Raw genomic sequence first — 55,398 nt, 5'->3', positions numbered from 1 at the left:
CGTGAACCGCCGTCGGCCACGATGACTTCGCCGCCGATACCCTCGAGCGCCGCCAGCACGCTCTCGATCGCCGGGCCGATCCGCGCCTCTTCGTTGAGTGCCTTGAGGATGACCGATACCGACATCTCAGCAGCGGCCTCAGTGGAAATCGGACATCAGCCGGCTCCAGTCTTCGCTGGCGAGGCCACCAACGAAGATGTCGCCGCGCGCGACGGCATCGTTTGCGTCGGGCAGCCGTGTAAGCACCACCGCGAAGGCCTTGTGCCGGAAGACGAGCCAGCGTTGCAGCGACAGTCCAGCCATCAACGCGGGGTGCGCGCGACCGCGGGCTTCGACGTGGCCGGAGCTTTCGAGATAATGGAACATCGCGTTCAGCACGACGATCTCCTGGCCGCGGTGCGACAGCACATTGAGAACATGCGCTGTCCGACCTGGTGCCGCGTAGTAGACGAAACAACCGATCAAGGTGCCCGCGCGGTCTTCGACCGCGCGAATCGTGAACGCGCCGTGCGTTGTGTTCTGCGCCGCGAGCGATACCAGCCAGCCGAGTTCCTCTTCCGACCACAGGGGTCGAACTGCATAGTGGGCGATGAACCCCGGCGCCTGCTCAAGAAAAGCCTTGACGGACATGTCCGTGACCTTGGCACCGCCGTGCTCCACTGCGTTCTTTTCGCTGAAGCGGCGCAATAGCAACGCGTCGATGGGGCGCGCGAACGTCGCAAGACCAAGGCTCCTGCCGCGAAAGAACCGGTCTCCAAGACGGCCGGCCAGCGCACCTAAGGGACGAAAGCTACGCGTCCATTCCAGATTGTGTGCGGGGATCGGCTTTGCACCGATTGCCTGCCAGTGATTAAAGGTGGTGGGCGAAGCCGTGTCGCTGAATTGAATGTCGGGACGCCTCGGCCGCAAGGTCAGAACGAGCTGCGCCGCACCGCCGGCCTCCTTGTCCGTCATCAGTGTACAGACCAACCGGCCAGGCACGACGGTGCCGCAAGCGATGAAGCGCATCGGCACCGCGAGCATCGCACTTGGGATGCGCCCGTCCTGCTGCTCGTAGATATACGCGCCCGTGGCTTCGCTATAGGACGGGGCCTCCAGGGTGATCGCCTTCAGATAATTCTGAAGGTCCAAATCCGCCGGCCGGTCTGAGCCCCTGTAAATCTTCATAAAAAGTCGGGCGACCGCAGGTACATCCGCAGCGGTCATCGGCCGGACCGCCCCCTTGCGCGCTGGCCGCGCATCAACCGCCGCTTGCTGCTCGGGTGCCTGCATCTAGCCCACCGAGATTGGCGGACGCGCTCGTGCGTCACGCGGGTGGCTGGCCTGGAAAGCAATATGCGCCGTCGAGTTCAGCATGCTTCGCCACTTGGTCTGTGTCCAATCGCAGCGGCGTCGCCGGACGCCAGTATCAATGATCTTCAAAGAGCCGAAGCAAATCGAGAGTGTTAACCCCGATTGCGCCAACCGAGGCGCTCGTCCTGCGGCGACCCTCCAACTTCACGCGGGAGCCGTCAAGAAATTCAACTAGTGGAGGTTAATGGGCGCGCCGGGCAGCGTTCCATGACGTCGGCATGACCGCGCGATCCGGTTGCGCAATTCGTTCCAGCACCGCTCAAGCATGCGAGGGAGCGGGAAGCCGCGCCCGCTGCGATCCGGGTCACATGCTACTTTGGAGCGATCGTTCCAGTTACCTTCAGTCTCGCCGACCTCACCCAACCCGAGGCGTCGTTGCCGGTCCCTGGATTGAGATACATCACCGACGACCAGCCATCATCGGTTTGCGCATAGGCGACGAGCTCGTCATTCGGAATGACGAACACACCGCTGATCGGGCAGCGAAGATTCGGCGCCGAGTAGAATTGCAGCCGTCCCTTGCCCGTCACCACATTGGCGAGCGGCGGCGACAGCATCGGGACGCGGCTGGTGCCCGCCCGCGGCTCTTTGCAGCTCGACGGCGTCTGCGCGTGCGCGGCCGCCCCCAGGGCCGCCGCGATCACGGCACTGCAGGCGATGCAGGCAAGCACGGTCCTGTCCGACATCACCCGATCTCCTGACTGCTGGATGCGATCATCGGTCATTCCAGAGTGTTTGTCGCCGGACAGGGCGGTCAGGTTCTGCGAGCCAGAACGTTTTCGAGCGAAGCAGATACCGGTTCGCGTCGGCTCTAGGACGAAAGTCTGCGCGTCCGCAGCACGAGCACGGCCGCAGGCACGGTGGCCAACCCCACGACAATATCGCTCAAATGGTGACCGCCGGCGCTCAGCGCCGATATGATGACGAGAACGTTGAGCGGGAGAAAGACGGCGAACAGGAAAGTGCCCCGGCTCGTCAGGATGAGGATCAGCGCAAGCGCTGCATGGAACGAGGGAAATTGAATGATGCCGTTGATCCTGGCCAGATCGATGACCTTCATGGATCCATCGCGGATCGCATAGAAGTCAGACAAATAATAGGCGCTTGTCAAATGCGCCACACCGTAATGTGCCCAGGCCCCCTCCGCAGGCAACACCATCGACAACGGAAGAATCATCAGCAGCGTGATCACAAAGAGCCAGGCGAGCTCTCTTGCCCCCTCGAGCTTTCCGACGGTGTTCAGCACGACCAGCAGGATGCCGAACTGAATGAAGAGGGTATCGTAGATGATATCGAGCGACCAGCCGACGTCGGGATGCTCCAGTTTCACCCAGTTGAAGAAGGCGAGCCAATCGAAGCCGATCGCGGCATCGGTCGCCGCGAGCGCGTTGTCGACCAGAGGAAATGCGGCGGACGCAGCAAGATAGCTGAGAACGGTCCCGACATTGGTGAACGCAACCAGCTGCGCGCAGGTGAGGGCAAATGACGCGATGCGTCTGTTAGGCCTGATCCTGGTGTAGACCACATTGAGGCCGACCAACGCCAGAAAGCCGACGGCGATCACAGGGTTGAATGAGACCCGAAGTCCGGACAGAACGAGCCCGGCAGCGGCAACTCCGGCGAGCGCGGCGATGATGATCCAGAGGCTCCTGGCCTCTGCGGCGTCAGAATATTGGTGAGGGAACACGCGCGCGGCCAGTGCTGAAATCGGGCCGGGCGCACAAGGTTGCACTCCGTCAATATCACCCATGGAACAGCTCTTATCGTTCTAGAATACCCGAACCAATGTCCCGCGCCGCACGCGGTTCTGTTTCATCGCGCTTGCAGCAGCATGCGCCGGACGACACCATCGCTTCGCCGGCTCCGGCAACGAGACGAAGCGGCCGGCTCAGTTCGTACCCGCGATGATGACGAGATTATTCAGGACGGGCGTACAGCAGAAGGCGACGACGAGGGCGATATTGTAAACGTTGTTGCTGCGCCAAAGTAACCACGTCAGGACAAACGTGAGACCGAGCTTGGGGACCAGCCACCATACGCCGAACCATGTCTGAGCCAGATGCATGAACGGATTCAGTTCGCCCAACCCGAGAGTGAGGATCACATTCGTCGAAACGAGGTCGGCGTACCCCAGCAGCAACGCGACGAACAGCAACAGGCCCTTAACCCGGTCCATTCCTTGACCCCCCATGCCGAAGATGCCGGATCGGCCAGATCACGCTGTTGATGATGTCCACCCGTTCCGCGGGCACCAGTCCTGTCGCAGGATACTCGTCCGGCTTCGGCACCCACGCCGTGCCGAACAGAATGTCCAGGAGCGGAAAGAAGGCGGCAAAATTTTTGTCCCGATGTTCGGGATGGATCGAGTGGTGGATCCGGTGCCATTGCGGGTTGTTGACCCATGTCACGAATCGGCCGAGCGGGATGCGGACGTTGAGATGCGCGCACGCATCCGGGACGAAGAAGATGAACCCCGCGGCAATCGCCATATCCGGCGGGATCCGAAACAGGATCGCAAGAATGGGAAGGAAGGCGTCGGACAGCACCCTCTCGAGCCAGAAATGCCTGGCGCCGGTAATGAACGTAATGCCGTTCGCGCTGTGGTGGAACGAGTGCATCGCCCAGAGAAAGGGGATCGCATGCTGGAGGCGATGGAATGTGTACTTGTAGAGATCGAGCGCCACCACGAGGATCGCGAGGGAGACGTACCACCAATAGCCTTCGGTCGGCAGCTTGATCCAGCCAACCCCGGCATAGCTCGCGATCGCGCCCGCGCTGATCGCCGCGATCGGCGCAAGCATGTGCTCCAGCCCGACGCTCACGATAACCGCCAGCCAATCATCGCGAAACTCGGCGCGGGAAACGTCGGCAATGGGCCACCTCTTCTCGAGGATGCGACTGCCGTAGACGACACCCAGAAATATCGCCGCTAGCAAAATGGCGTTTGAGATCTCACTCGACATGAGAAATGACCCGCCGGTTCAAATGGACAGACAAAATAAATAAAACGTTCTGCCGCTTATAGGCTGAAAGACCTTATTTTTTCTCAACGGTCGGACGAGCGCAAGCAGGGTTTTTACGGGGCGGCGCCTCGCCATCAGCCGCGTCGGCAGCGTTTGCAAGCCGGCAATGTCGAGGCCTTGCAGTTGTTCAAGCGTCCGACCGAGTTCGACGCGAATCTGACGACCGCTAGCGCGACGCCGACGAGCGCGCCGGAGGCAGCCGTTGCAGACCTCGCACGTGAGAAAGCCCGTGACGTTGTCGCGGGCTTTGTGGAAGGAGACCAGCAGCTATGCCGGTCAGTGCAACGCGCGGTCCGTCCGGACAGAAGCGCGCGCGGTCGTGATCTTGCTTCGCGGTGTCCGAACACTGAGCTGATGCGGCGTGGCCGACGTCGCAGCTACCGGTGCCTGCTCGTGGACATTGGCGCCGCCAAGCACACCAGCCTGCACCGGCGAGATCGGCAAGCCTGCGGCTTCGAACGTCGGACGCTCGGCAGCGGATGCGACCGTCGCGCTCGCGATCGCGAGGGTGGCGGCTACGATGGACAGGGAAATCTTGGTCACGTGAAGGGCTCCTCGGTGAGAATCGAGCAGCAGATGTAGATGACCTATGTTGCGACGCAACAAATCTCGCCGCGCTGCACAAGTATTTGATCGTCGCGAGCGGTAACGCCACTGCTTGGCTTGGCAGGCGCGCGCGAAGATCCAATGAAAAAAAGCCGAAATGGCGCGCCCGGAACGATTCGAACGTCCGACCCTCAGATTCGTAGTCTGATGCTCTATCCAGCTGAGCTACGGGCGCATTTTCGCAGGTGGGCTTGAAGCCCGCATGGTTCCGGGAGCCCCGGAACGTCGCGAAAGAGCGCTCTAGCTACAGGCTCCCGGTCCAGTTGGCAAGCTCTGGAAGCGCCAATTTCGGCGCAGTTTGGCCACCCCGAAATACCGGGCCCTTACGCCCGCGCCCGCTCGCTGCGGATCGACAGCAATTCCACCGGGCGATCCGGGATCGAGATCCGGAAGGTGGCGCCGATGGTGCCTTCGACCAGATGGATATGACCGCCATGGGCGCGGATCAGCTCGGCGGCGATCGCAAGGCCCAGCCCGCTGCCGCCGGGGCGGCCGGAGGTCTGGAACGCCTCGAACAGGTGCTCGCGCGCCTTGGCCGGAACGCCGGGGCCGGTGTCGGAGACCTCGATGATCGCGACCGTCCCCTCGCGGCGGCCGGTGATACGGATCTGCTGGGCACCGCCATCGCCGTCCTGCCGGCTTTCCAGCGCCTGCGCCGCGTTGCGCACCAGATTGAGCAGCACGCGGAACAGCTGGTCCGGATCGGCGTCGATGGTCAGGCCGCGCTCGATCGCGCTGATCCAGGTGATCGAGACATCGGTCGCCAGCCCGGCCGATTCCCGCACCTCGGCCACCGCAGGCTCCACCATGATGATGCGGCGGTCCGGCGCCGCCTCCTGCGCGCGGCCATAGGACAAGGTCGACTGGCAGAACGCGATGGCCCGCTCCAGCGAGCGCAGCAGTTTCGGCGCGAAGCGCTGCACCCGCGGGTCCGGCACGCTGGCGAGCTGGTCGGACAGCAATTGCGAGGACGCCAGCAGATTGCGCAAATCGTGATTGATCTTGGAGACGGCGAGCCCGAGCGCGGCAAGCCTGCTCTTCTGGTGCAGCATCGAGACCAGGTCGCGCTGCATGTCCGACAGCTCGCGCTCGGCCACGCCGATCTCGTCGCCGCGCTGGCTGGGCACGATGATTCGCGCCGAACTCTCCGGATTCTCGTGGAAGCCGACCAAGCTCGCGGTCAGCCGCCGCATCGGCCGGACGAACAGATAATGCAGCGCCAGATAGACCAGGCCGGCGGTCAGACCGGCAATCAAAAGCGCGACGACCAGCACGTTGCGCGAGAAGCGGTACATCGCCTGCCTGAGCGGCTTCTCGTCGATCACGACCTCGATGAATTGCGCCTGGCCCGGCGCAGGTCCGACCACGCGGATGGTCTGATCACCGTGTTCGAGCATGATCTCGAACGCATCGACGATCGCCGACCACACCGTCATGGCCCGCATGTCGACGTCATGGTCGATCGAAGCCGGCAGGTCGGCGCTGGCGAGCAAGCGGCGCTGCTGGCCGAGCTTGATGGCGACGGCGCGGGCGCCGATGCTGGTCAGGATCTGCCGCGCCAGCGAATCCGGCACCAGGCCGGAGGGGGCGGCATCGAGCACCAGCGCCGCGGTGTTGGCGGCTGCCAGGCGGTCGTTGAGCCGGTTCATCCGGAAGTTGGCGATCGCCGGCACGTAGATCAGGAGCCCCGCGATCATCACCAGGGGAATCGTCAGCAGCAACAGCTTGCCCGACAACCCGAGCCGAACGGGCGGCTTGGGCCGCGGCTTCTGCGCGGTCGCCTGATCGTCAGTTAGAGCCACAAGATAAGGCCTTGTTTGGCTTAGGGGTTCGGAAGATGCGGCCCGGCCCCCAAGCCGGTCAAATTACGGATCGCTAATGTCGGCGGTTCCCCGAACGCCCCAAGGCGCTCCTCACCGTCAAAAACCCCGCGAAAACAGTTATATTCGCCCCAATTGCGACGTTTCAAAGAAGCCTCTTTGCGACGCCCTGTGACATTGACGAAAACAGGGCGCTCCCTTATAAGCCGCGCCAACTGTCCGCGATGGCCCGGTTCTTGACCGGGGGCGGCTCATTTGGGGCCGTAAACGGCTCGCTTGGGCCCGCCAGCATCATCGGACTCCATCTCAATATAACGGCAAATTGCCCGGTCAGCGGAGAATTACCCGTGAAGCGGACTTATCAACCCAGCAAACTGGTGCGCAAGCGCCGTCACGGCTTCCGCGCCCGTCTCGCCACGGCCGGCGGCCGCAAGGTCCTCGCTGCGCGTCGCGCGCGTGGCCGCAAGCGCCTGAGCGCCTGAGCCCGGACGTCTCCTCTCCGGAGATACCCATTATGGATCGGCTGAGGCAGCGGGCGGATTTCCTCGCCGTTGCCAATGGCGCGCGGGCGAATACCGCCGCTTTTCTGCTGCAAGGCCGCCGTCGCGACGATCACGGTCCGATCCGCGTCGGCTATACCGTCACCAAGAAGAACGGCACCGCGACCGAGCGCAACCGCATCCGCCGGCGGCTTCGCGAAGTGATAAGACGGGTCGATGCCGTATTCATGCGGCCGCACCATGATTATGTGCTAGTCGGCCGGCGTGACGCGCTGACCCGCGACTTTGCGACCATGATTGACGATCTGCGGTCGGCGCTGCGCCGCCTCGACCGACCTGCCCCAAAAGCGGCGGGTAACAAAAGCGCGCCCAATCCGAATGGAATGACGAGACCCTAAGAGATGTCCGACAATCGCAACACGATCCTTGCCGTCATTCTGTCGGGCCTCGTCCTGATCGCCTGGCAATACTTCTACAACGTGCCGCAGATGGAGAAGCAGCGCGAGGCGCAGCGCCAGGCCGAGCTGCTGAAGCCTGCGCCGCAGGCGACCCCGGGTGCCGCTGCCGGCGCCGCTCCGGGAAGCGCAACGACGCCCTCCCTGGCACCGGGCGCGCCGGCTGGCGATACTCCGGTGGCGAGCCGCGAGACGGTGCTCGCGGCCGGCCCGCGCATCAAGATCGAGACCCCGCGCGTCATCGGCAGCATCGCGCTGAAGGGCGCCCGGATCGACGACATATCGCTGGTTCAGTTCCGCGAGACGGTCGACCCCAAATCGCCGGCCGTCGTGCTGCTGTCTCCGTCGGGCACCGCCGAACCTTATTATGCCGAGTTCCTGTGGCTGACCGCCAACGGCTCGTCGGTGAAGACGCCGAATGCCGAAACCGTCTGGGAGCAGGAGGGATCGAACAGCCTCTCGCCGAGCACCCCGGTGACGCTGAAATATGAGAACGGCCAGGGCCTGACCTTCCGCCGCACCATCTCGATCGACGATCGCTACCTCTTCAGCATCAAGGACGAGGTCATCAATCAAGGCAGCGCGCCGGTGACGCTATATCCGTTCGGCCTGATCTCGCGCGGCGGCAAGCCGCCGGTCTCCGGCTACGCGATCCTGCACGAAGGTCCGATCGGCTATCTCGGCGAACAGGGCCTGCAGGAATTCACCTACAAGAACCTCGACGAGGCCAAGACCCCGACCGGCGGAAACTCGCGCGGCGTCGTGTTCTCGAAGATCACCGACGGCTGGCTCGGCATCACCGACAAATACTGGGCCGCGGCGCTGCTGCCCGAGACCAACGCAACGCTCGAGACCGCCAGGTTCACGGCCGGCGACAAGCGCTACCAGGCCGACTACATGCTCGCCGCGCAGACCATTCCGATCGGCGGCACCGGCGTTGCCACTGGACGGCTGTTCGCCGGCGCAAAGGAAGCCGCCACCGTCGGCCTCAACTTCCCGCTGGTCGGTTTCGGCGGCTACAACAAGCAGCTCGGCCTCAACCATTTCGATCTCCTGATCGACTGGGGCCATTTCTACTTCATCACCAAGCCGATGTTCCTGGCGCTCGACTGGTTCTATCGCCTGGTCGGCAATTTCGGCATCGCGATCCTCTTGGTGACCGTGATCGTGAAGCTGCTGTTCTTCCCGCTCGCCAACAAGTCCTACGCCTCGATGGCGAAGATGAAGTCGGTGCAGCCGCAGCTTCAGGCGCTGAAGGAACGCTATCCTGACGACCGCGTGAAGCAGCAGCAGGAGATGATGGAGATCTACAAGAAGGAGAAGATCAACCCGATCGCCGGCTGTCTTCCCGTCGCCTTGCAGATCCCGGTGTTCTTCTCGCTCTACAAGGTGCTGTTCATCACCATCGAAATGCGGCACGCGCCGTTCTTCGGCTGGATCAAGGATCTCTCCGCGCCCGATCCGACCAATCTGTTCACGCTGTTCGGGCTGATCCCGTTCGATCCGATCGCGCTGCTCGGACCGCATTTCGGCTCGTACCTGGTAATGGGCATCTGGCCGATCATCATGGGCATCACGATGTGGGTGCAGATGAAGCTCAATCCGGCGCCGCCGGATCCGACCCAGAAGATCATCTTCGACTGGATGCCGCTGATCTTCACCTTCATGCTGGCCGGCTTCCCGGCGGGTCTCGTGATCTACTGGGCCTGGAACAACACGCTCTCGGTGCTGCAGCAGAGCTTCATCATGCGCAAGAACGGCGTGAAGGTGGAGTTGTTCGACAATCTGAAGTCGACGTTCGCCAAGAAGCCAACATAGCTTCCCGCGCCCGATCTATCACTGCGTCATGCCCGGCCTCGTGCCGGGCATTGACGTATTGGAGGGCAGCAAGGCGTTGACGTGCATGGCCGGTTGACGCGGATGGCCGGGTCGTCTTACGCCAAGGCTGCGCTTCGGGCTTTCGCCTGGCCACGATGAAACGGGATACTTCGCATGACCGCCGAACCTGATGCGGAGCTGATCGAGCAGGGGCGAAAGCTGTTCGCCGGCGACTGGCGCTTCATCTGGGCTTCGCCCTCGATCGAGACGCTGCCGCCGATGGCCGGCCTCGAGGTCGCCTTTGCCGGCCGCTCCAATGTCGGCAAGTCGAGCCTGATCAACGCACTGACCGGCCGTAGCAACCTGGCTCGCACCTCGCATACGCCCGGCCGCACCCAGGAATTGATCTTCTTCGAGGGGCCGGAGAAGGCGGGCTTCCGCCTGGTCGACATGCCGGGCTACGGCTACGCCTCGGCGCCCAAGACCAAGGTCGCGTCATGGACCGCGCTGATCCACAAATTCCTGCTCGGGCGCGCGACGCTGGCGCGAGTCTATGTGCTGATCGACGCCCGCCACGGCATCAAGGACGTCGATCTCGACGTGCTGAAGACGCTGGACAAGTCCGCAGTCAGCTACCAGGTCGTGCTGACCAAGGCCGACCAGGTCAAGGTCGGCGAACTCAAGACCGTCATCGCCGACACCATTGCGACGCTCGCAAAGCATCCCGCTGCGTTCCCCGAGGTGCTGGTGACCTCGTCGCGCACCGGCGACGGGATGCCGGAGCTGCGCGCCGCCATGGTACGCCTGATCGAGGAGCGGCGCCGATGAACCGCGTATCCCGCCTCCTGATTGGCCTTGCCGCCATCATGGGCGCCTGCGGCGTGATCCTGGCGGCGGCCGCAGCCCATCTGCCGGATGCCACGCGGCTGGCGGCCGCGTCGTCGATGCTGCTGTTCCATGCACCTGCCGCCATCGCGACCATTGCGGTCGCTGAGCGCGCGATCATCCATACAAAGCTCGGCGTCGTGTCCGCGGCTGGCTTCGTCATCGCAGCGTCATTGTTCGCCGGCGACCTCGTGCTGCGCCAGTATGCAGGCCACGGCTTGTTTCCGATGGCCGCTCCATCAGGCGGAACGCTGCTGATCCTGAGCTGGCTGGTGCTGGCGGTTTCGGCCATGTGGCCGCAGCCGTGACCCGCAGCCCGGAATTCCCCTCCCGCTTTGCGCCCTGCCCGGCAATCAGATAGAACCGCGCCCGTCCCTCCGCTGACGATGAGACCAGCCCCATGACCGACCAGCAGATCAGCCCGCTCGATCAGGCCCGCATCCTGTCCGAGGCGTTGCCGCACATGCAGGAATATGACGAGGAAACCATCGTCATCAAGTACGGCGGCCATGCTATGGGGGCCGAGGACACCGCCAAGGCGTTCGCGCGCGACATCGTGCTGCTCGAGCAGACCGCGATCAATCCGGTGGTCGTCCATGGCGGCGGACCGCAGATCGCGACCATGCTGAAGCGCCTCGGCATCCAGTCGGAATTCGCCGCGGGCCTGCGCATCACCGACGCCGCGACCATCGAGATCGTCGAGATGGTGCTGGCCGGCTCGGTCAACAAGCAGATCGTCGGCTACATCAACGAGGCCGGCGGCAAGGCCGTGGGCCTCTCCGGCAAGGACGGTAACATGGTGAAGGCATCGAAGACGACGCGCACCATGGTCGATCCGGATTCCCACATCGAGAAAGCGGTCGACCTCGGCTTCGTCGGCGATCCCGAAAAGGTCGACCTCACGCTGCTCAACCAGCTGATCGGCTATGAGCTGATCCCGGTGCTGGCGCCGCTCGCAACCTCGAAGGATGGGCAGACCCTCAACATCAACGCCGACACCTTTGCCGGCGCGATCGCGGGCGCGCTGAAGGCCAAGCGCCTGCTGCTGCTGACCGACGTGCCCGGCGTGCTCGACAAGTCCAAGAAGCTGATTCCGGACCTGTCGATCAAGGAAGCCCGCAAGCTGATCGCCGACGGCACGATTTCCGGCGGCATGATCCCGAAGGTCGAGACCTGCATCTACGCGCTCGAACAGGGCGTGCAGGGCGTCGTCATCATCGACGGCAAGACCCAGCACGCGGTGCTGCTCGAACTCTTCACCAACCAGGGCACCGGCACGCTGATCCACAAGTAATGGCAGACGCGGGACACACGGCGAGGATCCCTCGCCGGTCGCCGGGGGCGCGGCTCGCGATGTCGCTGCCGGCCGCGCTGATGTCGTTCCTGTTCTCGTCGGCGCCGGCGCATGCCGACCTCAAGCTCTGCAACCGCATGAGCTATGTGATCGAGGCCGCGATCGGCATCGACGACAAGGCCGCAACCGCAACGCGCGGCTGGTTCCGCATCGATCCCGCGACCTGCCGGGTCGTGGTGCAGGGGGCGCTGACCGCCGACCGCGTACTGCTCAATGCCCGCGCGCTCGGCGTCTACGGCGCCTCGCCGATCCCGCAGAACGGCACCGACACGCTCTGCGTTGCGCAGGACAACTTCGTGATCGCGGCTGCACGCCAATGCCGCTCCGGCCAGACACCGGCGCAGTTCACCCAGATCACGCCGACCCAGACCGATGACGGCAATCTCGTCGCCTACCTCGCCGAAGACAGCGAGTATGACGACGAGCAGGCGCGGCTCGCCGGCATTCAGCGTCTGCTGGTGATCGCAGGCTATGACGCGGCGCCGATCGACGGCGTCGACGGGCCGAAGACCCAGAGCGCGCTCTCGGCATTCCTCAAGAGCCGCGGCCTCGGCAGCGACATCGTGCAGTCGCCGAACTTCTTCACCACCATGGTCGATGCCGTGCAGAAGCCGTCGCCGACCGGGCTGACCTGGTGCAACGACACGCCGCACAAGGTGATGGCCGCGGTTGCGACCGATGACGGCAAGGTGGTGACAAGCCGTGGCTGGTATCGCATCGACCCCGGCAAATGCCTGCATCCCGACGTATCGGGCACGCCGAAGCAGATCTATTCCTTCGCCGAAGCCGTCGACGCCGACAACCGTGCCATCCGCATCAAGGACAAGCCGCTGAACTGGGGCGGCGCGGTGCAGCTCTGCACCCGCGACAGCAAGTTCGAGGTCAACGAGCAGGGCGACTGCACGACGCGCGGCCTCACCCCGCTCGGCTTCACCACCGTCGACATGACCAGCGGCGGCAAGACGCTGCGCTTTGCGATGCCGTGATCGTTTCTTTCGTCGTCCCTGCGAAAGCAGGGACCCATAACCACAGGCCGGTGTTTTGTAGTTGTCTGCGTCCCCAAGCGAAGGTTACTTCCGTCTTGCTCAACAATATCAGGCACGGCGTATGGGTCCCTGCTTCGCAGGGACGACACGCGGAGAAAGCCATGACTAAAACTCCCCGCAGCTTCGGCCATGTCGAGACCTGGGTATTCGACCTCGACAACACGCTGTATCCGCATCACGTCAATCTGTGGCAGCAGGTCGATGCGCGGATCGGCGAGTTCGTCGGCAACTGGCTGAAGATCTCGCCCGAGGAGGCACGGCGGCTGCAGAAGGACTATTACCTGCGCTACGGCACCACGATGCGCGGCATGATGACCGAGCACGGCGTGCAGGCCGACGACTATCTCGCTTATGTGCACAAGATCGACCATTCGCCGCTGCAGCCGAATCCGGCGATGGGCGCTGCGATCGCAAAACTGCCGGGGCGCAAGCTGATCCTGACCAACGGCTCGGTCGACCACGTCGACGCTGTGCTGGGCCGGCTCGGCATCTCCAATCATTTCGATGGCGTGTTCGACATCATCGCCGCCGATCTCGAGCCGAAGCCGGCGCCGCAGACCTACCAGAAGTTCCTGAAGCTGCACGACGTCGATCCGTCAAAGGCTGCGATGTTCGAGGACCTTGCGCGCAATCTGGTGGTGCCGCATGAGCTCGGCATGACCACCGTGCTCGTCGTGCCCGACGGCAGCCAGGAGGTGGTCCGCGAGACCTGGGAGCTGGAGGGGCGCGACGCGGCGCATGTCGACCACGTCACGGACGATCTCACCGGCTTCTTGCAGCGGCTTAGGCCCTGACCTCTCCCCACGCCGTCCCGGCGAAGGCGCAGAGAGGCTGCTCCGCCGGCAGCCGAGTATGCCTTGACTCGGCGGCCCCAAATTCCGAAAAAGCCCTGCAAAATTCCCGTCATATCCCCGATACGCCCAAGGATTGTCCCGATGTCGCTGTCCGCCCTCGAAACCACCGTCAACACCGCGTTCGACGCCCGCGAAGGCATCTCGACCTCGACCAAGGGCGAGGTACGCGAAGCCGTCGACCACGCGCTGGAGTTGCTCGACAAGGGCGAGGCCCGCGTCGCCGAGCGCGAGGCCAGCGGCAAGTGGAAGGTCAATCAGTGGCTGAAGAAGGCGGTGCTGCTCTCGTTCCGCCTCAACGACATGGGCCAGATCGCCGGCGGCCCGGGCAAGGCTTCGTGGTGGGACAAGGTGCCCTCGAAGTTCGAGGGCTGGGGCGAGAACCGCTTCCGCGATGCCGGCTTCCGCGCCGTGCCCGGCGCGATCGTGCGCCGCTCGGCCTTCATCGCCCGCAACGTCGTGCTGATGCCCTCCTTCGTCAATCTCGGCGCCTATGTCGATGAAGCCACCATGATCGACACCTGGTCGACGGTCGGCTCCTGCGCCCAGATCGGCAAGCGCGTGCACATCTCCGGCGGCGTCGGAATCGGCGGCGTGCTCGAGCCGCTGCAGGCCGAGCCCGTGATCGTCGAGGACGACTGCTTCATCGGCGCGCGCAGCGAGGTCGCCGAAGGCGTCATCGTGCGCAAGGGCGCGGTGCTGTCGATGGGCGTGTTCCTGGGTGCCTCGACCAAGATCGTCGATCGCGAGACCGGCGAGATCTTCGTCGGCGAGGTCCCGGAATATGCCGTCGTCGTTCCCGGCACGCTGCCCGCCAAGCCGCTGAAGAACGGCCAGCCCGGACCCGCCACCGCCTGCGCCGTGATCGTCAAGCGCGTCGACGAGCGCACCCGCGCCAAGACCAGCATCAACGAGCTGCTGCGGGACTAAGAACGCCACGGCGAGTCGTTATCCCGTCACCCAGAGGTGGCCGCTTTCTCAGCGGCCTCAGCTTGGAAAGACCCATGTGCGCGAGGCGGCCACCGCGACAGCGGGTCGCACTCCACGCAGGGCTGGGATCAGCAGGGCGAGCTCGAATGATGCCGCACAACGCTGGTCCAGCCGCGGTGTGACGTGTTATGCGAGGCGCATGAGTGATGCTGTCTCGATTACCCGCGATCTGGTTCGCTGCCGCTCCGTCACCCCGGCCGACGCCGGCGCGCTTGGCGTGCTCGAAAATTTGCTGAAAAGCGCTGGCTTCGACGTCCACCGCGTGACGTTCTCCGAGCCCGGCACCGCCGACATCGACAATCTCTATGCCCGCATCGGCTCATCAGTGCCGCATATCACCTTCGCCGGCCACACCGACGTGGTGCCGCCCGGCAATGAGGCGGCGTGGACCCTCGGCGCGTTCTCCGGCGAGGTCAAGGACGGCTATCTCTACGGCCGCGGCGCCGTCGACATGAAGGGCGGCATCGCCTGCAGTGTCGCCGCGGTGCTGCAATATCTCAAGGACCACGATGGCAAGCCAAACGGCTCGATCTCCTTCCTGATCACCGGCGACGAGGAAGACGTCTCGATCAACGGCACCGTCAAGCTGCTGAAATGGTGCGCCGAGCGCAGCGAGAAGTTCGACCATTGCGTGCTCGGCGAGCCCTCCAATGTCGAGGTGCTCGGCGACATGATCAAGATCGGCCGGCGCGGCTCGCAATCCGGCACACTGGTCGTCGACGGTGTGCAGGGCCATGTCGCCTATCCGCACCGCGCCTCGAACCCGGTGCCGGATATCTCGCGGCTGATCGTGGCGCTGAGCGACGAGCCGCTCGATCACGGCAGCGCGCAATTCCAGGCCAGCAACCTCGAATTCACCACGGTCGATGTCGGCAACACCGCGAGCAATGTGATCCCGGGCCAGGCACGGGCCAGGTTCAACATCCGCTACAACGACAACCACACCCAGGAGAGCCTGCGGCAGCTGGTCGATGCGCGGCTGGCAAAAGCCTGCGGCAACCGCATCCGCGCCCACATCGACTGGCAACCGTCGAACTCGAACGTGTTCGTGACCCAGCCCGGCCCGTTCACCGATCTCGCGGTCGCCGCGATCGAGGAGGTCACCGGCCGCAAGCCGGAGCTCTCCACCTCGGGCGGCACCTCGGACGCACGCTTCATCTCGAGCTACTGCCCGGTGATCGAGTTCGGCCTGGTCGGCCAGACCATGCACCAGATCGACGAGCGCACGCCGGTGGCCGACCTCGAGAAGCTGACCAAGATCTATCGCGGCGTGCTGGACCGGTATTTTGCATAGGGCCAGCCGCCCGGCTGGACCAAAACATCGAAAACAACCCCATGCACCGTAGGGATTGGGGCCACTAACAGGCCATCCGCACCAGATACAGCGTGTAAGGCGACCGCCTAATAATCCACCCGCATCAGATAGAGCCCGTCCGGCGGCGCGACGGGGCCGCAGGCGGCGCGGTTGCGGGCGGCGAGCGCACCGAAGAGATCGTCCGCGCTCCAGCGACCCTCGCCGACCCAGACCAGCGATCCGACCATCGAGCGCACCTGGCTGTGCAGGAACGAGCGCGCCGACGTCACGATGTTGATGGCGTCGCCCTCACGCGTGACGTCGAGCTGGTCGAGCGTCTTCTCCGGCGATCTGGCCTGGCATTCGGTGTCGCGGAAGGTGGTGAAATCGTGCTTGCCGAGCAGCCGCTGCGCGGCCTCGTGCATCGCGCCAGCATCGAGCGCGCGCGGCACGCGCCAGACCCGGCCGATGTCGAGCGCGAGGTTCGCCCGCGTGTTGGCGATGCGATAGAGATAGTGCCGCTTGATCGCCGAGAACCGCGCCTCGAAATCGTCCGATACGATCTCGGCTGCATGCACGGCGATCGGATTCGGCCGTAGATGCGCATTCAGCCCGTCGCGAAAGCGGCCGGGCGGAAACTGCTTGGCGATGTCGCAATGCGCGACCTGGCCGCGGGCATGCACGCCGGCATCGGTACGCCCGGCGCCATGGACGCGCACGTCCTCGCCGCAGATCGCCTTGACCGCCGCCTCCAGCGCGCCCTGCACGGTCGGCGCGGTATCCTGGATCTGCCAGCCGGAGAACGGCGTGCCGTCATATTCGATGGTGAGCTTGTAGCGAGGCATCAGGCGAGCCGCGCAGGCGGCTTCAGCGGCGTGCCGCGCAGAAAATCCGCCGCCTTCATCGGCGCCTTGCCAGCGCGCTGCAGTTCGAGGATTCGGATCGCGCCGTCGCCGCAGGCGATCGCAAGATTATCATCGAGCACATCGCCCGGCGCGCCCGAGCCTTTCGCCAGTTCGCAGCGCAGGATCTTCAGCCGCACCGGCTCGCCCTCGCCCGCGAGCTCGCACCAGGCGCCGGGAAACGGCGACAGCCCATGGATGTGGCGCAGCACCGCACGCGCCGGCTGCGTCCAGTCGATCCGCGCCTCGGCCTTCTCGATCTTGGCGGCATAGGTGACACCGTGCTCGCTCTGCTTGGTCAGCTGCAAGCCGCCGCGCTGCAGCCCGCCCATCGCACGCACCATCAGATCGGCGCCGAGCGGCGCCAGCGCGTCGTGCAGGTCGGATGCCGTCATGCTGTCTGATATCGGCAGCCGCTCGGCCATCGCGACGTCGCCGGTGTCGAGGCCGACATCCATCTTCATCACCATCACGCCGCTCTCGGCGTCGCCCGCCATGATGGCGCGGTTGATCGGCGCGGCGCCGCGCCAGCGCGGCAGCAACGAAGCATGCAGGTTGAAGCAACCGAGCTTCGGCGCATCCAGGATCGCCTGCGGCAGGATCATGCCATAGGCGACGACGACGGCGGCATCGGCGTCGTGCGCGCGAAATTCGTCGAGCGCTTCCGGAGTCTTGAGGGTCTTCGGCGTCAGCACGGGAATGCCGAGGCGGCGCGCCTCCTGCTCGACCGGCGTCGGCTGCAATTGCAGGCCGCGCCGGCCGCCCGGCTTCGGCGCGCGGGTATACACCGCCACGACCTCATGGCCATGGGCCACCAGCTCCAGCAGCGTCGGCACCGCGAAATCGGGCGTGCCCATGAAGATCAGGCGAAGAGGCATCAACAGCACCCGCTGCGTTCCCTCCCCCCTTGTGGGGGAGGGTTAGGGAGGGGGGTAGCCGCAACGGCGGTGTTTGCGGCTACCCCCCTCTCCAGCTCTCCCCCACAAGGGGGGAGAGGGCTTACCGCGCAAGCGGAAATGCTAGTCACGCCAACACTCACTCCGCCGCGCGCTTGGCGGCCTTCTCGAATTTCTTGAAGACGCGGTCGCGCTTCAGCTTCGACAAATAGTCCACGAACAGCACGCCGTTGAGATGGTCGATCTCGTGCTGAATGCAGGTGGCGTAGAGCCCCTCGGCATCCTCCTCGTGCAGCTTGCCGTCGAGGTCGGTGAAGCGCAGGCGCACCCGCGCCGGGCGCTCGACCTCCTCGTAATATTCGGGAATCGACAGGCAGCCCTCTTCGTAGACCGACAGCTCTTCCGAATGCGAGATGATCTCCGGGTTGATGAACACCCGCGGCTGTGGCGTGGTGTCGCCGTTCTCGTCGCGCTTGGCGAGGTCCATGGTGATCAGCCGCAGCGGCTGCGCGACCTGGATCGCCGCGAGCCCGATGCCGGGCGCGTCATACATGGTCTCGAGCATGTCGTCGGCGAGCTTGCGGATCTCCGGCGTCACCTTCTCGATCGGTTTCGACACCAGACGCAACTGCTTGTCCGGCAGGATGATGATTTCTCGTAATGCCATGGCGGCGATTTAAGCCGCGGGCCTGATGCGGTCAATGCGTTCGGGAACCGGTTAAGACGGCCTCAACCACGTTTCTTCAGGCGGTGTTAACCAGGAGATTTGAGGGAGTGTTTACCATAAACGTTCCCTTTTCGTTCGATGGTGGCGCCGAATCGGCTACAACTGACGGCATGAACGAGATTCTGCTCACGATTGGCGACCTCCCGATCCGGGTCTCCGACGCATTGGTCGGCCTTGGCGCGCTGGCGCTGATCCTGCTGCTTGCCATCGCCGTAGTGATCGCGCGCGCCAGCCGGCGCGGCGCGGAACTCGCGATGGCACAGGCCATTCGCGCCGACGAGTTGGAGGAGCGGCTGGCCGACATGTTGCGGGCCCAGAGCGAGGCCTCCGGGCGGGTCGACGCAATGGGGCAGGCACTGGCCGGCCGCCAGGCCGAGATGGCCCGTGCGGTCAATGAGCGGCTGGATTCGGTGACCCACAGGGTCGGCCAATCGATGGAACAGACCACCCGCAACACGATGGATTCGCTGCGCGTGCTGCACGAGCGGCTCGGCATCATCGACCACGCCCACAAGAACCTCAACGAGCTCACCACCCAGGTGACGACGTTGCGCGACGTGCTCGCCAACAAGCAATCGCGCGGCGCGTTCGGCCAGGCGCGGATGGAGGCGATCGTGCAGGACGGCATGCCGAAAGGCTCGTTCGAGTTCCAGTACACGTTGTCGTCGGGCAAGCGGCCGGATTGCGTGGTGTTCCTGCCCGACCAGCGCCCGCTCTGCATCGACGCGAAATTTCCGTTGGAAGCGATGACCGCGCTGCACGATGCGCGCAGCGACGAGGAACGCAAATTTGCCAGCCAGCGGCTGCGCGCCGACGTGCTGAAGCATGTCAGCGACATCGCGGAGAAGTATCTGATCCCGGGCGAGACCCAGGACACCGCGTTGATGTTCGTGCCGTCGGAATCGGTCTATGCCGAAATCCATGACGGCTTCGACGACGTGATCCAGAAGGCCTATCGCGCCCGTGTCGTGCTGGTATCGCCCTCGCTCCTGATGCTGGCGATCCAGGTGATGCAGCAGATCCTCAAGGACGCCCGCATCCGCGACGCCGCCGACCAGATCCGCAACGAGGTGATGCACCTTGGTGACGACCTCGGCCGCCTGCGCGAGCGTGTGCTCAAGCTGCAGACCCATTTCGGCCAGGTCAACGAGGATGTCAGGCAGATCCTGATCTCCGCCGACAAGATCGAAAAGCGCGCCGGCCGCATCGAGGAACTCGATTTCAGCAAGTCCGAGACCCCGATCGAGGTGCCGCGCTTCGTCAAGGGCAGCACGTCCGAGCTGTTCCCCGCCCCGCGCAAGCTGCAGGCAGGGGAGTAGGCATAAGCTCAGCTGACACCGTCTTTGCGGCTCGAATCTGCTAACAGAAGTTCATGACCGCACCCGAAGCGACTGCGCCCCCACCGGAAAAGGCCGCTCCGCCCCCCACCTCCTGGCGCGACAGCTTCGCGGTGTACCTGCAGCCGCGGGTGCTGATCGTGCTGCTGCTCGGCTTCTCGTCCGGCTTGCCGCTGGCGCTGTCGGGCTCGACGCTGCAGGTGTGGATGAAGGAGGCCGGGGTCGATCTCGGCACCATCGGGCTGCTGGCGCTGATCGGCACGCCCTATACGCTGAAGTTCCTGTGGGCGCCGCTGGTCGATGCGCTGCACGTGCCGCTGTTCACGCAGATCTTCGGGCGCCGCCGCGGCTGGCTGCTGTTCTCGCAGCTGCTCCTGATCGCGGCGATCCTGGTGCTGGCGATGGCCGACCCGGCGCGATCACCATGGTTCGCGGCGTTCGCCGCGCTGCTGGTCGCCGCGGCCTCGTCGACGCAGGACATCGTGGTCGATGCCTTCCGCGTCGAGAGCCTGCCGGAAAGCGAGCAGGCCGCCGGCATGGCGTCCTATGTCGCGGCCTATCGCATCGGCATGCTGGTCTCGACCGCCGGCGCGCTGTTCATCGTCAGCGGTTTCGAGTCCGCCGGCGTGGCGCGCCCGTCGGCCTGGATGTGGGGCTATGTGGTGATGGCCGCGCTGGTGGTGATCGGCATCGTCACCGCGCTGGCGGCCACAGAGCCGGCGCAATCGAAGGGCGCGGAGGCGGCGACGCATGCGCAGAACGCTGCGGAGCGCGTGGTGCACGCGGCGCTCGGTGCGTTCTCCGAATTCCTCAGCCGCAAGGACGCCTTCGCGGCGCTCGCCTTCGTAGTGCTGTTCAAGTTCACCGACGCATTTTCAGGCACCATGACCGCGCCGTTCGTGATCGACATCGGCTTTTCCAAGGTCGATTACGCGGCGATCGTGAAGGGCGTCGGACTTGCCGCGACCCTGATCGGCGGCTTCGCCGGCGGCTTCGTGGCGCGGCGCTATTCGCTGGCGACCAGCCTCTGGATCGGCGGCGTGCTGCAGGCGGTCGCCAACCTCTCGTTCTCCTGGCTTGCGCATGTCGGCGTCGATCAATGGGCGCTGGCACTTGCGATCACCGCGGAGAATTTCACCAGCGCGATCGGCACCGTGATCTTCGTCGCCTATCTGTCGGCGCTGTGCCGCAATCCGCTGCACACCGCGACCCAGTACGCGCTGCTCACCGCGCTCGCAGCGGTCGGCCGCACCTATCTGTCGTCGGGCGCCGGCTATGTGGCGAAGGCGGTCGGCTGGCAGATGTTCTTCGTGATCTGCGTGCTGGTCGCGATCCCGAGCCTGGTCCTGCTGGCCTGGCTGCAGCGGCGCGGACATTTCGATGAGCTGGGGCCGGTGAGGGTTTAGCCGGGCTACGGAACGGCCGCAGGATTGCAGTCTCTCAAACCTCCCCTTGAAGGGGAGGTCGCTTTGCTCGCAGAGCAAAGCGGGTGGGGATCTTGTCTCTCCACGCCCAGCGTCGCTCGCGGCGGACCCCCATCCCGACCTTCCCCCTTGCAGGGGGAAGGAGAAGAAACGTCGCTGCGCTCCCATCCGGGCTACAGGCGCGGTCCTACTTCGCCACCACGCTCCACTTGGTGACGATGGCTTCGCTCATCTCGCCGGCGTCCTTGGCGCAGGTGACCTCGTCGACCTTCACCGAGATCGCCTTGCCGGAGAGGCTCTTGAGCTGCGCGGCCTGGGCGTCGTTGGTTGGAACGAGCTGGAAGGTTTCAGGGCCGGTTTCGAGATTGCACAGACCGTTCGGCGGCGGCAGGCGGCGCGGCTCGCTGGTGATCTGGTAAGTGGCGACGCGCTTGCTGCGGTTCTTGTTGTCGCGCACCTTCATGACGCCGAGTTCCCCCGACAGCACGTCGCCGGCGTGGATCATCTTGCCGGGCTTCTGTGGCGCGTCGCTCTGCTGCGCGAGCGCGCCGGACGCGGCGAAGATCGCCGCAAGAAACGCAATGCCCGAGAACGCAAAGCCCGAGCGTACGCCGAATCGGTGTGTCGTCATTTGCAGTGGTTCCGTATTTAATTCGTCAGAGCGTGGATCACCGTCCCCGAATCGTCATCCACCCTATCATTTTGTCTCAATGCGATCTTTTCGACTTGTGACGGATCGCCTGGCGAACACCGCCGCGTCCGGCAGCCGGATCGCGTGCTAGAACAGCGTCCGCTGCCGCATGGCTGCCGATAGCGTACCTTCATCGAGGTAATCAAGCTCGCCGCCAACAGGCACGCCATGCGCCAGCCGCGTCACCCGCACATTGGCCTCCGACAACAGGTCGGTGATGTAGTGCGCGGTGGTCTGGCCATCGACGGTCGCATTCAAGGCGAGGATGATCTCGCTGACCTCAGGCGCATGCGCGCGCGCCACCAACTGATCGATGGTGAGATCCTGCGGACCGACGCCGTCGAGCGGCGATAGCGTTGCGCCGAGCACGTGATAGCGGCCATTGGTCGCATTGGCGCGTTCCAGCGCCCAGAGATCGGCGACATCGGCGACCACGACGATGATCGAGGGATCGCGGCGCGGATCGGTGCACACCGTGCAGGGGTTTTGTGTATCGATGTTTCCGCAGGTCTTGCAGACCTGGATCTTGTCGATCGCGACCTGCAGCGCCGCGGTGAGCGGCGTCATCAGCGCTTCGCGCTTCTTGATCAGATGCAGCGCCGCGCGCCGCGCCGAACGAGGCCCTAAGCCCGGCAGCCGCGCCAGCAGCTGGATCAGGCGTTCGATTTCGGGGCCGGCAACGCTTGCAGCCATTTTAGGTCGGACCAAATCCCGGCGGCAGGCCGAGCCCGCCGGTGAGCGCCATCATCTTTTCCTGCATCGCGGTTTCGGCCTTGCGGCGGGCATCGCCATGCGCGGTGACCAAGAGATCCTCGAGCACCTCGCGCTCCTCCGGCTTCATCAGCGACGGATCGATCTTGATGCCCTTCACTTCCATCTTCGCGGTCATGCGCACCGCGACCAGGCCGCCGCCGGAAATGCCTTCGACCTCGACATTGCCAAGTTGCTCCTGCATCTCCTGCATCTTGGATTGCAGCTGCGCTGCCTGCTTCATCATGCCGAGAAAATCAGCCATGCGTGCGTTCCTATGATCTGATCAATCGTCGTCGCTGTCGGAAGTTTCAATCGGGTCCTCGCCGGTCGCATCCGCCACCGGTACCTCGGCGGCAAGGCGGCGGACCTCGACCACCTTGGTGCCGGGGAAGCGCGCCAGCACCTCCTGCACGCGCGGATCGGCTTCCGCAGCGCGCTGGTGCTCGCTGCGCGCCAGTTCGTTCTGCGAACGCACGGTCGGCTGGCCGGCCGCGTTGGAGATGATCACGGTCCAGCGCCGCCCGGTCCATAGTTCGAGCTTGCGGGGCAGATCGGTGACGAGCGCGCGCTGCGCCTTCGGCTCGAGTGCGATCTCGAGCTGGCCGTCCTCGATGCGGACCAGCCGCACGTCGGCCTCCAGCGCGCTCTTGGTCATGATGTCGCGCTTCTCGCCGGCGAGCGCGATCAATTGCGGAAAGCTTGATATCCGCAGCGCCGGCGCGGCATCGGCGACCGGAGCCGCCATCTGCGGGCGCGCGGCGAGATCGGCACGCGGTGCCGCCTGCGGCGCGCGCACCGGCACTGAGGGCATCGCCGACATCGTCGAGCCAGGTGCGCCACGCGGCGCTGACGATGCGGCGGAGCCCGACGTCGCGAGGGCCGCGCCGCCGCCGTTCTGCTCGATCATCCGGATCACCTCATCCGGCGTCGGCAGGTCGGCGACATAGGCGATCCGCACCAGCACCATCTCGGCGGCGGCGGCCGGGCGCGTCGCGGTCTGCACCTCGGCAATGCCCTTGAGCAGCATCTGCCACATCCGCGACAGCACGCGCGTCGACAGTTTTGCGGCGTATTCACGCCCCCGCACCCGCTCGGTCTCGCCGAACGCGACATTGTCGGCCGTTGCCGGCACGAACTTCACGCGGGTGACGAAATTGACGAACTCGGCGAGATCCGACAGCACCACGACCGGATCGGCGCCGACGTCGTATTGCGCGCGGAATTCGGCAAAGGCGCTGGCGATATCGCCCCGCGCCAGCGAATCAAAGAGGTCGATGACGCGGGTGCGGTCGGCAAGGCCGAGCATCTGCCTGACCGCATCGGCCTTCACATTGCCTGCGGCATGCGCGATCGCCTGGTCGAACAGCGACAGCGAGTCACGCACCGATCCTTCGGCCGCGCGCGCGATGATACCGAGCGCCTCGGGCTCGACCTCGACGCCTTCCTTGGTCGCGATGTTGCCGAGATGCTGCATCAGCACGTCGGCCTCGACGCGGCGCAGGTCGAAGCGCTGGCAGCGCGACAGCACCGTGATCGGAACCTTGCGGATTTCGGTGGTGGCGAACACGAACTTGGCGTGCTCCGGCGGCTCCTCCAGCGTCTTCAGGAAGGCGTTGAAGGCCGCCGTCGACAGCATGTGGACTTCGTCGATGATGTAGACCTTGTAGCGCGCGCTGGCCGGCGCATAGCGCACGCTGTCGTTGATCTGGCGGACATCGTCGACGCCGGTGTGAGACGCGGCGTCCATCTCCAGCACGTCCATGTGCCGGCTTTCCATGATCGCCTGGCAGTGCACGCCGAGGTCGGGCATGTGGATGGTCGGCCCCTTCACCGAGCCGTCCGGCTTTTCGTAGTTCAGCGCGCGGGCGAGAATGCGGGCGGTGGTGGTCTTGCCGACCCCGCGGACGCCGGTCAGGATCCAGGCCTGCGGAATCCGCCCGGTCTCGAACGCGTTCGAGACCGTGCGCACCATGGCCTCCTGGCCGATCAGATCCTCGAAGCTGGAGGGGCGGTATTTGCGGGCGAGAACCCGGTACGGCTTGGCCGCATCCGGCGCGCCGCCCAAATCAAAACCGCCGTCAAGGCTTGCCTTGCCTGCGCCGTCGGACGGTTGGGAGGGGTCGCCAGCGTCATTCATGCATCGATCCGCAACTTGGGAATTGTCTCTTCGGCCGGCGTGCGGATAGGAGCCGAAATCGAGCGCCGGGCGCGGAGACCGCCATTCCAGCACGATTCGCTCGGAAAAACAGGTAGGAGACTGACGAGCGACCCGATCCGGACCTCGTTAGGGCTGCTTCCTTCCGGACCTGACCCGGTTGGCGAGTGGCTCGTCCACCGCCAATCTCCCGGTCCCTATTTGGGGCCAAAACCGCCGGAAAGCAAGCGGCCTGACCGGCTTTGTAGGGCTGGCTTTGTGGGGCTTGTCTGGGAACAGGGAAAGGCATTATTTGCCCTCCATGCCCGCCTCCAACTGGTCGCTGCATTCGCAGCTCAACAAAGACACCATCGACATCGGCGACCTGCCGCTGTGCAAGGTGCTCGTCATCAAGGATGCGCATTATCCCTGGCTGCTGCTGGTGCCGCGGCGCGACGGCGCGGTCGAGATCATCGACCTCGACGAGGTCGAGCAGGCGCAGCTGATGACCGAGATCACCCGCGTCTCGCGGGCCCTGAAAGAGGTCACCAAATGCGACAAGCTGAATGTCGCCGCCCTCGGCAACCTCGTCCCGCAGCTTCACGTCCACATCATCGCGCGCCGTACCAGCGACGCTGCATGGCCGCGTCCCGTTTGGGGCGTGATGCCGCCGCTGGCGCATGACGCCGAGGAAGTGCAGAATTTCATCAGCGCGCTTCGCCGCAAGATCTGGTTGGGTTGAATTTCAATGTCCGCATCCGATTCATTTCCGCTCGGCCAGCCGGCCTTCGTCACCCATGCGCTGGACCGCGCCGCGCATCTGCGCAGCAATGACGAAAAACTGTTCGCGCTCGAAGGCCATCGCGAGGCGCGCGCCTATGTGATCTACCGCGACTCGCTGGTCGTGAAGCAGGAGGATGGCGGGGCTCGCGCCCTGCTCTCGCTGGAGGAGGCGCGCGGCTTCGGCGCCAATCCCGGCACGATCTTCCTGGGGCTCCGCGATGCCGCGCCGATCTTCGGCATGGGAATTGCGCCGCAGGCCGCCGAGAAGCTGGTCGGACGCAGCGACGTTGCCATCACCGAATTGCGCGGCATGGCGATGCAGGGCGTGGTGCCGCCGGAGCAGCTGTCGGCCATTGCGATGGCGAAATCGATGGTGACCTGGCATCAGCGCCACGGCTTCTGCCCGAACTGCGGCACCCGCACGGCGATGAAGGACGGCGGCTGGAAGCGTGAATGCCCGAGCTGCAAGGCCGAGCATTTTCCGCGCACCGATCCGGTCGTGATCATGCTGGTCACCTCGGGCGACAAGGTGCTGCTCGGCCGGCAGAAGCAGTTCATGCCCGGCATGTATTCCTGCCTCGCCGGCTTCGTCGAGGCCGCCGAGACCATCGAGGACGCGGTGCGGCGCGAGATTTTCGAGGAGTCCGGCATCCGCTGCACCGACGTCAATTATTACATGACGCAGCCCTGGCCCTATCCATCATCGCTGATGATCGGCTGCACGGCGCGCGCGACCAACGAGGACATCGTGGTCGACCGCACCGAGCTCGAGGATGCACGCTGGTTCGACCATGCGGAGGCGACGCTGATGCTCAAGCGCCAGCATCCCGACGGCCTCGCCGGCCCGCATCCGTTCGCGATTGCCCATCATCTGCTCGGCCGCTGGGTGCACCACCGAAATCCATTGGACCAATAGCGGGAACCGGACATCGTTCTGTCGATTTATTCCGGACAAGTTTGAAGCAGCTGACGGAACCATTGCGACGGACCCCTGCATGAATTTTCAAGACGGCGCCCCGAAAGTCCCGCCCCGCATCCTCTGCATCGGGTTGCCGGTGCGCGACCTGACTTTCCGCGTCAATGTTCCGGCGCGCGGCTCCAAGGAGAACGCGACCCATTTCGACGAGATCTGCGGCGGCAACGCGCTGAATGCCGCGATCGGCATCGTCCGGCTCGGCGGCCGCGCCTCGATCTGCGGACCGATGGGCGATTCGCGGGAGACCTCGAGCCGCTACATCTTCGACAAGATGGCCGAAGAAGGCATCGAGACCAACCACCTGATCCACATGCCGGACCTGGTCACCCCGATCTCGGCGATCATGATCGACGACACCGGAGAGCGGACCATCGTCACCTTCCGCGATCCCGAGCTCTGGAAGGTCAAGCTGCCGCCGACCGAGCTATTGCTGGAGGATTGCGCGGCGATCCTGACCGAGAGCCGCTGCGCGCCGTTCTGCACCGAGCTGTGCGCCGAGGCGGTCAAGCGCGGCATTCCCGTGGTGGTCGACGTCGACCGCGCGATGTCGATGCGGGAAGGGCTGCTGACCGCCTCCTCGCACCTGGTGTTCTCCAGCGAGCCGCTGCAGCAGACCGCCGACGTCACCGACGACGGCCAAGCGCTGCAGAAGCTCGCCAAGCTCACCCCCTCGTTCCTGGCCGGCACCCGCGGCCCGCAGGGCACGATCTGGCTGAACGAGAAGGGCGGGCTCGAGGAGACGCCGGCCTTCCCGGTCCACACCGTCGACACGCTGGGCGCCGGCGACGTCTTCCACGGGGCCTTTGCCCTCGCCATCACCGAGAAGCAGGAGTTGCGGCAGGCGCTGCGCTTTGCCTCGGCCGCTGCAGCGCTGAAATGCACCCGGTTCGGAGGCGCTTATGCCGCACCGCAACGTACTGAAGTTGAAGCGTTTTTGGGCGAACACGCTGACGCGCGGCCGGCCTGATCGGTCACGACCCGCTTGATTTGGAAGATTTTTCTCTATATGAGGGAGTTTGAACCTTCATGTGGAACTTTCTTCTATGACCGATGTCGCCATTCAGCTTCATGACAATAACCGCCGCCTCGACGCGATCGATCGCAAGATCCTGACCGTGCTGCAGGAGGATGCCTCGCTCTCCGTCGCCGAAATCGGCGACCGGGTCGGGCTGTCGTCGACGCCGTGCTGGAAGCGCATCCAGCGGCTCGAGGCCGACGGCGTGATCCTGCGCCGCGTGGCGCTGGTCGATCAGAACAAGATCGGTCTCGGGATCTCGGTGTTCGTGTCGGTCGAGAGCGCCGACCATTCGGAAGCCTGGCTGCGCAAATTCGCCGACGCCGTCAGCGCGATGCCGGAAGTGATGGAGTTCTACCGGATGGCCGGCGACGTCGACTACATGCTGCGCGTCGTGGTCGCCGACATGCAGGCCTATGACGTGTTCTACAAGAAGCTGATCTCCGCCGTGCCGCTGAAGAATGTCACCTCGCGCTTTGCGATGGAGAAGATCAAGTCGGTGACGGCGCTGCCGGTGCCGGCGGCGTAAGCGCCGCCGCACAATCCCATACGATAGTCGATACGCCCTCAGGTAGTCCGGCTGCACGGTATTTACCGTAAGTTAGCGCCACCAGTTTTATTATGCCGCGATGGAGCCGGGGGAGATCATCCCAGCGAGGCGACGGCCCGCATGGCGAGGCGCGGCTGCATTGCTGATTGCGAGCTGGATCGCGATCGTGATGCTGTCGCTGCAGGTGCGTGCGGGCGCTGAGGTGGTGGCCGTGGCGTTTCCGCCGTGGTGGCGCGCCGAGCGCGCGGTGGCGGCAGCTGCATCCGCCAACGCGTCGATCGTTCGGATGACTGCCATACCGGCCCTGCTGGTGGTGCGGCCCGACCGCGATGGCGGGCTGAGCCGGCTGTACGCGGCCGGCGCCCTGCTGACCATGGATCCGCAGGCGATCGCCAGCTGCTTCAAGGCAGATGACGATCTGGAGGTTGGGAATGACCTTCGAAGGCGATGAAATGGCCGCCCTGCGCGAGACGGCCAGCAAGATCCTGCTCGTGGTGCTGTGGCTGCACGTTCCGATCGCGATCGTCGTCGGCATGGCGCTGCACAGCGACTGGCTGGTCCCGGCCGGCTTCATGGTCGCGATGGCGCTCGCCGCGACGGCCTCGTGGCGCATGTCCGGGAATGGCGCTTCAACGCAGCTGATCGTTGCGGTGGCCTTGATGGCCGGCGTATCGATGCTGGTCTACCAGTTCGCGGGCCACCGCTGGCAGGTCGACATGCACATGTATTTCTTCGCCGCGCTGGCGTGCCTGGTCGCCTATTGCGACTACCGGCCGATCATCGCCGGCACGGTTGCGGTCGCCCTGCACCACCTGACGCTGAACTTCATCCTGCCGGCCGCGATCTATCCCGGCGGCGCCGATTTCGGCCGCGTCGTTCTCCACGCCGTGATCCTGCTGATCGAGGCCGGCGTGCTGATCTGGCTTGCGCACACGCTTGCCGAGCTGTTCAGGACGTCGGCGCTGAAGGCGGCCGAAGCCGAGGCCGCCAGCGCCGCCGAGGCGCGCGCCAATGCCGAACGCATCGAGGCCGAACGGGCCAAGCGCGAGCGTGATGCCGCGCGGCGCGAGCTTGCGGCCGGCTTCGAGCGCAAGATCGGCGAGGTCGTCGAGGCCGTCGCGGTGGCGGCGCACGCGATGCAGGGCCTGTCGGCAACGATGAACGGCAGCAACACGGAAACCATTCGCCAGGCCACCGCCGCCGCCACCGCATCGACGCTGGCGTCGAGCAACGTCGAAACCGTGGCGTCGGCGACCGAGGAGCTGACGGCCTCGATCAACAACATCGCCGAGCAGGTGACGCGCTCGGCGCGGATCGCCGCCAAGGCCGCCGACGAGGCGCGCCGCACCAACGGCGTCGTGCAAGGTCTTGCCGCCGGCACGCAGAAGATCGGCGAGGTGGTGACCTTGATCCAGAACATCGCCAGCCAGACCAATTTGCTCGCCCTGAACGCAACCATCGAAGCGGCGCGCGCCGGCGAACACGGCCGCGGGTTCGCGGTCGTCGCGAGCGAGGTCAAGGCGCTGGCCAACCAGACCGCCAAAGCAACCGAGGAGATCTCGGTTCAGATCCAGGATATCCAGAATGCGACCGGTGCCGCCGTCGACGCGATCGGCACCATCGGGACCACCATCGCGGAAATCGACCAGGTCTCCGGCGAGATCGCAGCCGCCGTCGATCAGCAGGGCGCGGCGACCCGCGAGATCTCCAGCAATCTGCAGCAGGCGGCCGATCGCACCCGGGACGTCAACAAGGGCATCCTCAACGTCAACCGGGCGTCCGAGCAGGCCGGCGGCGCGACCGCGCAATTGCTCGACGCGGCCAACGGCCTGTCGTCGCAGTCGGAGTGGCTGAAGACCGAGCTCGACCGTTTCCTCGCCTCGCTGCGGGCGGCGTGAGGCGCGCCGCTCGCGCCGCGTCCAACGCTGTCATCGCCCGCAAGGGCATGCGCGGGTGATGACAGCCTGATCTGCCGCGAGCAGCGCGCTCAAATCTTTTGATTATACGCGCCGACCTCGGGATGGGTGCGCAGCACCGAATCCATCGCCTCGAACATGTCGCGCATGCGCTGCTCGCTGACCGGGCTTTCCACCACGACCACGAGCTCCGGCTTGTTCGAGGACGCGCGCACCAGGCCCCAGCTGCCGTCCGCGACCGTGACGCGCACGCCGTTGACGGTGACGAGATCGCGGATGTTCTGACCCGCGACCTGCGCGCCGGTCCGTTGCAGCGTCTCGAAGTGCTTCACGACCGCGTCGACCACGCCGTATTTCGCCTCGTCGGCGCAATGCGGCGACATGGTCGGCGACGACCAGGTCTTGGGCAGCGCGTCCTTCAGGTCGGCCATCGACTTGCCGGGCGCGCGGTCGAGCATCTCGCAGATCGCGATCGCCGACACCAGGCCGTCGTCATAGCCGCGGCCGAACGGCCTGTTGAAGAAGAAGTGGCCGGATTTCTCGAAGCCGGCGAGCGCGCCGAGCTCGTTGGTGCGGCGCTTCATGTAGGAATGCCCGGTCTTCCAGTAGACGGTGTTGGCGCCCTGCTTCTGCAACACCGGATCGGTCACGAACAGCCCGGTCGACTTCACGTCGACGACGAACTGTGCATTGGCGTTGATCGCCGACATGTCGCGCGCCAGCATGACGCCGACCTTGTCGGCAAAGATCTCCTCGCCGGTGTTGTCGACCACGCCGCAGCGGTCGCCGTCGCCATCGAAGCCGAGGCCGACATCGGCCTTGTGCGCCAGCACCGCATCGCGGATCGCGTGCAGCATCTCCATGTCTTCCGGATTCGGATTGTATTTCGGAAAGGTGTGATCGAGCTCGGTGTCGAGCGGGATCACCTCGCAGCCGATCGCCTCCAGCACCTGCGGCGCGAACGCGCCCGCGGTGCCGTTGCCGCAGGCGGCCACGACTTTGAGCTTGCGCTTCAGCTTCGGCCGGCTGGTGAGGTCGGCGATGTAGCGCGCCGGATAGTTTTCATGGAATTGATAGGAGCCGCCGGCCTTGTTGTCGAACGCGGCGTTGAGCACGATCTCCTTCAGCCGCGTCATCTCGTCCGGGCCGAAGGTGAGCGGACGGTTGGCGCCCATCTTGACGCCGGTCCAGCCATTGTCGTTGTGCGAGGCGGTGACCATCGCCACACACGGCACGTCGAGATCGAATTGCGCGAAATAGGCCATCGGCGTCACCGCGAGCCCGATGTCGTGCACCTTGCAGCCCGCCGCCATCAGGCCCGAGATCAGCGCGTATTTGATCGACGCCGAATAGCCGCGGAAATCGTGACCGGTAACGATCTCCTGTTTGACGCCGAGCTCCGCGATCAGCGCGCCGAGCCCCATGCCCAGCGCCTGCACGCCCATCAAGTTGATTTCCTTGTTGAACAGCCAGCGCGCGTCGTATTCGCGAAACCCGGTCGGCTTCACCATCGGCTCGGATTCGAAGGCGTAGGTGTTGGGGACCAGCGCGGGTTTCGGCTTGGGAAACATCAGAAATGGCCTCGTGGAAATGCGGAGCAACAATGCCGCTGGCTTTAGCGAATGCATCGCCGCAGCGGAAGGCAGGATTGACGGCTTGTGACCAATAATTACGGCAGATTTGGCGTCGGCGAAATATCGGTTGACATGTCGGGCAACTCACCGGCACAATCTGAAAATCAGAAATCATTGGAGCCCGCACCGGAAAATCCGCTGCGGGCTTTTTGAATCGGACGGGACGCTGTCTGCCAATATACTGCCGAGCGCGCCGAAATTGGCCACCGCAGCGAACCGAACTGGCTGACGGCCAGGGCCGCTCGCTCCGGCAGACGGGCGCCCGGCAACGACGATCGGCAAGCCGAACCGGAAGCGACACTTCCGCGCCCTCGCGCAAGCCGTCACTCAAGCACTTCAACGCATAACGCCAACCCAGCCCTCTCCGCGAGGTGCGGTCACGCACGGGCGCGCCCGGAGGCGTGCGCAATATCCGTAGGTGATGATCAATGCCCGATTACTCTCTGGTGCCGGTGGACCACGGATCTTTCGAAAGCCTTTGTGAACAATCACCACCAAGCGGAAAAATTCACGCACTACCTCGAAATCAACCCGGCCGGTCTAAATGTGATCAAGGGCCGGTCCGGTGTTTATGTTATCCCAAATGAGGGACCGTTGGATTTGAACAACAGGATTATCAGCAGCGGAAAGGTATCTGACCAATGACCTACCTCAAGGTGAGATGGATTCACGCGTACGCCGATGAACCAGTGCTTATCTACAGCGAGTTGGATCACGAACATTGGGAGCTTCGCAAGGTCGAAATCTTTCCCGACGGAAGGATCGGGTATGCCAATGATAAAGTTGAGGTCGGGGACACGGGCCTGGGTCAAATGCCATTGCCGTCCGTTGAGGAGATCGCCGCCAATCCCAAGTTCGAGCCGGAAGTGATCTCAAAGGCCGAGTTCGAAAAATCTGGGCAATGGCGACGGCTTCGCAACGCCGCTAGCTTCAGCGAATGCATCGCCGCAGCGGAAAGGTATCCGGCCTATGACCTATCTCAAATGTCGACGATCAGGATCACGAAATCAGGGAGTACGAAAGGGACTTGCAGTGAGTGCGCCGGGAGACCAGCTCGACACTCTGCGAAAGCGCCTCAGGTCCGATGTTGCCCGCAAACGTCTGGCGCAAATGCCGCGTCGTCGCGAGGATCGACTCGACGACCCTCTCATTCCCAAAATGTGAACAAGCAGCGCACTGAATTCCCTCAGTGCGGAAGTGCTGCCTATTGCTCCAGCAACAATTTGCCGTTGGCGTATTCGAAGCGCTTCAGCTTCGACAGGAAGGACAGGCCGAGCAGGTTTTCCGACAGCGCCTCGTCCGGCAGCACCAGAGCGTCGACGTCGCGCACGGTGAGGCCGCCGATCTCGATCATCGCGAGGCGGGCGCGCGCCGCCTTGATGGTGCCGTTGGCGGTGGTGACGCGCGAGGTGTAATCGCCCGGCACCGGGCGCAGGCCGAAGCGCGCGGCCGAGGTCTCGTTCAGCGCCACCACGGAGGCGCCGGTGTCGACCATGAAATTGATGCGCTGGCCGTCGATGCGGCCGTCGGTGGCGAAGTGACCGCGCGGATCGGGCGCGATGCTGAGCGTGCGGGCGCTGGCCTGCGCCACCGTGACGGCGGGGGCGATGGTCTGCTTGGTGGTGGTCGCGGCGGCGGGGGCCATCTTGCTGGCCATCTGGGCCATGAATGTGCCCAGCCCGATCAGGATGGCCGCGAAAATCATCAGGTTACGCATGACACCACACTCGGAAAGCCGAACACGCAATTTCACCACGCCGGGGGCCCCGCCGCGAGCGAGGGCGGCAGCGCGAGCCTGCCATTTTGGCGAAAAGGATGAGCGAAGAGTTAATGCGAGCCCGCTGAGGCGGCCGAATGTCGTCGGCCGCCTCACAAAGCCGGAATTTGCCGGCACTCAGGCGGTTTTGGCGACCGGGCTCGGCATCGCAACGCGCAGCGCATAATAGACCGCGCCCGCGATGGCGACGCCGAAGAACCAGCCGTAGACCGCCCACCAGGCCGGCAGGAGCGAGGTGAAGTTCGGCAGCACCGACGAGAACAGGGCGCCGATCGCAGCTGCGATCAGCGCGCTGACGTTCCAGCCGTTCTGGAAGCGATATTCGCCGTCCTCCTGATAGAGCGCCGGCACGTTCACGCGACCTTTGGCGATCAGATAATAGTCGACCATCATGATGCCGAAGATCGGCCCCATGGTGGCGCCGATCAATCCGACGAACGAGGCGGCGCTGCCCTCCCAGGGCGCGAACGGATACAGCGCCAGCGCGATCAGCGCCGCGATGTAGCCGCCTTTCTTGAAGTCGATATGCCGCGGAAACACGTTGGAGAAATCGAACGCCGGCGAGACGAAATTGGCGACCACGTTGATGCCGAGCGTCGCCACCGCAAAGGTGACCGCGGCGAGCAGCGCCAGGAACCAAGAGTCGAACTTCGCCGAGATCTGGTCGGGATGCAGCAGCACCTCGTGATAGACGTTGAAGGCTGCGATCGTGGTGACGCCGGCGACCAGCGAGAACAGGATCAGGTTGACCGGCAGACCCCAGATATTGCCCTTGCGCAGCGCGTTGACGTCAGGCGCATAGCGCGAGAAGTCGCAGAAGTTGAGATAGAGCGCAGCGAAATAGGTGATCCAGGTCGCGGCGACGGCGCACAGCGCCGGTAACGAGCCCGGTACCCCGGGCACGCCGGCCTCCTTGGTCTTCTCCAGCAGCACGTCCTGCGGGATCGGCGCGGTCAGCGAGATGCCGCCGGCCGCGATGCAGAGATAGACCGCAAGGATCAGCATCATCAGCCACACCGCGGGGCCCGCCCAGTCCTGGAAGCGGCGCACCGTCTCCATGCCGCGCTGGATGATCAGCAGTTGCAAGGCCCAGATCACGACGAAGCAGATCACCTCGAGGGTGGAGTGGCCGAGCATGTGGCTCGACTGGTGGAACGCCTTGAAGCCGTCGATGCGGGTCAAGAGCGCGACGATCGCGCCCGAGGCCGCCGCGGTCTGCGCGCCGTACCAGAAGCAGGCGACCACGGCGCGCACCAGCGCCGGAATGTTGGCGCCCCAGATCCCGAACGAGGCCCGCGCCAGCACCGGATAGGGCACGCCGGTCCGCACCCCGGCATTGCCGATCAGGCTCATCAGCACGAAGATCACCAGCGAGCCGGCGCCGATCGCGATGATGAAGTTGACGAAGCTGCCACAGAGCAGGAACAGGCTGGCGGCGAGATAATAGCCCCACAGGCTATGCACGTCCGAGGTCCAGACGTTGAAGATGCTGAAGGCGCCCCAGTTGCGTTCCCTGGCCGGCGCCAGATCTTCATTGTACAGCGACGGCGATGCGTTCCTGATCTCCAGGTTCTTGAAGTCCATGCCGGCCTCCCCAATGCGAGCCCGTGATCCCATCCCAGCCCGCAAATCTAACCACTGTTTGCTAGCGCTCGCCAGCGCAACCAGCTCGTCATGCCCGACCTTGTGCAGGGTGCCGGGTTGATGCGTGGCTTAGCCAGCTCTTCGCTCTGTAGACCAAGGTATTAGCGGACTTATGAACATCAAAGGTTGAGCCAGCCTACTGTTGCAGCCGATCAGGTGGTAGAAGCCTTGGTCTATTTTACCAAGGATTTTACTGATGGCGACTCATCCATACATCTCTGGGCCCGGCAACATCGCACAGATGATCGGCTTCCTTCGAAAGAATTTCCCTGCAACGGTCACGTCCGAAACCGTGAAGAAGCTCGGGTTGGCATCGAACAACGAGAGCTACGTCATCAACGCACTCCAATTTCTCGGGATCATTGACGGAGAGGGAAAGAGGACCGATCGCGGTCACACCGTTCTGTCGACGCACAATGACAGCGACTTTAACGTGGCTTTCGAGGCACTCGTAAAGGACGCGTACAAGGATCTGTTCGATCTTCGAGGTGACGATGCCTGGACGATGTCCAAGAGCGATCTCATAGGGTACTTCCGCAGCGTCGATAAGACGAGCGACGTCATCGGCACCCGACAGGCAGGGGTCTTTCAAACCCTCCGCGGCCTGACTCGGCGCGAGCCCGGCGCAGACGCAAAGCCTGCTGGAACGGCGCGGCAGGCCGCGAAGCCGCAGAAGCCAAGGACGACCAAGACGACGAAGGCAGAGCGTGTGACGGCTTCCCCCTCCGTGGTCGGCGAAGCGGCTGACTCGGCCGCGGGCAAGAAGAAAAAGGAGATGGCGCTCACCGTTCGCGTAGAGATCAATCTCCCTGCAGAGGCGAGCGCGGAGACCTACGACAACATCTTCAAGAGCATAAAGGCGAATCTTCTGAATGAGTGATCGTCTGTCAGTCTTCGAGCGAGTTGTTCGCAGTGCACGGCACGTGGGACAACGCACGGTCACCGAACCGCGCGAGGTTCATCCCTTCGACGAGCGAAACATACATCCCGAAATTTCTGCGGTGTCGCTCAATCTGTTCGACAACGGTCACTACTCGCAGGCTACCTTTGAGGCGTTCAAGCTGCTGGACAACAAAGTGAAGAGCGCGTCCGGCTTGGCCGAAAGCGGGTACAAGCTGATGATGGCAGCGTTCAACGAGACGAACCCAAAGATAAGGCTGACAGACCTCGCCACGACTAGCGAGAAAGATGAGCAGTTGGGGTTTCGCTACGTGTTCGCCGGGGCCATGTCCGCGATCCGGAATCCTCGCGGTCACGACATCATCGCCGATCCAATCGACTTGTGCCTCGATCATCTCTCGTTTGCTTCGGTCTTGCTGCGCACGTTCGACAGCAGAAAGGCCCCTTGACGCACCAGCGCGGCGACACGCTGTGGTAGGAGGACAGCCACCGCATGCTCTATGTAATGGTTGATACGAACGCCCTGATGCAGGATTACACGCTCATCCAGGCAAACATGCAGACGCTCTAGGGCTGCAAGCGCTGTCACTGGAGCTACCGATCAATCCTAGTTCTTGTTACTCGTCTGCCGCACTGAGCTAGGAAAACGTGGATGGCCGTGACGAGTTCGGCCATGGCAGAATCGGTCATTGGATGCCGATCAATCCCGGCCACTCAAGTGCCGCGCGGTTTCACGCGCCTTGTCGGCATCGCGCTGGCCGGATCTTCCGGCCAGGGATGGCGCGGATAGCGGCCGCGCAGATCGGACCGCACCGCGGCGTAACTGCCGCGCCAGAAGCCGGGCAGATCGCGCGTCACCTGCACCGGCCGTTGCGCCGGCGACAGCAGCTCCAGCACCAGCGGCACCGCCCCCCTGGCGATCGAGGGATGGGTGGTGAGCCCGAACAGCTCCTGCAGCCGGACTGCAATGGTCGGGCCCTGCTCGGCCTCGTAATCGATCGCAAGCTGCGTGCCGGTCGGCGCCTCGAAATGCGTCGGCGCCTCCCGATCGAGCCGCGCGCGCAATTCCCACGGCAACAGCGCCATCAACGCGTCCGACAAGTCACCGGCGGAGAGATCCTTCAGCGCGGTCTTGTCGTACAGCGCTCCCACCAGCCAGTCGTCGGCCCGTTCGGCAAGTGCCGCGTCCGACAGATCGGGCCAGCTCTCGTCCTCGGCCTTGCGCAGGAACATGATTCGATCGCGCCACTGCTTGGAATGCTTCGACCAGGGCAGCCGGTCGAGGCCGGCTGCGATCAGGCCGTCGGCGAACACGCGCGCGGTCTCCGCCGATGGCTTGAGCGGCATCGGCGCCTCCGACAGCGTGATCGCATGCAGCGAGCGCCGGCGGCGCGCGCGCAGCGCCATCGCGCCGCGGTCGAACGTCACCTCTTCGATGGTCTCGATCTGGTCGGCGAAACGCTGCTCGATCTCGTCCTGGGTGATCGGCGCCGCCAGCAAGATGCGGCCGCTCGCGGCGGTGCCGGTCAGTTCGGCGACCGCGATGTAAGGCAGCCGCGCCAGTGCCGCGGTCTGCTCCACGGCGGCACCGCGACCATTGGCCAGCACGAAACTGCCATTGCCGCGGTTCTTCGCGACCCGATCCGGAAATGCGAAGGCCAACATGACGCCGGTCGAGAGATCCTTCTGCTCACTCGGCGTTACCTTCACCTGCGAGACCCAGCGCGCGGCCATGCTGCGCGCGCTCGATGCGCGCTGCGAGCGATCACGGCGGAACTGGTCGAGCCTGTGGTCGAGATCGACGCTGTCGCCGCCGAGCCCACGCTCGGTCAGCACGGCGGCGATCTCTGCGGCCTCTTCGCCCATCCCAAAGCGCGCGGAATCCACGATCATGCGCGCCAGCCGCGGCGGCAGCGCCAGCGCGCGCAGGCTCTTGCCCTCCTCGGTGATACGGCCGTCGCCGTCGATCGCACCGAGCTCACCGAGCAGCGATCTGGCTTCCTTCAGCGCCGGCCCCGGCGGCGGATCGAGGAAGGCAAGGCTTGCGGGATCGCTGACGCCCCATTGCGCGAGGTCGAGCACCAGCGAGGACAGGTCGGCGGACAGGATCTCGGGCGCGGTATAGGCCGGCAGCGAGGCGGTCTGCGGCTCGTCCCAGAGACGGTAGCAGACGCCGGGCTCGGTACGGCCGGCGCGGCCGCGCCGCTGATCGACCGCGGCGCGCGAGGCCCGCACCGTCTCGAGCCGGGTCAGGGCGATGTCAGGCTCGTAGCGCGGCACCCGCGCCAGGCCCGAGTCGACCACGATGCGCACGCCCTCGATGGTCAGCGAGGTCTCGGCGATCGAGGTCGCCAGCACCAACTTGCGGATGCCCTTCGGCGCCGGCGCGATGGCGCGATCCTGCACGCTCGCATCGAGCGCGCCGAACAGCGGCACGATCTCGACCGACGCATCGTGCACGCGCTCGGCCAAGAAAGCCTGGGTGCGGCGGATCTCGGCCGCGCCCGGCAGGAAGGCGAGCACCGAGCCGGCATCGGCGCGCAGCGCGGCCGCGATCGTCTCGGCCATCTGCCGCTCCAGCGGCGCATCGACCTTGCGGCCGACATAGCGGGTCTCGACCGGAAAGGCGCGGCCCTCGCTCTCGACCACAGGCGCGTCGCCGAGCAGCCGAGCGACGCGCGCGCCGTCGAGCGTCGCCGACATCACGAGGATGCGCAGATCCTCGCGCAGGCCGGTCTGGGCGTCACGCGCCAGCGCCAGCCCGAGATCGGCATCGAGCGAGCGCTCGTGGAATTCGTCGAACAGCACCGCGGCAACGCCGTTGAGCTCAGGATCGTCGAGGATCTGGCGCGAGAAGATGCCCTCGGTGACGACCTCGATCCGCGTCTCGCGCGACACTTTCGAGCCGAAGCGCACCCGGTAGCCGACGGTCTCGCCGGGACGCTCGCCGAGCGTCTTCGCCATCCGCTCGGCGCTGGCGCGCGCGGCGATGCGGCGCGGCTCCAGCACGATGATCTTCTTGCCCCTCGCCCAGGGCGCATCGAGCAACGCCAGCGGCACGCGCGTGGTCTTGCCGGCGCCCGGCGGCGCGACCAGCACGGCGGCATTGTGGCGATCGAGCGTGCGGTCGAGCTCGTCGAGCACGGCGTCGATCGGCAGCGGGCTATCGAAATGGTGCGGCAAGCGGTCTCATCGCGGCAGCGGCGCTCGGCCAGCCTTGCGTCCTGTGGTTAACAAAGCACGGTTACTTCTAGGATTTCCGGGCCTCTTAGACCATTCGCCGGTGACAGGGAACGGGGGATAGGGCCGGCTTCGGCGGCACATCCTTTGTATGGGTAAAGGAGAAAGCAACAGATCGGGCCGATGATGAGCCCGATCACGCCGGAACAGGACAGGGATGACCACAAACGGCACAGCAGCTGCACCAGATCGTTCCAGCGGGAACGCGGGCGCGCGCGTCGATTGGGTCGACTATGCCAAGGGCATCTGCATCGTCATGGTGGTGATGATGCATTCGGTGCTGGGGGTCGAGAAGGCCGCCGGAGAGACCGGCTTCATGCACTATGTCGTGATGTTCGCAAAACCGTTCCGGATGCCGGACTTCTTCCTGATCTCGGGGCTGTTCCTCTCGGTCGTGATCGATCGCGACTGGCGCACCTATCTCGACCGCAAGGTGATGCACTTCGCCTATTTCTACGTGCTGTGGGTGACGATCCAGTTCGGCTTCAAGGCGCCGTCGCTGGCCGCCGAGGCAGGCTGGGCCTCAGTCGGTCTGCAATATCTCGAGGCCTTCGTCGAGCCGTTCGGCACGCTGTGGTTCATCTATCTGCTGCCGATCTTCTTCGTCGTCACCAAGCTCACGCGCAAGGTGCATCCGCTCGCGATCTGGCTGATCGCGGCGGCACTGGAGAGCGCGCATGTCGTGACCGGCTGGACCGTGATCGACGAGTTCTGCGCCCGCTTCGTCTACTTCTTCACCGGCTACGTGCTCGCTGCCTACGTGTTCGCGCTGTCGGACCGCGCGCGGGCGCGGCCTGCATTTGCACTGCTCGGGCTCGGGCTCTGGGCGCTGGTCAATGGCGGCCTGGTCGCGCTCGATATCAGTGAATGGCCGGTGGTCTCGCTGGCACTCGGCCTCGCCGGCGCCTGCGCGATCATCGTGACCGGCACGCTCTTGGCGCGCGCGCACTGGCTCGGCCTCCTGCGCTTCTGCGGCGAGCACTCGATCGTGATCTACCTCGCCTTCTTCCTGCCGATGGCAGCATCACGCACCCTGCTGCTGCGGTTCGACGTCATCCACGACATCGGCTGGGTCTCGCTGATCGTCACTGCGGTCGGCGTCGCCGGCTCCCTCCTGATCTGGCGGCTGGCGCTGGCGGGGCGGGCCAATTTCCTGTTCGAGCGGCCCGACGCGTTGTGGATTGCCCCGAAAAAGGCAGCGCCCGCTATGCAGGCGGCCGAATAGTGCCAAAAGTCACGGCCCGGATTCGTTTCACCGACAGCGAACCGGCTCGTTCAAATTTCCGCCCATTGAAATAACTGGCTTTTTGGACCCGAATGTTTCGTCGCCGGCGCCGCGACGAAACAATTCTCCCGGTCACGAAACCATTTTCCGCTTTTCGCGCAGACATCCGGAAACCGGCGCTAACTAACAATTCTCCCAACGAACCGCCGCCCAACGGCGAACTGGGAGCCTGTCATGCCGAACGTCATCGCCATCAACTCTGCAGCCAACAAGCACATCGAAGCTGCACGCGCGACCTCGGATGAAATGCTGCTCGCGCATATCGCCAAGCATGACCGCACCTCGATGCACACGCTCTATGCCCGTCACAACGTCCGGGTCTACCGCTTCGTGCTCCGCATGGTGCGCGACACCACGATGGCCGAGGACCTGGTCAGCCAGGTGTTCCTGGACGTCTGGCGTACCGCGACCCAGTTCGAGGGCCGCTCGCAGGTCTCGACCTGGCTGCTGTCGATCGCCCGCTTCAAGGCGCTCACCGCGCTGCGCCAGCGCCGGCACGAGGACATCGACCAGGACGACGTGCTGGAGATCGCGGACGGCGCCGACACGCCGGAAACCTCGCTCGATCGCGCCACCACCAGCGAAATCCTGCGTGCCTGCGTCGCCAAGCTGTCGCCGGCCCACCGCGAGATCATCAATCTGGTCTACTACCATGAGAAGTCGGTCGAGGAGGCCGGCCAGATCATCGGCATCCCGCAGAGCACGGTGAAGACCCGCATGTTCTATGCCCGCAAGCAGCTCGCCGACCTCCTGAGGGGCGCCGGCGTGGACAGCGTTGCGGCCTAAAGCAAAGCAAATTCAGCGATTTAGAAGGAGATCAAGTAACCCGGGCAATTGTCCACGAAGCCAAAAAGGTTCGGCGACGAAACAATTGAAACAATCGACGACATTACCCGGAAAAACGCGATCTCTATACCCATGCCCAACGACGCAACCCCAACCCCAATTCGCTGACCCAGGTTTCGATACCTCCTTAAGTTCTAACCTCCCAAGTAGCCTCCAACGACCCGGCCGGGATGCCCCCCAGCCGGGTCGCTCTGTTTTTGGCGCGCGGTCGTGAGGACGCACGCGATTCGCCTCACGCTGACGTGACGTCATCGGCGACCGGGCGGCAGTAACGGCCACGCCGCCCTCGCGAAGAACATCAGGCGACCCCGGCACGGCCCTCTGGCGCGCCGGGACTTCTGATGGACGGACGACGATGCTCAGCCTTGCCCCTGCCCTTACCCTGGCCCTGCTTGCCGGTGTCGCCACCGTCGCCGCCCCTTGCACCCTGCCGATGCTGCCGATCCTGCTCGGGGTATCGATAGGCCAGACCGGCAAGGCGCGGCCCGCGATGATCGCGCTCGGCTTCGTGATGTCATTCTCCGCGGTGGCATTGCTGCTGAGCGCGATCACCCGCGCCTTCGACTTCGATCCGAACCTGCTGCGGACCGGCGCGGCCGTGCTGCTCGCGGGCTTCGGCCTGCTGATGATCTGGCCGGCGCCGTTCGAATGGCTGGCGATCAGGCTTGGCGGTGCCGCCGGCAGCCTCGGCCAGGCCGTCCCATCGCAGAGCCTGTTCGGCGGATTCGTGCTCGGCTCGACACTCGGCCTGGTGTGGACGCCGTGTGCCGGTCCCGTGCTCGGCTCGATCCTGACCATCGTCGCGACCTCGAAGGATACCGCGTGGGCGAGCCTGCAACTCGTCACCTATGCGATCGGCGCCTCGATCCCGATGCTTGCGATTGCCTATGGCGGGCAGGCCGTCACCACCCGCGTGCGCGGCATGGCGCGGATCGCGCCGCGCCTCCAACAGGGGTTTGGCGTCGTGATCATCGCCTTCGCCGCGCTGTCCTACCTGCAATACGACACGCTGATCGTGGCGTGGCTGACCCAGTTCTATCCCAACGGCCAGATCGGCCTGTGAGCTCAAAGGAGATATCGATGTCCCTGCGCTTGATTGCTGTGTCCGCGGTTGTTGCGGCCCTTGGCCTCGGTGGGGCGGTGATCCCCGGCCTCTGCAGCGAATCCGACGCGCCGGCCGTGCCGGTGCCGCGGGCGGTCGCGATGACCACTTCGCAGACCCAGACCGCGCCCGAATTCGCCGGGATCAGCAACTGGTTCAATTCGCAGCCGCTGAAGCTCGCCGATTTGCGCGGCAAGGTCGTGCTGGTGGATTTCTGGACCTATGGCTGCGTCAACTGCGTCAACACGCTGCCGCACGTCACCGAACTTTATTCAAAGTATCGGGATCGCGGCCTCGTCGTGATCGGGGTCCACACGCCGGAATTCCCGTTCGAGCATTCGGCCTCCAACGTGCAGGCGGCGCTGAAGCGGCACGGCATCCTCTATCCGGTGGCGCAGGACAACAATTCGCAGACCTGGAACGCCTACGGCAACCAGTATTGGCCGGCGCAATACATCATCGACCAGAACGGCAAGATCGTGTTCCAGCATGCCGGCGAGGGCCGCTACGACGAGATCGACCGTACCGTCGCCCGCCTGCTCAACGCCAATAGCTAGTTTGGACAATCCGCCCTCTTTGTCGTCACAGCTGGCGTGGTAAGGTCCACGCCAGGTCGACGGCAGGTGGTGGATCATGTTCGAAGGCTGGGATGCGGTCGTACTCGCCCGCGCGCAGTTCGCTTTCACGATGTCGTTCCACATCGTGTTTCCCGCATTCTCGATCGGGCTTGCGAGCTATCTCGCGGTGCTCGAAGCGCTGTGGCTGGCCACCAAGCGCGAAGTCTACATCAACCTGTTCAATTACTGGCTGAAGATCTTCGCGGTCGCGTTCGGCATGGGCGTGGTGTCGGGCATCGTGATGTCCTACCAGTTCGGCACCAACTGGTCGTCCTTTGCCGACAAGACCGGGCCGGTGATCGGCCCGATGATGGCCTATGAGGTGCTCACCGCATTCTTCCTCGAGGCGGGCTTCCTCGGCGTGATGCTGTTCGGGCTCGAGCGCGTCGGCCCGAGGCTGCACTTCGTGGCGACGCTGATGGTCGCGATCGGCACGCTGATCTCGGCGTTCTGGATTCTGTCGGCCAATTCCTGGATGCAGACGCCGGCCGGTCATGCGGTCAATGCCGACGGCCAGTTCGTCGCCGCCGACTGGCTGAAGGTGATCTTCAATCCGTCGTTCCCCTATCGCCTCGTGCACATGGTGCTGGCGGCGTATCTCACCACCTCGCTGGTGGTCGGCGGGGTCGGCGCCTGGCATCTGCTGCGCGACCAGCATCTGGCCGGCCCGCGCGTGATGTTCTCGATGGCGATGTGGATGGCGACCCTTGTGGCGCCGATCCAGATCCTCGCCGGCGACCAGCACGGCCTCAACACGCTGGAGCACCAGCCGGCCAAGGTGATGGCGATGGAGGGGCACTTCCAGAGCCATCCGAACGGCGCGCCGCTGGTGCTGTTCGGCTGGCCCGACATGGCGGATGCCAAGGTTAAATACGCGATCGAGGTGCCGAAACTGTCGTCGCTGATCCTGAAGCACTCGCTCGACGCGCCGCTCGCCGGCCTCGACACGGTGCCGCGTGAAAACTGGCCGCCGGTGCCGATCACCTTCTGGTCGTTCCGCATCATGGTCGGGCTCGGCTTCCTGATCCTGGGGCTCGGCCTGTTCAGCCTGCTGATGCGCTGGCGCGGCCTGATGTACCAGTCGCCGCTGCTGCATCGCTTCGCGGTCCTGATGGGCCCCGCCGGCTTCATCGCGGTGCTCGCCGGCTGGATCACCACCGAGACCGGGCGGCAACCGTTCACCGTCTACGGGCTGCTGCGCACCACCGATTCGGTCTCGCCGCTGGCAGCGCCCGCGGTGGGCTCGTCGCTGATCGCCTTCATCATCGTCTATTTCGCCGTGTTCACCGCCGGCGTGATCTACATCCTGCGGCTGATGGCGCAGCCGCCGCATCCCGGCGAGCAAGGCCCGACCAAAGACCTTCCCGCCCGTGCCGCCGGCATCACGCCGGCGGCCGGTGCTGTCGTGGAGGGCGCGCGATGATCGACCTCGCCACGATCTGGGCCTTCATCATCGCCTTCGCCGTATTCGTCTATGTCGTGATGGACGGCTTCGACCTCGGCCTCGGCATCCTGTTTCCGCTGTTCCCGCAAAAGGCCGATCGCGACGTCATCATGAACACGGTGGCGCCGGTGTGGGACGGCAACGAGACCTGGCTGGTGCTCGGCGGCGGCGGCATGATGGCGGCGTTTCCGCTGGCCTATGCGGTGCTGATGCCGGCGCTCTACACGCCGATGATCGCGATGCTGCTCGGCCTCGTGTTCCGCGGCGTCGCCTTCGAATTCCGCTGGCGCACCCAGAAGGCGCGCAACAAATGGGATCTCGCCTTCGCCGGCGGCTCACTGGTCGCGACGCTGGCGCAGGGCATCGCGCTCGGCGCCATCCTGCAGGGCATCCATGTCGAGGGACGCCACTATGCCGGCGGCTGGTGGGACTGGCTGACGGCGTTCAGCGTGCTGACCGGCATCGCGCTGGTGATCGGCTATGCGCTGCTGGGGGCGACCTGGCTGGTGATGAAGACGGAAGGCGAGCTGCGTGAGCGCGCCTATCACCTGAGCTGGATACTGCTGGTCGCGATGCTATGCGCGATCGGCGCCGTCAGCATCGCAACGCCCTTCCTCGCCGTGCAATACACCCAGCGCTGGTTCGCCTGGCCCAACATCATCCTCACCGCGCCGGTGCCGATCGCGGTCGCCGCCGTCACCGCGCTGTTGCTGCGCGCGCTCGGCAACAAGAACGATCATCAGCCGTTCTTCCTGGTGCTCGCACTGTTCGCCCTGTCCTATGCCGGGCTCGGCATCAGCATGTATCCGTACATCGTGCCGCAGAGCATCACGATCTGGCAGGCGGCAGCGCCCGCCAACAGCCAGATCTTCATGCTGTTCGGGGTCTCGATCCTGGTGCCGCTGATCCTCGGCTACACCGCCTGGGCCTATTGGGTGTTCCGCGGCAAGGTGCGCCCCGGCCACGGATACCACTGATGCAACCCCGTCCGAATCAGCGGCCGCTCAGCCAGCGCCTGCTGTGGTTCGCAGCGCTCTGGCTCGGCGGCGTCGGCACCGTGACCCTGGTCTCTTTCGCGCTGCGACTCTGGATTGCGCCGAAATAAGGCCGCCCACCCGGCGTGCCACAAGCCCCGTGACAAAAAACAGAAGCATTACAGTGATATAGTGTGATGCTCGCCCTAAACTTGCCATCAAGCTGCCGCTGAGATTTGATGCCCAAGTTAAAAGTGGCGCATGATCTGATCGCCGAACCGCTCACACTTTGGCGGATCATGCGCATTTGGGTGGAGCAACCATTTGGCCGCGCGCCAACAAGGAGAGCTTTGCATGACGAAACTTCGTCACCTGGTCTGGATGGCGATCGCCACGGGCGCGCTCGTGTTGTCGACGTCGCAGGGCTTCGCCCAGAGCCGCCCGGATGCCGACGAGCCGGGCCTGATCGCCGACGACAGCTACGAGCTCGATCCGGAATGGCAGAAGCAGGTCGTCTACTACCGGACCAACGAGGCGCCGGGCACCATCATCGTCTCGACCGCCGAACGCCATCTTTACCTCGTGCAAGGTAACGGCCGCGCGCTCCGCTACGGCATCGGTGTCGGCCGCGATGGCTTCACGTGGCAGGGCCTGGTGACCATCACCCGCAAGGCCGAGTGGCCGGACTGGACCCCGCCGCCGGAAATGATCGCCCGCCAGCCCTATCTGCCGCGCTTCATGGCGGGCGGCCCGGGCAACCCGCTCGGCGCGCGCGCGATGTATTTGGGCACCACGGTGTACCGCATCCACGGCACCAACCGGCCCGACACCATCGGCACCGCGATCTCGTCCGGCTGCTTCCGCCTGGTCAACGCCGACGTCGCCGATCTCTACAACCGCGTTCCCGTCGGCACCAAGGTGATCATCCGCCAGAAGCCCGAACTGTAATCTCCACCTGCCCCGCCTTCGATATCGACCCGCTTTTCCCCCGATCATTCGCGAGAGAGAACCCATGCGTACATTTCGAGGCGGCCTGACGATCGGGCTCGCGGTCGCCGCCCTGGTTGCGGCCGCCGCCGTCACCTATGAGCGTTACGACACCCGCACCCTGAAGCGCACCATCCGCCGCGGCGAGGTGCTGTGCGGCGTCAACAAGGGCCTGCCGGGCTTCTCGAACCCGGACGACAAGGGCAACTGGACCGGCTTCGACGTCGACTTCTGCCGCGCGGTGGCCTCGGCGATCTTCGACGATCCGTCGAAGGCGAAGTTCGTCCCGCTCGACGCCAGCGAGCGCTTCAAGGAGCTGCAGAACCGCAAGGTCGACATCCTCTCGCGCAACTCCACCTGGAGCATGTCGCGCGAGACCAATTACGATCTCTATTTCCCGGCCGTCGCCTATTATGACGGCCAGGGCTTCATGATTCCCCGCGCGCGAAACATCGATTCCGCGCTCGACCTCAACGGCAGCAAGGTCTGCGTGCAGGCCAACACCACGACGCAGCTCAACCTCTCCGACTATTTCCGTGCCAACAACATGAAGTACACGGAGATGAAGTTCGACAAGCTGGACGACGTCGTGAAGGCCTATGACAGCGGCCAGTGCGACACGCTGACGTCGGACGCCTCGCAGCTCTATGCGCTGCGGCTCAATCTGTCCAAGCCGAACGACCACATGATCCTGGCCGACATCATCTCCAAGGAGCCGCTGGCGCCGGTGGTCCGCTTGCGCGACGACGACTGGATGATGATCGTGAAATGGACGCTGTACGCCATGATCAACGCCGAGGAGCTCGGCATCACCTCGAAGAATATCGATGAGGCGCTGAAGTCGAAGAAGCCGGAGGTGATGCGGCTGGTCGGCACCGAGGGTTCCTATGGCGAGGATCTCGGGCTGACCAAGGACTGGGCGGTGCGCATCATTCGCCATGTCGGCAATTACGGCGAGGTCTACGACCGCAACGTCGGCGCCGATTCCAAGCTGAAGATTCCACGCGGCATGAACCAGCTCTGGAACGCCGGCGGCGTCCAGTACGCCCCGCCGATCCGGTGATCACAGATGTCGTCATTCCGAGATGCGCCATAGGCGCAGGCCCGGAATCCATCGGCGACAAGAACGGTGGCGCAATGGATTCCGGGCTCGCGCTTCGCGCCCCGGAATGACAATCAGTAGCCCTTGCCGCGCGCGAGCTGGTCGGTGTGGAAATTGCTGTCGCCGAACAGCTCCTGGCAGACGCGGGCGCGCTTCATGAAGAAGCCGATGTCGAACTGGTCGGTCATGCCCATGCCGCCGTGCATCTGCACGCCTTCCTGGACGGCGAGCGTGGCGGTCGTGCCGGCGCGCGCCTTGGCGACGGCGACCGCATTGCCCGCCTTGCCGAGATCGGCGTCGAGCGCCTGCAGCGCCTTCAGCACAGCGGCGCGGGTGATCTCGATGTCGATATAGAGCTGGGCGGCCCGGTGCTGCAGCGCCTGGAATTCGCCAATCGCCTTGCCGAACTGCTTGCGCTCCTTCAGATAGGCCACGGTGCGGCCGAAAACCTCGTCGGAGAGGCCGACCATTTCGGAGGCGACCGCGCCGCGGCCGATATTGAGCACGCCCTCGAGCAGCCCAAAGCCCTGATCGACCTCGCCGAGCACGCTGTCGGCATTGACCTCGACATTGTCGAACACGATGCGCGCCGCGTTGTGCGAATCGACCATCGCGGTGCGCTCGACCGCGAGACCCTTGGCCTTCGGATCGACCAGGAACAGCGTCAACCCGTTGCTGTCACCGGCGCTGCCCGCCGTGCGCGCCGCGACGATCAACAGATCGGCGGTGTGGCCGTCGACCACGAAGGCCTTGTCGCCGGACAGCTTGAAGCCGTTGCCGGAACGCATGGCCCGCAACTTGGTCTGCAGCGGGCGATGCTTGGCGCCCTCATCGATCGCCAGCGCAGCCAGCAGCGAGCCGCCGGCAATGCCAGGCAGATGCTGCGCCTTCTGCGCCTCGCTGCCGCCGCGCGACAGCGCCGAGGCCGCGAGCACCGAGGTCGCGAGGAATGGCGACGGCATCAAGGTGCGACCGATCTCTTCCATGACGATGCCGGCCTCGACGCAGCCGAGGCCGCTGCCGCCGAACTGGTCCGGCACCAACAGGCCGGAGAAGCCCATCTCGGCAAAGGTCTTCCAGAGCTCGCGCGAGAAGCCGGTGGAGTCCTTCGCATCGCGCAAGGCGCGCAGATGCGCCACCGGCGCCTTGTCGCTGATGAGACCGCGCGCACTGTCGCGCAGCATGGATTGTTCTTCGGTGAGGACGAGGGCCATGGATGGATTCCGCTCTTCGATAAATCAAACGATATTGAGTTCGTCATTCCGGGATGGCCCGAAGGGCCAGGCCCGGAATCCATAACCACGATCGGGAGTATGGATTCCGGGCTCGCGACTGCGTCGCGCCCCGGAATGACGGGTGGAGAGATCGTGCCTCACGCCCCAGGCAGATCGAGGATGCGCTTGGCGACGATTCCGAGCATCACCTCCGAGGTGCCGCCCTCGATCGAGTTGGCCTTGGTGCGCAGCCAGGCGCGCGGACGGGCGCCGCCCCGGGAGCGGTCGCTCTCCCATTCCAGCGCGTCGATGCCGCCCGCCGACATCAGGATCTCGTAGCGGCGCTTGTTGAGCTCGGTGCCGTAATATTTCATCGCCGAGGAGAACGCCGGATGCGACTGCCCGGCCTTGGCGAGATCGACCGCGCGCTCCGCCGCCGCGGCGAGCGCGGCCTCGTCGACCTCGAAGCTCGCGATCTGGCTGCGCAGCTGCGCGTCGTCGAGCTTCCCTTGCGCGTCCGCGCCGACCGAGTCGGCGGCGATCTGGCCGAGCGGACGGCCGACGCCGCGCTCGCCCATGCCCGAGATCATCGCGCGCTCGTGCTGCAGCAGGTATTTTGCGACGTCCCAGCCGCGATTGACGGTACCCACGACATGCGACTTCGGCACCCGGACATTGTCGAAGAAGGTCTCGCAGAACGGCGAATAGCCGGAGATCAAGAGGATCGGCTTGGTCGACACGCCCTTCGAGGTCATGTCGAAGAGGATGAAGCTGATGCCGTCGTGCTTCTTCGCCGCGGGATCAGTGCGCACTAGGCAGAAGATCCAGTCGGCATAGTTGGCGTAGGAGGTCCATATCTTCTGGCCGTTGATGATGTAATCGTCGCCGTCGGCGACAGCGCGGGTCTGCAGCGAGGCGAGGTCGGAGCCGGCGTTCGGCTCGGAATAGCCCTGGCACCAGCGGATCAAGCCCGCGGTGATCTTCGGCAGATGCTCCTTCTTCTGCTCCTCGGTGCCGTATTTCAAAAGCGCCGGTCCGAGCATCGAGATGCCGAACGAGGTCAGCGGCGCCCGCGCGCCGATCGCCGCCATCTCCTGGCGCACGATCTTGGCCTCCTCGCCGTCGAGGCCTCCGCCACCGTATTCCTTGGGCCAATGCGGCACGGTCCAGCCCTTGTCGCGCATCCGCTCGAACCAGACGCGCTGCGCTTCGGAGGAGAATTTCGCATTGCGGCCACCCCAGAAGGTGTCGCCATCCGAGGTCATCGGTTTGCGCATCTCCGCCGGGCAGTTCTGCTCCAGCCAGGCGCGGGTCTCGGCGCGGAATTTCTCAAGGTCAGCCATGGTGCGTTTCCAGTCAAAATCGTCGGATTGGATTCGACCTTAGACCTGCGCAGCCGCCGAATTCAATATGCCTCGCGACCGCGCCATGCTCTGGCGTCGCTACTCAGCTTGCGCGATCGGGTGTATCGCCGAGATGGGTAACGCTTGAAAAACAAAAGGAAACGGACATGCGGCTGAAGCTGCTTTCGCCTAGCGAAATGAACGCCGCCCAGAAAGAAACCTACGACGAGTCGATCGCCGGCAAGCGCGGCGCGCCACCGGCGCCGATGATGGCCTGGCTGAACAGCCCGGAGATGGCACGGCATGCCACGCGGCTCGGCGAGGTGCTGCGCTTCGACACGGTCTTCCCGGCAAAACTGTCGGAAATCGCGATCCTCGTCACCGCGCGGCACTGGACCGCGCATTACGAATGGTATGCCCACAAGCGCCTCGCGCTGAAGGGCGGCCTCGACCCGAAGATCATCGAGGACATTCGCATGCGCCGGACGCCGACTTTCGACGACCCCAAGGCCAGGATGATCTACGACGTCGCCAAGGCGCTGCACGAAGGTCACGGCCTGCCGAAGGCGCTGTATGACGAGGCGGTCGAGGTGCTGAGCCTGCGCGGCCTAGTCGAGGTGATCGGCCTCTGCGGCTACTACACCATGGTATCGATGACGCTGAACACGTTCGAGTTCCAGCTGCCCGGCGGCGAGTTGTCGGAGCTCTGCTAGGCTCGGCGGGCCGTGGCGCCATTCGGAAACGCTGCGTTTCCGGATGGGTTGCTCTCGCTCCCGCAAATCCGGACTATATCAGAAGGCGGAGCCCTGCCGCCGACGGCACGGCGTTGATGCCAACGGAGCCAGCTCATGCCGCAAAATCCTCCCATCATCGCGGGCACGCGAATCGGGCATGTGCACCTCAAGGTCGCCGATCTCGAGCGCGCGCTCGGCTTCTATTGCGGCGTGCTCGGCTTCGAACTGCAGCAGCGCTTGGGGACGGACGCGGCCTTCATCTCGGCCGGCGGCTATCACCACCATATCGGCCTCAACACCTGGGAGAGCAAGGGCGGCCATCCGCCGCCGCCGGGCACCACCGGCCTGTTCCACACCGCGATTCTCTATCCGACCCGTCCGGCACTGGCCGACGCGCTGCACCGGGTGCTGTCGGCCGGCATCCAGCTCGACGGCGCCAGCGACCACGGCGTCAGCCAGGCGCTGTATTTGCGCGATCCTGACGAGAACGGCGTCGAGCTCTATTGGGACCGCCCCGAAGCCGAATGGCCGCGCGACGCCGACGGCGAGCTCGCGATGTTCACCCGGCGGCTGGACATTGAGGATCTGATGAAGCAGCGGGCGGCGTGATTCCGCGGTGCGGATCAATTGGTAGCCCGGATTGCGCCTCGTCCCATGCGGCTGCAGGTCTTTAATCCCCTTCCCCCTGAAAGGGGGAAGGGGGATGGGGGTCAGCCACAGGCGACGCTGCAAGTGGAGAGACCGGATCCCCACCCGCTTTGCCCTGCGAGCAAAGCGACCTCCCCTTTTCAAGGGGAGGTGGAAAGACAAGATCGTAGCCCGGATGGAGCGAAGCGTAATCCGGGGCTACAGTCTAATTCCCTTTGGTCATGATCGTCACTGCCGCGATCAGCTCCAGCCCGATACAGCCGTAGAACGGCAGCGCGTAGCTGCCGGAGAGATCGTGCAGCAGACCGATCACGCCGGGGCCGAACGCGTAGGTGATCTGGTTGATCGCGGTGATCAGGCTGACCAGCACGCCAAACGCGCGCGGATCGAACTCGCGCTGCACGATCAGCGCCGGCAGCGTGATCAGATTGCCGACCGAGAAGCCGAACAGCGCGCAGGCGGCGATCTGCGCGATGTCGTTGTGCACGTTGATGATGACGACGAGCGCGATCGCCTGGCTGCCAAAGGACAGCGCCGACGCCAGCCGCTGGTTGAGCCGGTCGATCACGAAGGAAAACGAGACCCGGCCGACCACGGCCATCGCGGTCAGCAGCGCCATCGCTACCGTGGCGCGCTCGCGGCCGATCACCTGATCGAGATAGGCGATCAGATGCACGATGAAGCCGACCTGGGCGAACAGCACCAGCGCGAAGGCAGTCGAGACCGAGAGGAAGCGGATGTCGCGTAGCGCATTGGCGCGCACCTGCGTCGCCGACGGCGCGTCGGCCGCCGCTGACGTCACCGCACGCAGATGCGCCGGCGGCCGCCCGACGAAGATCAGGATCACCGGCACCATCACCACGACAAGCAGCACCGCGGCCGCGATCATCGCGCCGGAGAAGCCGAAGGTGCCGATCCCCGTCACCAGCAGCGGCACGCCGACGATGCCGCCGAAGCTCGCGCCGTTCAGCGCCAGGCTGATCGCCATGCCGCGCTTCTTGTCGAACCACAGCCCGAGCGTGTTGGTGATGATGCCGAGGCTGGTGCCGGCCCAGCCGAACGCCAGCAGCGCATCGGCGAGATAAAGCTGCCAGGGCTCGCGCACCTCGCCGATCGCAACGGCGGCAACCGCCATCGCGAGGGTGCCCGCGATCAGACAGCTGCGCGCGCCGAACGCCTTGATCGCCTCGCTGACGAAGGCGACCAGCGCGGCGCCGAACAAATAGAAGAAGGTCGTGCCCGACGAGATCAGCGACGCCGGCCAGCCGTGTAGCCGCTGCAGCTCGGCGACGTAGACGCTCTGGCCGTAGAAGCCCAATCCCCAGCCGAAGGTCGCAAGCAGGAAGCAGACGACGACGATGCGCCAGCCTTCATAGCCGAGCGCGGATTCGTCATGCAGCGCGGGTGATGATGCGTCCATTTCTTGCTCTTGCTTCTCACATCGTCAAGGCCGGACTGATCCGTTCCCACGATGTGATCAGCCTTGCAAGCCGATCATTTCGAAACCGGTCGAAGTGTCAGCAATTGGCAGCAGCACGGTCCGGAAAAGTGCGAAGCGGTTTTCCCTCGCGACAAACGCGAAGCGTTTGCGCGGAGACCATGCTCAAATAGCAAGATCAGATGCTTGGGTCCGGGATTTCTTCCACCGCGCGCAATTTCGCCCGCCGCTTGGCGAATGACGCCAGTGACAGCACGACGAGCCCGAGCAGCACCGGCGGAAACACCACCATGTTGACGGCGTTCCAGCCGTAATGCGCGAGCAGCTGGCCCGACGAGAACGAGCCGATCGCCATCATGCCGAACACGAGGAAATCGTTGAACGCCTGCACCTTGTTGCGCTCCTGCGGCCGGTGCGTCTCCAGCACCAGCGCGGAGGCGCCGACGAATGCGAAGTTCCAGCCGACGCCGAGCACGAACAGGGTGGCCCAAAAATGCGGCGCCGTGATGCCGGACAGCCCGATCGTCGCGGCGACCGCCTCGAGCGCCAGCCCGAGCGCAACGATGCGAGGCGCGCCGAAGCGGGCGATCAGCGAGCCCGTGAAGAAGCTCGGGCCGTACATCGCCACGATGTGCCACTGGATGCCGAAATTGGAATCGCTGACCGACAGCCCGCACATTTTCATGGCGAGCGGCGCCGAGGTCATCACCAGATTCATCATCGGATAGGCGATCACGCCGCACAGCGCCGCGGCGATGAAGCGCGGCTGCCGCGCGATCTCGAGCAGCGGGCGGCCGCCATGCAGATCCGCCGCCGCGGGTTTCGGCGCATCGACGCCAGAGAGCACCGCCATCGCCACCAGCGCGACCAGCGCCTGCATCACGAAGGAGAAAGCAAACAGATAAGGCGGCCAGATGTCCATGGTCCATTGCACGAGCTGCGGCCCGAGCACGCCGGCGAACACGCCGCCCGCCATCACCCATGACACCGCCTTGGGCCGGAACGCGACGCTGGCGCCGTCGGCGGCGGCAAAGCGATAGGACTGCGCGACGGCGCCATAGAGCCCGCCGAGGAAGGTCGCGCCGCAGAACAGCCAGAACGATGAGTGCAGGATCGCGAAGGCGCCGAGCGCGCCGGTCAGCGTGCCGCAGAAGGTACCGACGATGAAGGCGATGCGCCTGCCATAGGCCCGCGAGATCGCGCCGGTCGGCAGCGTGCCGGCGGCAAGCCCGAGCACATACATCGAGAGCGGCACCGTCGCGAGCGAGATGTCGGGCGCCAGCGTCGCGCCGACGATCGAGCCGGTGGCGAAGATCACCGCCGAATTGGCGCCGGTCAGCGCCTGCGCCGCCGCAAGCCGCCACACATTGCTGCGCGCCCGCGCGTCGTCGCTCGTCTCATTCGCAGCCGTCACATCGATCATCGGCAGTCCCGCCTCGAAGCTCCGGCGGGAGCCTCCAATCGCGCGCACTATGGAGAGCGGGTCGAGGCCGATCAACCGGCGCAAACGGACGTAGGCCATGCGGGAGGCGCACGAGATGGATGGCTCCGCCTTTCGAAATAAGGAGCGGCTAGCACCCTATCCCGTCGTCATTCCGGGGCTCGCGAAGCGAGAGCCCGGAATCCATTCATCCACGAAACGCGCGGAGAAATGGATTCCGGGCTCGCGCCAAGAGGCGCGCCCCGGAATGACGAGCGGAAGCTACCGCGCAGGCTTCCTGCCTGCCCGCTTCTCGGCGCGCAGCGCGCCGGTCTTGTGCACCTTGGAGCGCGGCGCGATCGGGGCGCCGCGCGGGTATCCGCCCGGCCATTCGAGCGCGAGCGAGCTCGCAAAGCCGAAGAAGCTCGAGCGGCTCATGCCGAGCTCGGCGGCGCGCTTGTCGATCCGCGCGATCAGGCTCTTCGGCAGATAGACATTCACCCGTTCGGACGGATCGGGCGGATCGACGCCCACCATGAAGAAGGCGGCGACGTCGGAGCCCTTGGGCGGCACGATCCGCTCGATCGGCGTCGGCTCCGGCAGCGCATGGCCCTGCTCGACCCAGCCGTCGACCGCCTGCGCCAGCGCATGCTCGGCCCGTTCGATCGCCTCCTCCTGGGACTTGCCGCCGGCGACGCAGCCGGGAAAGTCGGGAAACCACGCACCGAACGCGCCGCGCGGACCGCGCTCCAGCACGGCCGGATAAAGCCGTCTCGTCATTCTGGCCTCCGTCGTTGGAGTATGCTATTTCACACACGCCGGTGTGTCAAATGACACAACAGGCGAAAGCGCAGGGGTAAGGCGTGACGCCCAAGTCAACTCGCTGCCAAAAGCCATTCCTTGGCAACCTTCGTCACCAAACCGCCCTCCAAACGACGAGCACGATACGC

At 64.9% G+C, this 55,398-nt stretch carries 56 protein-coding genes, 1 tRNA gene, 1 other RNA gene and 1 pseudogene (1 of these 59 running past the window's edge); 33 read left to right on the top strand and 26 right to left on the bottom strand.

Annotated elements, in window-relative coordinates:
* The 9 genes from AKN83_RS23720 to AKN83_RS23680 all read right to left on the bottom strand — a co-directional run.
* On the bottom strand, positions 1 to 125 hold the beginning of the coding sequence (locus tag AKN83_RS23720; RefSeq protein WP_050406088.1) for a glycosyltransferase family 2 protein. It extends 874 nt beyond the left edge of the window; 125 of the gene's 999 nt are visible here — the first part of the coding sequence; the start codon lies at positions 123 to 125; its stop codon lies off the left edge, out of view.
* A gap of 13 nt (positions 126 to 138) precedes the next feature.
* On the bottom strand, positions 139 to 1,272 hold the full coding sequence (locus tag AKN83_RS23715) for a hypothetical protein (protein WP_063695484.1): 1,134 nt from the start codon (positions 1,270 to 1,272) through the stop codon (positions 139 to 141).
* Positions 1,273 to 1,664: 392 nt separating this feature from the next.
* Positions 1,665 to 2,039, bottom strand: coding sequence for a hypothetical protein (locus AKN83_RS23710; protein WP_050406142.1), 375 nt, complete (start codon positions 2,037 to 2,039; stop codon positions 1,665 to 1,667).
* Positions 2,040 to 2,164: 125 nt separating this feature from the next.
* Positions 2,165 to 3,103 carry a phosphatase PAP2 family protein gene (locus AKN83_RS23705; RefSeq protein ID WP_083992186.1) on the bottom strand — a complete coding sequence of 313 codons (939 nt, stop codon included), beginning with the start codon at positions 3,101 to 3,103 and terminating at the stop codon, positions 2,165 to 2,167.
* A 138-nt stretch (positions 3,104 to 3,241) separates the two neighbouring features.
* Positions 3,242 to 3,529 carry a DUF5658 family protein gene (locus AKN83_RS23700; protein WP_244522063.1) on the bottom strand — a complete coding sequence of 96 codons (288 nt, stop codon included), beginning with the start codon at positions 3,527 to 3,529 and terminating at the stop codon, positions 3,242 to 3,244.
* Positions 3,516 to 4,316, bottom strand: coding sequence for a sterol desaturase family protein (locus tag AKN83_RS23695; RefSeq protein WP_050406085.1), 801 nt, complete (start codon positions 4,314 to 4,316; stop codon positions 3,516 to 3,518). Before AKN83_RS23695 ends, AKN83_RS23700 begins: the two co-directional genes overlap by 14 nt.
* Before the next feature lie 336 nt (positions 4,317 to 4,652).
* Positions 4,653 to 4,919 carry a hypothetical protein gene (locus AKN83_RS23690; protein ID WP_050406084.1) on the bottom strand — a complete coding sequence of 89 codons (267 nt, stop codon included), beginning with the start codon at positions 4,917 to 4,919 and terminating at the stop codon, positions 4,653 to 4,655.
* 161 nt (positions 4,920 to 5,080) lie between these two features.
* A tRNA-Arg gene (locus AKN83_RS23685) sits at positions 5,081 to 5,157 on the bottom strand.
* A gap of 148 nt (positions 5,158 to 5,305) precedes the next feature.
* The gene (locus tag AKN83_RS23680) at positions 5,306 to 6,784 is read right to left on the bottom strand and encodes a sensor histidine kinase (protein ID WP_050406083.1); all 1,479 of its coding nucleotides are present in this window, start codon (positions 6,782 to 6,784) and stop codon (positions 5,306 to 5,308) included.
* Between the two features lie 365 nt (positions 6,785 to 7,149).
* On the opposite strand from AKN83_RS23680, the gene rpmH reads away from it, so the two are divergent.
* The 10 genes from rpmH (at position 7,150) to dapE (ending at position 15,995) form a co-directional block, all read left to right on the top strand.
* Complete coding sequence (gene rpmH, locus AKN83_RS23675; RefSeq protein ID WP_008542748.1) at positions 7,150 to 7,284, top strand: 50S ribosomal protein L34; 135 nt, start codon at positions 7,150 to 7,152, stop codon at positions 7,282 to 7,284.
* 32 nt (positions 7,285 to 7,316) lie between these two features.
* Complete coding sequence (gene rnpA / locus AKN83_RS23670; RefSeq protein WP_050406082.1) at positions 7,317 to 7,700, top strand: ribonuclease P protein component; 384 nt, start codon at positions 7,317 to 7,319, stop codon at positions 7,698 to 7,700.
* A gap of 3 nt (positions 7,701 to 7,703) precedes the next feature.
* Complete coding sequence (yidC, locus tag AKN83_RS23665; protein WP_050406081.1) at positions 7,704 to 9,575, top strand: membrane protein insertase YidC; 1,872 nt, start codon at positions 7,704 to 7,706, stop codon at positions 9,573 to 9,575.
* A gap of 174 nt (positions 9,576 to 9,749) precedes the next feature.
* Positions 9,750 to 10,403: a ribosome biogenesis GTP-binding protein YihA/YsxC gene (yihA, locus tag AKN83_RS23660; RefSeq protein WP_063695482.1), complete on the top strand. Its 654-nt coding sequence runs from the start codon at positions 9,750 to 9,752 to the stop codon at positions 10,401 to 10,403.
* The gene (locus AKN83_RS23655; protein ID WP_050406080.1) at positions 10,400 to 10,768 is read left to right on the top strand and encodes a DUF423 domain-containing protein; all 369 of its coding nucleotides are present in this window, start codon (positions 10,400 to 10,402) and stop codon (positions 10,766 to 10,768) included. The genes yihA and AKN83_RS23655 overlap by 4 nt, the downstream gene beginning before the upstream one ends.
* A 92-nt stretch (positions 10,769 to 10,860) precedes the next feature.
* Complete coding sequence (gene argB / locus AKN83_RS23650) at positions 10,861 to 11,754, top strand: acetylglutamate kinase (protein ID WP_050406079.1); 894 nt, start codon at positions 10,861 to 10,863, stop codon at positions 11,752 to 11,754.
* Positions 11,755 to 11,813: 59 nt separating this feature from the next.
* The gene (locus AKN83_RS23645; RefSeq protein ID WP_050406078.1) at positions 11,814 to 12,800 is read left to right on the top strand and encodes a DUF1036 domain-containing protein; all 987 of its coding nucleotides are present in this window, start codon (positions 11,814 to 11,816) and stop codon (positions 12,798 to 12,800) included.
* Between the two features lie 161 nt (positions 12,801 to 12,961).
* Positions 12,962 to 13,654: a pyrimidine 5'-nucleotidase gene (locus AKN83_RS23640; protein WP_050406077.1), complete on the top strand. Its 693-nt coding sequence runs from the start codon at positions 12,962 to 12,964 to the stop codon at positions 13,652 to 13,654.
* Positions 13,655 to 13,795: 141 nt separating this feature from the next.
* Entirely contained in the window at positions 13,796 to 14,641 is an 846-nt protein-coding gene (dapD, locus tag AKN83_RS23635; RefSeq protein ID WP_021079579.1) for a 2,3,4,5-tetrahydropyridine-2,6-dicarboxylate N-succinyltransferase, read from the top strand.
* A 199-nt stretch (positions 14,642 to 14,840) separates the two neighbouring features.
* Positions 14,841 to 15,995: a succinyl-diaminopimelate desuccinylase gene (gene dapE / locus AKN83_RS23630; RefSeq protein WP_050406076.1), complete on the top strand. Its 1,155-nt coding sequence runs from the start codon at positions 14,841 to 14,843 to the stop codon at positions 15,993 to 15,995.
* 107 nt (positions 15,996 to 16,102) lie between these two features.
* Here dapE and truA read toward each other — a convergent pair whose 3' ends face one another.
* The 3 genes from truA to def all read right to left on the bottom strand — a co-directional run bounded on the left by truA (position 16,103) and on the right by def (position 18,460).
* The gene (gene truA, locus AKN83_RS23625; RefSeq protein WP_050406075.1) at positions 16,103 to 16,840 is read right to left on the bottom strand and encodes a tRNA pseudouridine(38-40) synthase TruA; all 738 of its coding nucleotides are present in this window, start codon (positions 16,838 to 16,840) and stop codon (positions 16,103 to 16,105) included.
* Positions 16,840 to 17,775, bottom strand: a complete 936-nt coding sequence (gene fmt, locus AKN83_RS23620; RefSeq protein ID WP_050406139.1) for a methionyl-tRNA formyltransferase — start codon at positions 17,773 to 17,775, stop codon at positions 16,840 to 16,842. Before fmt ends, truA begins: the two co-directional genes overlap by 1 nt.
* A 157-nt stretch (positions 17,776 to 17,932) precedes the next feature.
* On the bottom strand, positions 17,933 to 18,460 hold the full coding sequence (gene def / locus AKN83_RS23615) for a peptide deformylase (protein WP_050406074.1): 528 nt from the start codon (positions 18,458 to 18,460) through the stop codon (positions 17,933 to 17,935).
* A gap of 170 nt (positions 18,461 to 18,630) precedes the next feature.
* On the opposite strand from def, the gene AKN83_RS23610 reads away from it, so the two are divergent.
* Positions 18,631 to 19,839: a DNA recombination protein RmuC gene (locus AKN83_RS23610; protein WP_050406073.1), complete on the top strand. Its 1,209-nt coding sequence runs from the start codon at positions 18,631 to 18,633 to the stop codon at positions 19,837 to 19,839.
* A 53-nt stretch (positions 19,840 to 19,892) separates the two neighbouring features.
* Positions 19,893 to 21,263 (top strand): AmpG family muropeptide MFS transporter, encoded by a 1,371-nt coding sequence (locus tag AKN83_RS23605; RefSeq protein ID WP_050406072.1) that lies wholly within the window; start codon positions 19,893 to 19,895, stop codon positions 21,261 to 21,263.
* A 205-nt stretch (positions 21,264 to 21,468) separates the two neighbouring features.
* Here the strand turns inward: AKN83_RS23605 and AKN83_RS23600 are convergent, their stop codons facing one another.
* From AKN83_RS23600 to ffs, 5 genes are all read right to left on the bottom strand, one after another.
* On the bottom strand, positions 21,469 to 21,912 hold the full coding sequence (locus tag AKN83_RS23600) for a hypothetical protein (protein ID WP_157113524.1): 444 nt from the start codon (positions 21,910 to 21,912) through the stop codon (positions 21,469 to 21,471).
* 147 nt (positions 21,913 to 22,059) lie between these two features.
* Entirely contained in the window at positions 22,060 to 22,665 is a 606-nt protein-coding gene (recR, locus tag AKN83_RS23595; protein WP_028335942.1) for a recombination mediator RecR, read from the bottom strand.
* A 1-nt stretch (position 22,666) separates the two neighbouring features.
* The gene (locus tag AKN83_RS23590; RefSeq protein ID WP_018269493.1) at positions 22,667 to 22,987 is read right to left on the bottom strand and encodes a YbaB/EbfC family nucleoid-associated protein; all 321 of its coding nucleotides are present in this window, start codon (positions 22,985 to 22,987) and stop codon (positions 22,667 to 22,669) included.
* Between the two features lie 21 nt (positions 22,988 to 23,008).
* Entirely contained in the window at positions 23,009 to 24,862 is a 1,854-nt protein-coding gene (locus AKN83_RS23585) for a DNA polymerase III subunit gamma/tau (protein ID WP_050406071.1), read from the bottom strand.
* 112 nt (positions 24,863 to 24,974) lie between these two features.
* An RNA gene (gene ffs, locus AKN83_RS23580) (signal recognition particle sRNA small type) lies at positions 24,975 to 25,071 on the bottom strand.
* A 110-nt stretch (positions 25,072 to 25,181) separates the two neighbouring features.
* Between ffs and AKN83_RS23575 the strand changes: the two genes are divergently transcribed.
* From AKN83_RS23575 to AKN83_RS23550, 6 genes are all read left to right on the top strand, one after another.
* Positions 25,182 to 25,601, top strand: a complete 420-nt coding sequence (locus AKN83_RS23575; protein ID WP_050406070.1) for an HIT domain-containing protein — start codon at positions 25,182 to 25,184, stop codon at positions 25,599 to 25,601.
* A 6-nt stretch (positions 25,602 to 25,607) separates the two neighbouring features.
* On the top strand, positions 25,608 to 26,558 hold the full coding sequence (gene nudC / locus AKN83_RS23570; protein ID WP_050406069.1) for an NAD(+) diphosphatase: 951 nt from the start codon (positions 25,608 to 25,610) through the stop codon (positions 26,556 to 26,558).
* A 79-nt stretch (positions 26,559 to 26,637) separates the two neighbouring features.
* Positions 26,638 to 27,585: a sugar kinase gene (locus tag AKN83_RS23565; protein ID WP_063695481.1), complete on the top strand. Its 948-nt coding sequence runs from the start codon at positions 26,638 to 26,640 to the stop codon at positions 27,583 to 27,585.
* Between the two features lie 76 nt (positions 27,586 to 27,661).
* Positions 27,662 to 28,162, top strand: coding sequence for an Lrp/AsnC family transcriptional regulator (locus AKN83_RS23560; protein ID WP_024578797.1), 501 nt, complete (start codon positions 27,662 to 27,664; stop codon positions 28,160 to 28,162).
* Positions 28,163 to 28,322: 160 nt separating this feature from the next.
* Positions 28,323 to 28,634, top strand: a complete 312-nt coding sequence (locus AKN83_RS23555) for a hypothetical protein (RefSeq protein ID WP_244522062.1) — start codon at positions 28,323 to 28,325, stop codon at positions 28,632 to 28,634.
* Positions 28,615 to 30,081 carry a methyl-accepting chemotaxis protein gene (locus AKN83_RS23550; protein ID WP_050406067.1) on the top strand — a complete coding sequence of 489 codons (1,467 nt, stop codon included), beginning with the start codon at positions 28,615 to 28,617 and terminating at the stop codon, positions 30,079 to 30,081. The genes AKN83_RS23555 and AKN83_RS23550 overlap by 20 nt, the downstream gene beginning before the upstream one ends.
* Before the next feature lie 89 nt (positions 30,082 to 30,170).
* Here the strand turns inward: AKN83_RS23550 and AKN83_RS23545 are convergent, their stop codons facing one another.
* Positions 30,171 to 31,670: a phosphomannomutase/phosphoglucomutase gene (locus AKN83_RS23545; protein WP_050406066.1), complete on the bottom strand. Its 1,500-nt coding sequence runs from the start codon at positions 31,668 to 31,670 to the stop codon at positions 30,171 to 30,173.
* Between the two features lie 216 nt (positions 31,671 to 31,886).
* Here AKN83_RS23545 and AKN83_RS42060 point away from each other — a divergent pair, with 216 nt between their 5' ends.
* Entirely contained in the window at positions 31,887 to 32,378 is a 492-nt protein-coding gene (locus AKN83_RS42060; protein WP_083992185.1) for an HYD1 signature containing ADP-ribosyltransferase family protein, read from the top strand.
* Positions 32,375 to 32,629 (top strand): annotated as a pseudogene (locus AKN83_RS41880) (DUF6881 domain-containing protein); the annotation flags it as partial. The gene AKN83_RS42060 and the pseudogene AKN83_RS41880, both read left to right, overlap by 4 nt.
* Positions 32,630 to 32,937: 308 nt before the next feature.
* Here the strand turns inward: AKN83_RS41880 and AKN83_RS23535 are convergent.
* Together AKN83_RS23535 and AKN83_RS23530 are read right to left on the bottom strand one after the other, a co-directional pair.
* A complete protein-coding gene (locus AKN83_RS23535; protein WP_157113523.1) occupies positions 32,938 to 33,450 on the bottom strand; it encodes a TIGR02281 family clan AA aspartic protease in 513 nt (170 codons plus the stop codon).
* 177 nt (positions 33,451 to 33,627) lie between these two features.
* Positions 33,628 to 35,094 carry an NCS1 family nucleobase:cation symporter-1 gene (locus tag AKN83_RS23530; protein WP_157113522.1) on the bottom strand — a complete coding sequence of 489 codons (1,467 nt, stop codon included), beginning with the start codon at positions 35,092 to 35,094 and terminating at the stop codon, positions 33,628 to 33,630.
* Between the two features lie 256 nt (positions 35,095 to 35,350).
* On the opposite strand from AKN83_RS23530, the gene AKN83_RS23525 reads away from it, so the two are divergent.
* Together AKN83_RS23525 and AKN83_RS23520 are read left to right on the top strand one after the other, a co-directional pair.
* Positions 35,351 to 36,034 carry a DUF5343 domain-containing protein gene (locus AKN83_RS23525; protein ID WP_050406064.1) on the top strand — a complete coding sequence of 228 codons (684 nt, stop codon included), beginning with the start codon at positions 35,351 to 35,353 and terminating at the stop codon, positions 36,032 to 36,034.
* The gene (locus tag AKN83_RS23520) at positions 36,027 to 36,503 is read left to right on the top strand and encodes a TIGR02391 family protein (RefSeq protein ID WP_050406063.1); all 477 of its coding nucleotides are present in this window, start codon (positions 36,027 to 36,029) and stop codon (positions 36,501 to 36,503) included. The genes AKN83_RS23525 and AKN83_RS23520 overlap by 8 nt, the downstream gene beginning before the upstream one ends.
* Before the next feature lie 265 nt (positions 36,504 to 36,768).
* Here AKN83_RS23520 and hrpB read toward each other — a convergent pair whose 3' ends face one another.
* Positions 36,769 to 39,237 (bottom strand): ATP-dependent helicase HrpB, encoded by a 2,469-nt coding sequence (hrpB, locus tag AKN83_RS23515; protein ID WP_050406062.1) that lies wholly within the window; start codon positions 39,235 to 39,237, stop codon positions 36,769 to 36,771.
* A 214-nt stretch (positions 39,238 to 39,451) separates the two neighbouring features.
* On the opposite strand from hrpB, the gene AKN83_RS23510 reads away from it, so the two are divergent.
* The 9 genes from AKN83_RS23510 to AKN83_RS23475 all read left to right on the top strand — a co-directional run bounded on the left by AKN83_RS23510 (position 39,452) and on the right by AKN83_RS23475 (position 47,612).
* Complete coding sequence (locus tag AKN83_RS23510; RefSeq protein ID WP_050406061.1) at positions 39,452 to 40,519, top strand: acyltransferase family protein; 1,068 nt, start codon at positions 39,452 to 39,454, stop codon at positions 40,517 to 40,519.
* 234 nt (positions 40,520 to 40,753) lie between these two features.
* The gene (locus tag AKN83_RS23505; RefSeq protein WP_050406060.1) at positions 40,754 to 41,365 is read left to right on the top strand and encodes a sigma-70 family RNA polymerase sigma factor; all 612 of its coding nucleotides are present in this window, start codon (positions 40,754 to 40,756) and stop codon (positions 41,363 to 41,365) included.
* Positions 41,366 to 41,780: 415 nt separating this feature from the next.
* Positions 41,781 to 42,488 (top strand): cytochrome c biogenesis CcdA family protein, encoded by a 708-nt coding sequence (locus AKN83_RS23500; RefSeq protein WP_050406059.1) that lies wholly within the window; start codon positions 41,781 to 41,783, stop codon positions 42,486 to 42,488.
* A gap of 17 nt (positions 42,489 to 42,505) precedes the next feature.
* Positions 42,506 to 43,084, top strand: a complete 579-nt coding sequence (locus tag AKN83_RS23495; RefSeq protein ID WP_050406058.1) for a thioredoxin family protein — start codon at positions 42,506 to 42,508, stop codon at positions 43,082 to 43,084.
* A 76-nt stretch (positions 43,085 to 43,160) separates the two neighbouring features.
* Entirely contained in the window at positions 43,161 to 44,567 is a 1,407-nt protein-coding gene (locus AKN83_RS23490; RefSeq protein ID WP_050406056.1) for a cytochrome ubiquinol oxidase subunit I, read from the top strand.
* Positions 44,564 to 45,565: a cytochrome d ubiquinol oxidase subunit II gene (gene cydB / locus AKN83_RS23485; protein WP_050406055.1), complete on the top strand. Its 1,002-nt coding sequence runs from the start codon at positions 44,564 to 44,566 to the stop codon at positions 45,563 to 45,565. Before AKN83_RS23490 ends, cydB begins: the two co-directional genes overlap by 4 nt.
* Entirely contained in the window at positions 45,565 to 45,693 is a 129-nt protein-coding gene (locus AKN83_RS39840) for a DUF2474 domain-containing protein (RefSeq protein ID WP_157113521.1), read from the top strand. Before cydB ends, AKN83_RS39840 begins: the two co-directional genes overlap by 1 nt.
* A 223-nt stretch (positions 45,694 to 45,916) precedes the next feature.
* Positions 45,917 to 46,510 carry a L,D-transpeptidase gene (locus AKN83_RS23480; RefSeq protein ID WP_050406054.1) on the top strand — a complete coding sequence of 198 codons (594 nt, stop codon included), beginning with the start codon at positions 45,917 to 45,919 and terminating at the stop codon, positions 46,508 to 46,510.
* A 64-nt stretch (positions 46,511 to 46,574) separates the two neighbouring features.
* Complete coding sequence (locus AKN83_RS23475) at positions 46,575 to 47,612, top strand: amino acid ABC transporter substrate-binding protein (RefSeq protein WP_050406053.1); 1,038 nt, start codon at positions 46,575 to 46,577, stop codon at positions 47,610 to 47,612.
* Positions 47,613 to 47,725: 113 nt separating this feature from the next.
* Here AKN83_RS23475 and AKN83_RS23470 read toward each other — a convergent pair whose 3' ends face one another.
* Positions 47,726 to 48,865, bottom strand: coding sequence for an acyl-CoA dehydrogenase family protein (locus AKN83_RS23470; protein ID WP_050406052.1), 1,140 nt, complete (start codon positions 48,863 to 48,865; stop codon positions 47,726 to 47,728).
* 158 nt (positions 48,866 to 49,023) lie between these two features.
* Entirely contained in the window at positions 49,024 to 50,208 is a 1,185-nt protein-coding gene (locus AKN83_RS23465; protein ID WP_050406051.1) for an acyl-CoA dehydrogenase family protein, read from the bottom strand.
* A gap of 167 nt (positions 50,209 to 50,375) precedes the next feature.
* On the opposite strand from AKN83_RS23465, the gene AKN83_RS23460 reads away from it, so the two are divergent.
* Both AKN83_RS23460 and AKN83_RS23455 read left to right on the top strand, forming a co-directional pair.
* Positions 50,376 to 50,921 carry a carboxymuconolactone decarboxylase family protein gene (locus tag AKN83_RS23460; RefSeq protein ID WP_050406050.1) on the top strand — a complete coding sequence of 182 codons (546 nt, stop codon included), beginning with the start codon at positions 50,376 to 50,378 and terminating at the stop codon, positions 50,919 to 50,921.
* A 135-nt stretch (positions 50,922 to 51,056) separates the two neighbouring features.
* Positions 51,057 to 51,551, top strand: a complete 495-nt coding sequence (locus AKN83_RS23455; RefSeq protein ID WP_050406049.1) for a VOC family protein — start codon at positions 51,057 to 51,059, stop codon at positions 51,549 to 51,551.
* A 244-nt stretch (positions 51,552 to 51,795) separates the two neighbouring features.
* Here AKN83_RS23455 and AKN83_RS23450 read toward each other — a convergent pair whose 3' ends face one another.
* From AKN83_RS23450 to AKN83_RS23440, 3 genes are all read right to left on the bottom strand, one after another.
* Positions 51,796 to 53,010, bottom strand: a complete 1,215-nt coding sequence (locus AKN83_RS23450; protein WP_050406048.1) for an MFS transporter — start codon at positions 53,008 to 53,010, stop codon at positions 51,796 to 51,798.
* A 196-nt stretch (positions 53,011 to 53,206) separates the two neighbouring features.
* Positions 53,207 to 54,451 (bottom strand): MFS transporter, encoded by a 1,245-nt coding sequence (locus tag AKN83_RS23445; protein WP_050406135.1) that lies wholly within the window; start codon positions 54,449 to 54,451, stop codon positions 53,207 to 53,209.
* 279 nt (positions 54,452 to 54,730) lie between these two features.
* Positions 54,731 to 55,228, bottom strand: coding sequence for a type II toxin-antitoxin system HicB family antitoxin (locus tag AKN83_RS23440; RefSeq protein ID WP_050406047.1), 498 nt, complete (start codon positions 55,226 to 55,228; stop codon positions 54,731 to 54,733).
* Positions 55,229 to 55,398: the final 170 nt, after the last annotated feature.

It is taken from the genome of Bradyrhizobium embrapense, assembly GCF_001189235.2.
Taxonomy (GTDB): Bacteria; Pseudomonadota; Alphaproteobacteria; order Rhizobiales; family Xanthobacteraceae; genus Bradyrhizobium; species Bradyrhizobium embrapense.
Note: the sequence above shows the minus strand (reverse complement) of the source record. Positions and strands in the feature narration are given on the sequence as shown.

Excerpts from the sequence above, each read along its gene's own strand:
- dapE (WP_050406076.1), top strand. The coding sequence starts at position 14,841 with ATGAGTGATGCTGTCTCGATTACCCGCGATCTGGTTCGCTGCCGCTCC.
- yidC (WP_050406081.1), top strand. The coding sequence starts at position 7,704 with ATGTCCGACAATCGCAACACGATCCTTGCCGTCATTCTGTCGGGCCTC.
- AKN83_RS39840 (WP_157113521.1), top strand. The coding sequence starts at position 45,565 with ATGCAACCCCGTCCGAATCAGCGGCCGCTCAGCCAGCGCCTGCTGTGG.
- AKN83_RS23715 (WP_063695484.1), bottom strand. The coding sequence starts at position 1,272 with ATGCAGGCACCCGAGCAGCAAGCGGCGGTTGATGCGCGGCCAGCGCGC.
- AKN83_RS23510 (WP_050406061.1), top strand. The coding sequence starts at position 39,452 with ATGACCACAAACGGCACAGCAGCTGCACCAGATCGTTCCAGCGGGAAC.
- AKN83_RS23445 (WP_050406135.1), bottom strand. The coding sequence starts at position 54,451 with ATGATCGATGTGACGGCTGCGAATGAGACGAGCGACGACGCGCGGGCG.
- fmt (WP_050406139.1), bottom strand. The coding sequence starts at position 17,775 with ATGCCTCTTCGCCTGATCTTCATGGGCACGCCCGATTTCGCGGTGCCG.
- AKN83_RS23705 (WP_083992186.1), bottom strand. The coding sequence starts at position 3,103 with ATGGGTGATATTGACGGAGTGCAACCTTGTGCGCCCGGCCCGATTTCA.
- truA (WP_050406075.1), bottom strand. The coding sequence starts at position 16,840 with ATGCCTCGCTACAAGCTCACCATCGAATATGACGGCACGCCGTTCTCC.
- AKN83_RS23710 (WP_050406142.1), bottom strand. The coding sequence starts at position 2,039 with ATGTCGGACAGGACCGTGCTTGCCTGCATCGCCTGCAGTGCCGTGATC.
- AKN83_RS23525 (WP_050406064.1), top strand. The coding sequence starts at position 35,351 with ATGGCGACTCATCCATACATCTCTGGGCCCGGCAACATCGCACAGATG.
- AKN83_RS23520 (WP_050406063.1), top strand. The coding sequence starts at position 36,027 with ATGAGTGATCGTCTGTCAGTCTTCGAGCGAGTTGTTCGCAGTGCACGG.
- yihA (WP_063695482.1), top strand. The coding sequence starts at position 9,750 with ATGACCGCCGAACCTGATGCGGAGCTGATCGAGCAGGGGCGAAAGCTG.
- argB (WP_050406079.1), top strand. The coding sequence starts at position 10,861 with ATGACCGACCAGCAGATCAGCCCGCTCGATCAGGCCCGCATCCTGTCC.
- AKN83_RS23560 (WP_024578797.1), top strand. The coding sequence starts at position 27,662 with ATGACCGATGTCGCCATTCAGCTTCATGACAATAACCGCCGCCTCGAC.
- AKN83_RS23460 (WP_050406050.1), top strand. The coding sequence starts at position 50,376 with ATGCGGCTGAAGCTGCTTTCGCCTAGCGAAATGAACGCCGCCCAGAAA.
- AKN83_RS23565 (WP_063695481.1), top strand. The coding sequence starts at position 26,638 with ATGAATTTTCAAGACGGCGCCCCGAAAGTCCCGCCCCGCATCCTCTGC.
- nudC (WP_050406069.1), top strand. The coding sequence starts at position 25,608 with ATGTCCGCATCCGATTCATTTCCGCTCGGCCAGCCGGCCTTCGTCACC.
- AKN83_RS23695 (WP_050406085.1), bottom strand. The coding sequence starts at position 4,316 with ATGTCGAGTGAGATCTCAAACGCCATTTTGCTAGCGGCGATATTTCTG.
- AKN83_RS23500 (WP_050406059.1), top strand. The coding sequence starts at position 41,781 with ATGCTCAGCCTTGCCCCTGCCCTTACCCTGGCCCTGCTTGCCGGTGTC.
- AKN83_RS23475 (WP_050406053.1), top strand. The coding sequence starts at position 46,575 with ATGCGTACATTTCGAGGCGGCCTGACGATCGGGCTCGCGGTCGCCGCC.
- AKN83_RS23610 (WP_050406073.1), top strand. The coding sequence starts at position 18,631 with ATGAACGAGATTCTGCTCACGATTGGCGACCTCCCGATCCGGGTCTCC.
- AKN83_RS23450 (WP_050406048.1), bottom strand. The coding sequence starts at position 53,010 with ATGGACGCATCATCACCCGCGCTGCATGACGAATCCGCGCTCGGCTAT.
- AKN83_RS23495 (WP_050406058.1), top strand. The coding sequence starts at position 42,506 with ATGTCCCTGCGCTTGATTGCTGTGTCCGCGGTTGTTGCGGCCCTTGGC.
- AKN83_RS23590 (WP_018269493.1), bottom strand. The coding sequence starts at position 22,987 with ATGGCTGATTTTCTCGGCATGATGAAGCAGGCAGCGCAGCTGCAATCC.
- AKN83_RS23470 (WP_050406052.1), bottom strand. The coding sequence starts at position 48,865 with ATGGCCCTCGTCCTCACCGAAGAACAATCCATGCTGCGCGACAGTGCG.
- AKN83_RS23440 (WP_050406047.1), bottom strand. The coding sequence starts at position 55,228 with ATGACGAGACGGCTTTATCCGGCCGTGCTGGAGCGCGGTCCGCGCGGC.
- rnpA (WP_050406082.1), top strand. The coding sequence starts at position 7,317 with ATGGATCGGCTGAGGCAGCGGGCGGATTTCCTCGCCGTTGCCAATGGC.
- AKN83_RS23490 (WP_050406056.1), top strand. The coding sequence starts at position 43,161 with ATGTTCGAAGGCTGGGATGCGGTCGTACTCGCCCGCGCGCAGTTCGCT.
- AKN83_RS23465 (WP_050406051.1), bottom strand. The coding sequence starts at position 50,208 with ATGGCTGACCTTGAGAAATTCCGCGCCGAGACCCGCGCCTGGCTGGAG.
- AKN83_RS23505 (WP_050406060.1), top strand. The coding sequence starts at position 40,754 with ATGCCGAACGTCATCGCCATCAACTCTGCAGCCAACAAGCACATCGAA.
- AKN83_RS23605 (WP_050406072.1), top strand. The coding sequence starts at position 19,893 with ATGACCGCACCCGAAGCGACTGCGCCCCCACCGGAAAAGGCCGCTCCG.
- def (WP_050406074.1), bottom strand. The coding sequence starts at position 18,460 with ATGGCATTACGAGAAATCATCATCCTGCCGGACAAGCAGTTGCGTCTG.
- AKN83_RS23600 (WP_157113524.1), bottom strand. The coding sequence starts at position 21,912 with ATGACGACACACCGATTCGGCGTACGCTCGGGCTTTGCGTTCTCGGGC.
- AKN83_RS23585 (WP_050406071.1), bottom strand. The coding sequence starts at position 24,862 with ATGAATGACGCTGGCGACCCCTCCCAACCGTCCGACGGCGCAGGCAAG.
- dapD (WP_021079579.1), top strand. The coding sequence starts at position 13,796 with ATGTCGCTGTCCGCCCTCGAAACCACCGTCAACACCGCGTTCGACGCC.
- AKN83_RS23480 (WP_050406054.1), top strand. The coding sequence starts at position 45,917 with ATGACGAAACTTCGTCACCTGGTCTGGATGGCGATCGCCACGGGCGCG.
- AKN83_RS23655 (WP_050406080.1), top strand. The coding sequence starts at position 10,400 with ATGAACCGCGTATCCCGCCTCCTGATTGGCCTTGCCGCCATCATGGGC.
- AKN83_RS23530 (WP_157113522.1), bottom strand. The coding sequence starts at position 35,094 with ATGGACTTCAAGAACCTGGAGATCAGGAACGCATCGCCGTCGCTGTAC.
- AKN83_RS23535 (WP_157113523.1), bottom strand. The coding sequence starts at position 33,450 with ATGCGTAACCTGATGATTTTCGCGGCCATCCTGATCGGGCTGGGCACA.
- AKN83_RS23575 (WP_050406070.1), top strand. The coding sequence starts at position 25,182 with ATGCCCGCCTCCAACTGGTCGCTGCATTCGCAGCTCAACAAAGACACC.
- AKN83_RS23700 (WP_244522063.1), bottom strand. The coding sequence starts at position 3,529 with ATGGACCGGGTTAAGGGCCTGTTGCTGTTCGTCGCGTTGCTGCTGGGG.
- AKN83_RS23455 (WP_050406049.1), top strand. The coding sequence starts at position 51,057 with ATGCCGCAAAATCCTCCCATCATCGCGGGCACGCGAATCGGGCATGTG.
- cydB (WP_050406055.1), top strand. The coding sequence starts at position 44,564 with ATGATCGACCTCGCCACGATCTGGGCCTTCATCATCGCCTTCGCCGTA.
- AKN83_RS23550 (WP_050406067.1), top strand. The coding sequence starts at position 28,615 with ATGACCTTCGAAGGCGATGAAATGGCCGCCCTGCGCGAGACGGCCAGC.
- AKN83_RS23545 (WP_050406066.1), bottom strand. The coding sequence starts at position 31,670 with ATGTTTCCCAAGCCGAAACCCGCGCTGGTCCCCAACACCTACGCCTTC.
- recR (WP_028335942.1), bottom strand. The coding sequence starts at position 22,665 with ATGGCTGCAAGCGTTGCCGGCCCCGAAATCGAACGCCTGATCCAGCTG.
- AKN83_RS23640 (WP_050406077.1), top strand. The coding sequence starts at position 12,962 with ATGACTAAAACTCCCCGCAGCTTCGGCCATGTCGAGACCTGGGTATTC.
- AKN83_RS23645 (WP_050406078.1), top strand. The coding sequence starts at position 11,814 with ATGTCGCTGCCGGCCGCGCTGATGTCGTTCCTGTTCTCGTCGGCGCCG.